We start from the raw sequence: 56,562 nt of genomic DNA on the forward strand, positions 1-56,562 counted from the left end.
CCGTGACTTTTTGGAAAGAAGGGCTGCAGCCGGGCCATCTGCTCGGTCGTCAGCCAGAAAAGGTTGCTCATTGATCATGCTCCTCGGGGAGCCTGGATCACGCAGCCTCATCAAGATCAATGGGTCCTGAGCCTAATTTGGGGTAAGGGGCCCGTTACAGTCCCGCCGCCTTGGTCAAATTGAACCGAAATCTATCCCGACTGCGCTGATATCGACGGGTCATATCGGCCGAGGCGTGGCCGAGCTGCTTCTGGACATGGCGCTCGTCAATCTCGGCCGATGTCGCGAGGCCTGCGCGCAGCGAATGCCCGGCGAAGAGGGCCCGGCGTTCGGCATCGGGCAGGTCGGGCCGCAGCCCCGCCGCGAGTGCCGCGCGCTGCACCAGCCGTGCCACGTGACGGTCGTTCAGGCGACGCTCGAGCGCGCGGGTCCCGTCGCGGCTGACGGCGGTGAAGAGGGGACCGAACTCGATCTTCGCGAAGGCCAGCCAGCGCTCCAAGGCCTGCACGGGGCAGGTGGCCTTGCTGGAGCCGCGGGCGATCTCGATCTCGCGCCAGCCGGTCTTGCCGCGCAGGGTGACCAGCACGCCGGCCTCGAGGATCTCGACCCAGCCGGTGCCGTCGATGGTGTCGTCCTTGGTCCGGTCGAGCCCGACGAGTTCCGAGCGGCGCAGTGCGCCCGCGAAGCCCACCAGCAGCATCGCCCGGTCGCGCAGCCCGCGCAGGTCGTGGCCGAGGGTGGCCAGCATTGCGCGCAGATCGTCGGGGCCGATCGCCTCCTTCTGCACCGGCGGCCGGGCGTGGCGGCGGCGGATGCCGGCGAGGACGGAGGCGATATGCCGGTCACGCCGGTCGAGGCGCATCCCGCGCTGCGCGTAGCCCCAGCTGAGACCGGCGAGCCGACGCTCGATCGAGGCCACCGACAGCGCGCGCGCCTTGCCCGCGGGCGCCGCGAGATCGGTGATGTAGAGACCGATGAGTTCGGGGGAGGGCAGCAGGGGGTCGGCGCCCTTCATCCGGCACCAGCGGGCGAAGGCGGTCCAGTCGCGCGCGTAGGCCCGGCGGGTGTTATCGGCGATGGCGTGGTCGGCATAGCCGCGGGCGGTGTCGACGAGGCGGTCGAGCCGGCCGGAGCCCGCGACGTGGTCGGGCAGGGCGATTTGGACGGGGATTTCAGGCGTGTGAGGCATGCCGACGGGCGTAGCACGATCATGTCCGATAATGGGGCTTATCGGATACGAATTTCCGAGCATGCGAAGAGGAGCTCTCTGGGCTGTTCCGGCCGCCTTCATGAGTGCGGTGCACCTCGGTTTCAGCCTCATCCTTCTTAGGGTGCCGCTACCCGGCGTCGAGCCGATGATCCTTACTTCTACCGTGATGCCTGGATTGGTCGTAGCCTTGGCACTGCACCTTGGTCTTTGGAACTTCGCCCTGCTGGTCGGCGTCTTCGCGCTATTCTACGGGCATGCCCATGTGGCCGAGCTCGGCGAAGCGGCGGCCCTAAGATTTGCCGGGGGCTTCACGCTCGCCACCTTGTCGCTGCATCTTTTCGGCGTCGCCGCGGGGCAGGCTCTCTTCCGGTCGTCGCTCCGGAGCGACCTGATCGCATGTGGTTGATCTTTCCGCGCTCATCGGAACGGTCCTTGCATTCGGCTGAACGCTTGGAATGAATGAGTGGCCGAAGGCCATCCTTCAAGATCCTCGCCCTGCTGCGGCACAGAGTATACAAACATATCAATTGAACTGGCAGATTTCGGAGGCTGTCCGCACCTCCAGCCGGGAACTTTGACCGAACCTCGCTTCCGTGCTTCCGCTTCCTGCTGGTTTCGATCTTGCCTCAACGATAAGTGGCAACCCGGATGTTGTTCGTCGAACCCGACTGACCGAAGGGCACGCCTGCCAGGATGACGAAGCTGTCCCCGGTCTCGGGTTCAACGAGGCGCGCGCTCTCCTCGCAGGCCATGGAGACCATGCTGTCGTAGTCCAGCTCGGCTGTCTCGAGGACCGAGCGCGCGCCCCAGACCAGGGCCATCCGGCGCGAGATGCGCGGGTCCCGGGTGACCACGATCAGCGGGAGCGCCGGACGGCAGGCCGCAACGCGCTGCGCCGTGGCGCCGCTTACCGAATAGGCGACGAGGCAGCGCGCACCGAGCGCGCAGGCCAGTGCGGCGCCCGATCCGGCGATGGAGTTGGCCGCCTCTGAGGTCGCCTCGCGCGGGGCCGCCATGCCGCGGGCATAGGCCTCATGGCCCTCGGTGCGGCGGATAATGCGGTCCATCACCTCGACAGCCTCGGCCGGAAACTGACCCGTGGCGCTTTCCGCCGAGAGCATCACCGCGTCGGCCCCGTCATAGATGGCTGTCGCAACATCCGAGGCCTCGGCGCGGGTCGGCGCGGGCGAGGCCGTCATCGACTCGAGCATTTGGGTGGCCACGATGACGGGTCGGCATTCGCGACGACACAGAGCGATGATCTCCTTCTGGCGTCCCGGGACGTCCTCGGCCGGGATCTCGACGCCCAGGTCGCCGCGCGCGATCATGATCGCCTCCGAGCGCTCGACGATGGCTTCGATTTCCTCCAGAGCCGAGGGCTTCTCGATCTTTGAGACGAGCCCTGCGCGCCCCGCGATCAGGGGCCGGATCTCGTCGAGATCGGAGGCGCGCTGCACGAAGGAGAGCGCAACCCAGTCGACGCCCTGTTCGAGTCCGAAGGCGAGATCGGCGCGATCCTTGTCGGTCAGAACCGGAAGATGGAGCACCGTGTCGGGCAGGTTCACGCCCTTGCGGTCGCTGACCTTGCCGCCCTCCAGAACTTCGGCCTCGAAACGCGCGGACCCGCAGGCAACGACGCGTAGGCGCACCCGGCCGTCATCAATGAAAATCCTGTGCCCCGGCGCGATTGCAGCGAAGACCTCCCCGTGCGGCATGGCCAGCGCAGTGATCTCCTCGGTCGCCTCGCCCAGCACAAAGGTCACGCGCTCGTGCCTGTCGAGCACACGAGCACCGCCGGCGACCCTGCCGAGGCGGATTTTCGGACCCTGAAGATCCTGGAGAATGCCAATCGGCACACCAACCTCGTCCTCAAGAGCACGGATCGCGCGGATCACCACGGCATGGCCGGCGTGGTCCCCGTGGCTGAAGTTGAGCCGGAACGTATCCACACCCTTGTTGAACAAGTTGCGCAGCATGAAGGGCGCGGCTGAGGCCGGGCCGACGGTGGCGATAATCTTGGCGCGTCGGTTGCGAAGCATGGAAGGGTCCTCGGGAGGCTCAAGTGACGTTGTCAGAGCACCAGCACGGCGCGGAAGTCATTGACGTTGGTCAGTGTCGGACCGGTTCGGATGAGCGCACCGATCCGGTCGAAGAGGCTGTAGCTGTCATGCGCCGCCAGCATTCGGCGCGGGTCGCAGCCGGCCTCGCGGGCACAGCGGAGCGTGTCAGGACCGACGAGCGCGCCGGCGGCGTCTTCGGTGCCGTCGATGCCATCGGTGTCGCCCGCGAGCGCGTGGATGCGCGGATGGCCCTGCAAGGCACAGGCCAGGCCCAGGAGGAACTCGGTGTTCCGACCACCGCGTCCCGGCTCGGTGTCGCCGATGGTCACGGTGGTCTCGCCACCCGAGAGCAGCACGGCCGGCGCCGGCTGCGGAGTCCCGTGCGCGGCCACGGCACGCGCGATGCCGGCCATGACGATGCCCAACTCGCGCGCCTCGCCTTCCAGGGCGTCGCCAAGGATCAGTGGCACCACGCCGGCGGCACGGGCCGCCGCTGCCGCCGTTTCCAGCGAGATCTGCGGTGCAGCGATCAAGCGGAAATCCGGGGTCGCGTTAGGCTGCGCATCGCCTGGTGCCAGCATGAGCGCACGGGCCGCCTCGGGTAGGTTTGGACCGAGGCGCTCAGCCAGATGCGACAGGTCGTCCGTGGCGCTCGGGTCAGGCACGGTCGGCCCCGAAGCGATCGCCGCCGGGTCGTCTCCCGGCACGTCCGAGATCGCCAGCGTGACCAGTTGCGCGCCATTCGCGGCGCGCAGCAGTCCGCCGCCCTTGAGCCGGTCGAGCCGCCGTCGCACCCGGTTCATATCCTCGATGGTCAGCCCCGAGCGCAACAGCAGCCGGTTCACGATGATCAGATCGTCAAGCGTCAGGGGCTCGCGCGGCAGCGTCATCAGCGCCGAGCCGCCCCCGGAGATCAACGTGAGCACCAGATCATTGGGCCCGGCCGAGGCGACGGCGGCGAGGATCTCGCGCGCCGCGACCTCACCGGCGGCGTCCGGCACCGGGTGCGCGGCCTCGCGCACCGCGATGCGCGTTGTCGGCACCGCATGACCGTAGCGCGTGACCACGACGCCCGAGAGATCGACGTCAGGCCAGGCCGCCTCGACGGCGCGCGCCATCGAGGCGGCGCTCTTGCCTGCGCCGACGACGATGCAGCGCCCGGACGGCTTCTTCGGCAAGTGCCGCGCCAGCACATCGGCCGGGTCGGCGGCCGCCACGGCGACGTCGAACAGCCGACGCAGCAGCGCGGGGGCGTCGTTGTCGCTTACGCTCATCTCAGAGGTTCTCGCCGCGGATCGCGTCACAGACCGCGTCGGTGACCTGCTGCGTCGTCGCTTCGCCGCCAACATCCGGCGTCAGGATGCCATCCGCGCAGACCTTCTCCACCGCCCGCATCAACCGGTCGGCGGCGTCCTTCTCGCCCAGATGCTCCAGCATCTGGCTCGCGGTCCAGAAGGTCGCGACCGGGTTGGCGATACCCTTGCCGGTGATGTCGAAGGCAGAGCCGTGGATCGGCTCGAACATCGAGGGGTAGCGCTTCTCGGGATCGATGTTGCCGGTCGGCGCGACACCGAGGCTGCCTGCCAGTGCGCCGGCGAGGTCCGACAGGATGTCGGCATGCAGGTTGGTGGCAACGATTGTGTCGAGGCTCTTGGGGTTCTTCACCATGCGCACCGTCATGGCGTCGACCAGCATCTTGTCCCAGGTCACGTCCGGGAACTCCTTCGAGACCTCGGCGGCGATCTCGTCCCACATCACCATGCCGAAGCGCTGCGCGTTCGACTTGGTCACCACGGTCAGCAGCTTGCGGGGCCGCGACTGCGCCAGCGCGAAGGCATAACGCATGATGCGGGTCACGCCGACGCGGGTGAAGATCGCCACTTCGGTGCCGACCTCTTCGGGCAGGCCCTTGTGGGCACGGCCGCCATGACCGGAATACTCGCCCTCGGAGTTCTCGCGCACGATGACCCAGTCGAGGTCGCCTGCACCCACTCCCGCGAGTGGCGAAGAGATGCCCGGCAGGATCTTGGTTGGCCGAACGTTGGCATACTGGTCGAAGCCTTGGCAGATCGGCAGACGCAGACCCCACAGCGTGACATGGTCAGGCACGTCGGGCGCGCCGACGGCGCCGAAAAAAATCGCGTCGAAGGCCTTGAGCTGGTCCCGTCCGTCCTCAGGCATGAGCGCGCCGGTTCTCTTGTAGCGCTCCGAGCTCCAGTCGAACTCGGTGACTTCGAGCGCGAAGCCGCCGTCGCGCCGAGACAGCGCCTCGAGTGCCTGAAGCCCGGCAGAGATGACTTCGGGGCCGATGCCGTCGGCAGGAATGGATGCGATCTTGTAGGTCTTCATGGGGTCTCCTCCGGGGGGCGCTACCGCACCGGCCCGTGTCGCAAGCGATTGTTGCCACGACGCCATGGCGGTGCTGTCGAAGCCGACGTTACGTGCGGCAGGCTCGACCTCTCAACGCGCGGATGATTATATACTGAAATGCAGCAGTCTTGAGGGAGTGGGCATCGTCATGGATATCTCTCACCTCAGATGCTTCGTTGCAGTGGCGAACGAGCTGCATTTTGGCCGCGCCGCGCAATCGCTGGGAATGCTTCCCGCCTCGCTGGGCCGGCAGATCCGCATTCTCGAAGAGCAGCTCGACGCCAAACTGTTCCTGCGCACCACTCGCAGCGTGACCCTGACCGAGGCGGGGGCTGCGATCCTCGAGGACGTGCGCCAGATGATCGAGCAGGCTGAACGGCTTGAGGAGAAGATCCGCCACATCCGCAAGACGGAAGCGCCGGTGCTGCGGGTCGGGGCGATCGACAGCGCTGCGGCCGGGCTGATGCCACAGCTGCTGCAATATTTGCGCGAGGATCACCCGGACATCGAAGTGCAGCTGATCGAGCAGAAGACGATCCACTTGCTGCCAAAGCTCCTGAGCGGCAGCCTTGACATCGCCTTTTGCCGCCCGCCCGATACGCGCGATGCGCGGATCAACTTCCGCACCCTGTTCTTCGAGACGGCGGTCGTGGCCCTGCCGGAGGGTCACCCGCTCGCCGAGCGCGACGAGATCGCGGTAACCGACCTCGCTGATGCGCCGCTGATCGTGCCGGATCGCCGCTCGCGACCGCATTCGCACGACCTGACGATCAAGCTTTTCCTCGACGCCGGGCTGACTGCACGCGTCGCCCAGGTGGCCGAGGAGAAGCATACCATCGTAAACCTCGTCGCGACCGGGACCGGCCTCGCGATCGTGCCGCGCTGGACCGCGCGGATTGCCGTGCCGGGCGTTCGCTTCGTGCGCCTGACGATACCGGAAGGCGCCACGCGGTCGAAGCTCGTCCTTGCCGCCGCTTGGACACGCGGAACACGGGATGCACAGCGCGACGCGCTGCTCGAGGTGCTCGACCAGCATGTAAGCGCCATTGAAGCGAACGCCTGACCATATCTAAACTGAATATAATATTCGGCGCCTATCTCGCGGCGGATCGGACCTGCCATGTTGCGGACCATCGCATCGTGCCCCTCGGCGCGGTGCAGGAGGAGCACATGGGAGGAGTGAACACCATGAAGATGACGACCTATGCCATTCTCGCCGCAAGCACGATCGTGGCTTTCCCTGCAAACGCGCAGGACCGTGCCGACTGGCCCTCGTCCTTGAGCATTGCGACCGGATCGCAGGGCGGCACCTATTTCGTCTGGGGTTCGGGCCTCGGTTCGATGATCGGCGAGCAACTCGGGATGCCCACCAGTGTGGAAATCACCGGCGGCCCGGTGCAGAATGTGGTGTTGGTCGAAACCGGCGAAACGCTGCTCGGTTTTACGACCACCGGTCCGGCGCAGGAAGCCATGGCAGGCGAGAACGAGCTGATGCCCGGCATGGAAGCCACCAATCTCCGGGCGCTCTTCCCGATGTATCAGACGCCGCTTCAGGCGGTTGCGCTGTCCTCTTCGGGGATCGAAAGCATCGAGGATCTTGACGGCAAACGGGTTAACCTCGGGCCGGCCTCTGGCACCTCGGCGACCTACTGGCAGCGCTATTTCGACACTGCCGGGATCAATGTTAAGGCCAGCTTCGCCGGCGGCTCAGATGGAGCGGGGCAGCTCGCCGACGGGCTTATCGATGCCTTCGTCTATGCCGCCGGCTTGCCGACCAGCGCTTTCAGTGAACTGGCGATCCAGAACGACGTAACCTTCCTGCCGCTCTCGGAGGAGAATATTGCGACCTTCAAGGAGGTGGCACCGTCGATGCAGGACTTCACCATCCCCGCGGGCACTTATGAGGGCCAGGAAACGGACGTGCCCTCGGTATCGATGTGGAACTTTGCCATCGCGCATCAGGACCTGCCCGAAAGCCTTGCCTACGAGATCACCAAGCTTGCGCTCGAAGATAACGCGCGCATGCAGCAGCTGCATGCCTCGGCCGTCGAGACGTTGGCGGAGAACTGGGACACTAACAACTTCATGCCGTTCCATCCGGGCGCTGTGCGCTACTACGAGGAAATCGGCATCGCCATCCCCGAAGAGCTGCGCTGAGCCTCTCCCCGGCGCAGTGCGCCGCGGACGAGGCTTGTTTCGTCCGCGGCAATGATCCCCTCAGCACTCCGGTGATGTGATGACCCATTCAAACAGCAAGACGATTCCCTCATCGGAGACCCTCGATGAGTTGACCAGCCCGGTGGTCGCTACGGCCGCCGTCGACGACGATCCGCCTGCGGGCAACCAGCGCGTCTTTGTCGGCGCAAGGCACTACGTCTTCGCGACCGCCTGTGCGGCCTACGCGTTGTTCCACCTACTGGTGATGAACGTCTACCCGCTGGAGACCTGGACCTACCGCCTGCTGCATCTGGGCGGAGGACTGGGCCTGGGCTTCCTGCTCTACAGCGCTTACGGCGTCGAGCCTGACCGCCAGGCAGAAAAGCAGACCCCTTGGTCCGTGACGCTGCTCGCTCTTGCCGGGGCAGGCACGCTCTATGGCGCTGCCGCCATTGCGGTCATCTGGGGCAACTGGTGGCTACGAGGCGACGCCATTCCGCCGAGTTGGACCATCAACAGCTTCGGCATTCCTCTGACGCTCGGGACCGTGCTGGCCGTGCTGCATGGCTGGATCTTCGGGGACCGGCGCATCGGCCACTGGACGGTGGCCGACATCCTGCTTGCCGTCGCCACGGTGGCATCGATCGGTTACGTCATCTACTTTGCACGCGCCCTCCAGATGCGCGCTGGCATGCCAATGGCCCAGCCCGGCGACATGTGGGCGGCAATCACGGGCGTGATCTTGATCCTCGAGGGCGTGCGGCGCATGGCCGGGCTGGCACTGGTCATCATCTCCGCCGTATTCGTGGCCTACGCCTTCGCAGGGCCCTGGTTGCCAGGCATTCTCAATCACAGCGGATACGAGCCCAAGCGGTTCTTCTCCTACATCTTCACAGACAATGGCATTCTTAGCGCGCCGATCGCGATCTCTTCGACCTACATCGTGCTCTTCGTGATCTTCGCAGCCTTTCTCCAGGCCACCCATGTCGGCGCCTATTTCGTCAATGTCGCTTTCGCCGCCGCGGGCCACAAGCGCGGTGGGCCGGCCAAGGTCGCGGTCTTCGCCTCCGGCCTGATGGGGATGATCAACGGCACCAGCGCTGGCAACGTCGTCTCGACGGGCTCGCTCACGATCCCGCTGATGAAGAAGGTGGGCTACCGCAGTCAGACTTCGGCGGCGGTCGAGGCCGCGGCCTCCTCGGGCGGGCAGATCATGCCGCCGATCATGGGCGCGGGCGCCTTCATCATGGCCGAGATCACCGGCATTCCCTACACCGAGATCATCTGGGCCGCGCTGATCCCGGCCATTCTCTACTTCGCCTCCGTGCTCTTCATGGTCGACCTGATGGCGCAGCGGTTTCAGATGGTGGGCCTGCCGCGCTCGGCCCTGCCCAAACTCGGTGATCTGCTCAAACAGGTCTACCTCTTCGCGCCGATCCTGGTGCTGGTCTGGGCGCTGTTCCTGGGCTACTCGGTGATCCGCTGCGGCACGCTCGCGATGATCACCGCTGCCGTTGTCTCCTGGCTCACGCCGAACCGCATGGGGCCGCGACAGTTCTTTCATGCCCTCGATGTCGGCGCGCGCATGGTGCTCCAGCTCGTTGCGGTCTGCGCGGCGGCAGGGATCATCGTGGGCGTCATCGCGCTCACCGGCATCGGCACGCGCTTTTCGGCGCTGCTCTTGGGCATCGCCGACCAGTCGCAACTTCTCGCGATGATGTTCTCGATGCTGGTGGCGGTAATCCTCGGCATGGGTATGCCCACTACGGCCGCCTACGCCGTGGCCGCGTCGGTGATCGCGCCGGGCCTCATCAACCTGGGGGTCGAACCCCTGACCGCGCATTTCTTCATCTTCTATTTCGCAGTCATGTCGGCGATCACGCCACCGGTGGCGCTCGCCGCCTATGCCGGCGCGGCGCTGGCGCAGTCCGACCCGATGAAGACCAGCGTCGAGAGCTTCCGCATCGGACTCGCTGCCTTCGTGGTGCCTTACATGTTTTTCTTCTCGGACGCGCTCCTCATGCAGGGCGGCTGGCTCGACACCATCCACGTGACGGTTTCGGCACTGTTCGGCATCTACCTGCTGTCGTCGGGCATCATCGGCTGGTTCTTCGGCCGGATTGGCTGGATGCTGCGTGCCCTCCTGATCGGCGGCGCGCTCGGAATGCTCGATGCAGGTCTGGTCACCGACTTGATTGGGCTAAGCATCGGCGGCGGATTGTTCCTGTTCCAGCGCAACGTGCTGAAGACCGCCGACCTTGCCCACGGGAAGGACTGACAATCCCGAGCGCCGGCTGGTCCCATCCTGCTGGCGCCGGGCCTTGCTTCAGGGGGGCACTTAAAGGGAAACAACGTCCGCTTTAGCCCTGGGAAGCATGAAGGCTCACTTGGGTCGAGAGTGCCGAAAGGCGAATATAATGGACGGTTCGAAAGTGATGTCAGACCAAGCCGTCATCTTTTTCTATGGGGTGTGCACTCCATAAAACGAAATATCAAAAACGACCGTTTGGGGTAGCGTCGCCCAACTTTGGAGGCGGACACGAAGCGATCGCGTTTCGCGGAAGAGCAGATCATCGGAATGCTGAAGGAGCAGTAGGCCGGGCTATCGGCGGCCGAGGTATGCCGTCAATTCGACACCCAGCATCCGCTCCATCAGCTTGATCTTCAGCCCAGCGTCGCCGAGCAGGTCCTCAGGGCGCTCTGCGCCCTTCAGTAGTTCTTTGCAGATCGTTATGCACGCTTCCGAAGCATGGACCGGATCACTTATACACAGAAGATCTGACACTCTTCTCCATAGGAGGGGCATTGCCAGACCCCAAGTAGTCGGAAGCGAGGTCAGCTCGGTTCGCAAGATCTACGAACCGAGCTTGTGTGTAGGTTCGGCTTGAATCAATCGCCGATCATCTCTTCCTGTTCGCTCTTCATCTTCCGGCGGACAGCGTGACCGAGAAAAATCGGCAGCACAAAACCGACGATAGCGATTGCCCAGAGCGTGAGAGACAGCCAGGAGTCGACCAGGGCGAACCAGTCACCGTTGGAGATGCTCAACGCGCGCCGCAGGTTCGACTCCATCTCGTTACCCAAGAGCACACCGAGGATGATCGGCACCAAGGGCACATCGAGCTTGCGCAGGACCCATCCGAGAACACCGAAGCCCACCATCACCATCAGATCGAAGCTGGACCCCGATATGCCGTAGATGCCGACAAACGAAATCATGGCGACCACGGGCATGAGGATGCGGGGCGGCACCAAGAGGACACGGGTGAACAGGCCGACCATGGGGATGTTCAATGCAAGCAGCATGACGTTCCCGATGAAGAGCGCCGCAATGAGGCCCCAGACCACGTCCGGGTTGTTCTGGAACAGAAGCGGCCCCGGGGTGATATTGAGGGCCAATAGCACTGCGAGCAGCACCGCCGTGGTGCCCGAACCAGGAACCCCGAGCGCCAGCATTGGCACCAAAGCCCCGCCGGCCGCAGCGTTGTTGCCCGTCTCCGGTGCGGCCACGCCCCGCGGGTCGCCCTTTCCGAAAGTCCCCTCCTTGTCGACGAGACGTTTCTCGACCGAGTAGGAGATGAATGAACCGAGGGAAGCTCCAGCACCTGGGAGGACCCCGGCGATGAAACCAAGCACGGTGGTCCGGCCCATGGTCGGAATGCAGGATTTCAGCATCGACCACGTGGGGTAGATCCGCCCGATCGTCATCTTGCCCTCGGTGGCCTTGCTCGGGTCGGTTTCGCGGTGTTCGAGGAAGACGAAGACCTCGGACAAGGCGAACAGACCGACGATGGCGACAAGGAAGTCGATGCCGTCGTAGAGGTGCACCTCACCAAAGGTAAAACGCGGCACACCGGTCTGTTGATCGACCCCGATCATCGCCAGCCCGAGACCGAGGGCCGCGGCGAAGGCCGATTTTGCCTGGTTCGACGAGGCAACCCCGCCCAACGTGGCAAAAGCGAGCGTGAAAAGCGCGAAGTATTCCGCTGGACCGAACAGAAGTGCCACCTTCACAAGCTGCGGCGCCAGCAGGACGAGGCCCCAAGTCGCGAAGAAGGCGCCGACGAAGGAGGCCACGCCCGACAGGGCAAGCGCCTCTCCGGCACGGCCCTGCTGAGCCATCGGATAGCCGTCGAGGCAGGTCATCATCGCTGGCTCGTCGCCGGGGATGTTGAGCAGGATCGAAGAGATCCGCCCGCCATACATGGCGCCGTAGTAGACCGAGGTGAGCAGGATGAGCGATGGCGTCGCTCCAAGGCCCAGGGTGAAAGCCAGCGGGATAAGGATGGCGACACCGTTCGAGGGCCCGAGACCCGGCAGCGCGCCCATGATGGTGCCGAGCAGACAGCCGAGCAGCGCAAGGGCAAGGTTCTGCCAAGTCAACGCGACGGCGAAGCCGTCACCAAGTGAAGACAGGATTTCCATAGTTTAATTTCTCCGGGCTCAGAAGCCGAACGGGCCTTCGGCCAGCGACAGACCGAGGATCAAACGGAAGACGACGTAGATGCCGACAGAGGTGCCCACGCCCACCGCAACAGCGGGCAAAGGTGCTGTGCCCAGCCTCCAGCTCAGATATCCGGCGGCGAGTGACGTGGAGATGAGAAAGCCCAGCTCCGGAAGGACCCACGCGTAGAGAAAGGACACAGCAACGGCGAAGCCGATCTCAGCCAGCCTGTTGAAGGCCGGCCAGGCGGGTTCCGGATCGGGGCTGAACAGAAACACCAGCGAAGCAAGAGCCACGACTGCCGAGATGATATAGGGGAAAGCCTTCGGGCCGATGGCGTCCGTCATGAAGCTTTCCTGAATCAGGGCCGCGCTGACCGCAAAGAAGAGCGCCAGCGACAGCCCGATCACGCCGAGAATTCGGTCGCTCATTACATACCTGTCAATTTGAGGGGATTGGCGGCAACCGCCGGCGCGCCGCACCGACGGTTGCTTCTCTGCTCGGATTTACTGGATGATCCCGATCTCTCGGGACAGTTCCTCGATCTCGGCCACCGACTCCTGAACGAAGCTTTGGAACTCTTCGCCTTGCAGGTCGAGCGGCGCGAGGCCGTTGTTTTCCATCACCGTCTTCCATTCGTCGCTCTGGTAAAGCGTGTCGAGCGCACCCACCCAGTAGTCATAGGCCTCGTCGCTCATGCCGCCGGGCACGTAGAACCCGCGCCAGTTGGCGCCAACCGCGTCGATGCCCTGCTCCTTGGCCGTGGGCAGGTCAGCGAACTCGCCTTCGAGCCGTTCCGGCGCAAGAAGGGCAAGGACTCGGATGTCACCGGATTCCATGAAGCCGGTCGCTTCGGAGAGATCACCGGTGAAGGCCTGGAGCGAGCCGGCCAAGAGCTGCGTCACGGCTTCGCCGCCACCTTCGAAGGCGATGTATTTCACCCGCCGCACTTCCTCGACCCCGGCCTCCTTTGCGGCGATCAGGACCTTCAGGTGGTCCCAGCCACCGACTGCCGAGCCCCCGCCGATCGCGATCGAGGTCGGATCGTTCTTGATCATGTCCATCAGTTCAGGAAGCGTCTCGATCTCGCTGTCGGCTGCGACCGCGATCACGCCGTAATCGGCACCGACGGAAGCAAGCCAGCGCACATCCGCCATGGTGTTGCCGGGAAAGGCACCTTGGGCGAGACGCGTGGAGGTCGCCGACGATGCAGCAACGATCAGGTCGTTTTCGTCATGGCGTTTGTTCACTACTTCGGCAAAGGCAACGCCGCCGGAACCGCCGGCCATGTTGACGACCTGCATGGTGCCCGGGATCAGGTCGAGGTCCTGTAAGGTCTTTCCGACCTGGCGGCAGGTGAAATCCCAGCCCCCACCCGGGTTAGCCGGCGCGATGCATTCCGGCTGCTCGGGCGTGAAGCCCTGAGCAATCAGCGGCCCTGTTGCCAACACCAGTGTGGTCGCGAGGATAGTGGTTCGGATCATCGTGGTCTCCTCCTCTGGATGATCGGTGAAAAGAATTCGTCAGCCGGATGCGCCGCCGCGGGGCGGCCCGTCATAGGTCCAGCGATAGGCCGGCGGGGTCGGCCCCTTGTTCCGGCCGCCCTGCTGGCTCTGCTCCCAAGCATGGGCGAGAATGCCTACGGATCTGGACAGGCAGAAAATTCCGCGGGCGAGAGGCGCCGGGAAGCCGAGTTCGGCGAAAATCACAGCTGTCGCACCATCGATGTTCATCGGCACGGCAGCGCTCCGACCGCGGCCGAGCTCTGCCTCGACGGCTCGTCCAATCGCGGCAAAACGGCCCTCGACCTCACCCGCCTTGGCTGCCTCGTCGACCAGACCGAGCAGGCGCGGCGCGCGGGGATCGACCGGCTTGTGGAACCGGTGCCCGAAGCCGGGAACGTATTTGCCGTGGGCCTCGCGCCAGCGCTGGATTACATCGGCAGCGGCTTCCGGTCCGCCCTCCGCATCGATTTGCTGGTAGAGTTCGACTGCCTGCTCGCCGGCTCCGCCATGCACGTCGCCAAGGAAGTTCACGGCTGACGCCATCGCATTGTTGAGTGGCAGCCCGCAGGTTACCGCCATACGGGCACAGGCGATGGACGGCGCTTGGGGCCCATGATCCACGGCCGCGACAATAGCGGCTTCGAGGAGCGCGGCTTGGCCAGCGGTCGGAAGCTCACCCCGGGTCATGAGCCAGATCATCTGAGGGAAGGAAACGTTGCCGATCAGCTGCTCGATCGGATGCCCTCGAAAGAAGATCTTTCCCGGTTCCATGTCGATGATCGAGGTCGTCCACCAATCGGAGACGTCGTTGTGCGCTTCGGTCATATGGCCCCGCTGTTTTTGAGATTTTCCATGTCGCATCCGGAAAGACCCAGCTCCCGCCAGACTTGATCGTTGTGCTGGCCCAGCTGCGGTGGCGGGTCTGCGACCGTCGGTGCCTTCCCGTTCACCTTGATGCCGGTGGTGACGACCTGGATGTCGCGCCCCACGCCGGGGACTTCCGGAAAGGTGCAAAGGAAGCCGCGATCCGTGATCTGCGGCATCGACAGTATTTCGGGGACCGACAGCACCGCCCCGGCGGGAACACCGATCCTGTTTAACTCCTTCGCCCAATCGCGCGCGGGGCGGGTTTTCAGAACCTCCTCGAGCTCGGCCTTCAACCCTTTGCGATTCTTCTTCCGGTCCTCACGTGTCGCGTATTCCGGTCTGTCGCGGAGATGGGCGAGGCCAAGGTGATCGGTCAGGTGGACCCACTGTTCGTCCTTGTTGGCGGCGATGTTGATCAGCCCGCCCTGAGCTTCGAAGGCACCGGACGGCGCGGAGGTGGGGTTTTCGTTTCCGTTGGCCCGGGGCTCCTGACCCGCGATCAGGTGGTTCGATACGGCCCAGCCCATGGTCGCCAGCACCGACTCCAGCATTGAGATGTCAAGGAAGCCACCGCGCGGGGTGCCATTGAGGAACGCGGCGATGGCAAAGGCCGCCGTCATGCCGCCGACCGTGTCGGCGATCGGATAGCCTACGCGGAGCGGCGCGCTGTCCTCATCCCCGGTGATGGACATGACCCCCGAGGCACCTTGGATGATCTGGTCATAAGCAGGACGGTGAACCCACGGCCCCTCCTGTCCGAAGCCCGAGATCGCGCAGTAGACGAGGTCCGGCCTGATCTTCTTCAGCTCCTCGTAGCCAACACCGAGTCGGGTCATGACGCCCGGGCGGAAGTTCTCCACGACTACGTCGGCGGTCTCCACGAGGCGCAGAAAGATCGCCTTGCCGTCGGGATGCTTGAGGTTGACGGTGACCGACTTTTTCCCCGCGTTTTGGGCGAGAAAGGAGACACCCATGTTCTTGGCATTAAGGTCCGCATCGGCACCGAGCTGGCGGGCAAGGTCGCCGCGACCGACAGCTTCGACCTTGATGACCTCGGCCCCCATATGCGCCAGCTGGTGACAGCAGAACGGACCGGCCAGAACGTTGGTGAGATCCAGGACGCGGATGTTTTCAAGCGGCTTGGACATGCCGGGCCCTCCAGTAGGTGGTAGCGGAGATTGAGATGATCAGGAGCGCACCTGCGATGTTCCAGACGAGCGTCGGACCGAGGATCGCGCAGGCTCCCAGAGCGAGCAGAAGTCGTTCGACAAGGGCGAGGCGTCGAAAGAGATGGCCGACATGGCTTGCGGAGAGGCCAACGATGCCCACCAGCAGGAACGGCACATAACCCATTGCGGCAAGGAAGCCGGTGCCTTGCGTTCCGATGACGATCTCGGGGTGGAACACCCAAGCGATCGGCAAAACGAAGCCGACGGACGCCAACCGCAACGCATTCAGGGCGAGAGCGACCGGGTTCTCCCTGGCGATCGCGGCCGCCGCGAACACGGCGAGCGCCACCGGAGGCGTGATCGCCGAGAGAACCGCATAGTAGAACACGAAGAGATGCGTGCCGAGTTCGGAAACGCCGAGGTCCATGATCGCGGGACCGGCCACGAAGATTACCATGAGGTAGGAGGCGGCTGTGGGTAGGCCCATGCCGAGCACGATCGAGCAAAGCGCCGCGAGGATTAACGCGGCCAGGAGGTTCTGATCCCCCAGCGCGGTGATCTCTTGGTTCAGCTTGATCCCCAGCCCTGTCGAGGAAATCGCGGCGATCACAATACCGATCGCGGCGCAGGACAGCAGCACCGAAAGCCCGTCTCGGCCACTGTCCACGATGAAGACCGCCCAGTTCCGCGGCGACAGGCGCGTATCCGGAAGGAGCATGCCCAGAAACAGGATCACCCCTGTAGCAATCATCCCGGAATAGACAGCCGGATAGCCGGAGAAGAGCATGTAAAGGAGCGTTCCGAAGCCCAGAACCAGCAGGGTCGCACGGCTCCACATCCTGCGATCCCAAGCCGGGGCATCGTCCGTAAGCGGGTCGAGTTGAAGGCGTCCCGCCTCGAGCGCGACGGTGACGGACAGCGAAAACAGGTAAAGTAGCGCCGGGATCAGAGCGGCGAACATGATGGTGACGTAGGGGATGCCAGTAACGTCGGACATGATGAACGCGCCGACACCCATCACGGGCGGCATGATTTGTCCGACGCAAGAGGCCGTGGACTCGACACCGCCGGCAAAGCGACCGGAAAAACCGGCGCGCCTCATCATCGGGATGGTCAGGACGCCCGTGGACGCGACGTTGGCCGGCGCGGACCCGTTGATCGAGCCGAACAGGGCCGATGCGATGATTGCGCATTGCGCCGGCCCCGACCGCTGGCCGCGGGTCAGCATCAGCGCAAGATCATTGAAGAACTCGCCCGCTCCGGTCAGCCGCAGCGCCACTCCGAGAATGACGAAGATCAGCACGATATCGACGACGGCCCCGAGCGCGACACCGAAGATCCCGCGATAGCCGTAAGAGATCTCCAGAACCCGATCGAGTGAAACTGGGCGGTGTTCGAGGATGCCCGGCATGAGATGCCCGAACAGAAGGTAGACGACCGCCAGCAGGACCACGGCAGTCAGGAGCCATCCTTCGGCGCGATGCGCGCCCGCGATCACCACGACTGTGCCGATGCCATAGCACCAAAGGTCCCAAGTATTGGGCAGCCCTTCACGATTGGCCGCGATCGCGTCGTATTGATCGGTGAAGTAGACGTAGGCAAAGGTCGCGCCGGCCATGAGCAGAAGCGAGAAGCCGAGATCGAGCCAAGTCCTGTGACCGTCAGCGTCGCGCAATGCGGGCTTCAGGCAGAAGATCGCAATGAGCCCGAGGAGCAGCACGGTGCCGTATTGCACCTCCGAGGGGAAACGGCCGAAAAACTGCGTATAGACGATGAAGGCGGGTATGAGAGCGCAGGCAATCAGACCAGCGATTTGCGCCGCCAGAAACACGGGGCGGTCTTCGGTGCTCCCGGGCAGCAGCGTGCGCATTCCCTCTGTGACGGTCGAAACCATCTTCGGACTCCTGAGCGAAACGGGGTGAACCGCGGCGTCATTTGACGCCGCGGAGGTATCGACGGCCGCGTGCGACCGGCGGCAGCGGCCTCACATCAGGCCGGCTTCCTTATAGAAACGGGCTGCTCCAGGATGCAGGTCGGCCGAGAGTGCCTCAAGCGCACTGTCCTTGGTGACCAGCGATAGTCCGGCGGAGGCGTCGTTGACCTCGTCGATATTCTCCCAAAGCGCCTTGGTGAGTTCGTATACGATGTCTTCATCGATATCGCCGCGCACCATCACCTGATAGGGAAACGTCCAGGCATAGGCATCTTCATCCGCCGCGACACGGCCTTCGTAGGCCTTCTCGATCGAGGCGGCGGGGATCTTCTGGTAGATATAATATTCCCCGTTCGAGATCGCCCCCCTGAAGGCGTCGAGCGTTTCAGGATCGGGTGAGATGAAGCGCAGGTCCATCTGCCGCGAGGCATTGTCGATGACCGCGGTCGGGATAGACCCCCAGACGAGCGTCGCATCCATGGTCCCGGCGGCTAACTGCTCGAGCGCGGGCCCGTATTCGATGGACTGGGCATCGACCTCTCCGGCAATGCCGTGAATCTCAAACAGCGTCTGGGTCACCTTGCCGGCGTTTCCGCCTGGTCTGCCAATTCCAACGCTCTTGTCAGCGAAGTCCGAAAAGGTCTCGATCCCGCTGTCGGCCCGGGCAACATACTGTGCCATGCCGACCGGCATCGCCAGAATCGCCTTCATGTCGGCATAGCCCTCGCGAAGGCGCTCGGGATCTTCAGAATAATTGCCGGTTCCGTTGAGCGCATCGAGGTAATGCGGGGCCCCGACGCCCACCATGTCAACTTCGCCTTGGGCTGCCTTGCGCATGCCCGAGACGGTGCCGTTCTCGACGACCGTCATCGAGATACCTGCGTCACGGGCAATGCCGGACCAGACCACGCCAAGCTGGTAGTCGTCCGACGTCGGAGAGACGCCGCTGAAGATAATGTCCTGCGCGCTGGCCACGCTCGCTGTAAGCGCGACGGCAGAGGTCAGTGCGGTCAATCGAAAAACTTGGGTCATTTGCTCCTCCCAGATGCCCCCCGAGCGTTCTGTCTGATAGAACGCTATTGCGTCTAACAGAACGCTACGCTAAAATGTTCCTGTCTGTCAATTTTGGCGCGGGGAGGACGCACCGTGACGGAAGCCAAAGGCGTTGAAGCCGTTGATCGTGCACTGCAAATTTTGGATTGCTTTACGCCCGGGGAAACGGAGCTGAGCCTTGCTGACCTGGCAAAGAAGTCAGGGTTCTACAAAAGCACGATCATCAGGCTGGCCGTTTCCCTTGAGAAGTTCGGATACCTGATTCGCAGTGATACCGGTCGCTACCGATTGGGTCCGACGACGTGGCGCCTCGGGGCGCACTATCGTCGCAGCTTCGACCTGGCTGGTATCTTGCGGCCCGAACTGAAGCTTCTTTCCGACGCAACCCAAGAGACCGCGTCTTACTACGTCCGTGAGGGCGAGAGCCGTATTTGCCTGTTCCGCAGCGAGCCTGCACGCTCGATCCGGCACTCGATCACCGAGGGTGCAAGCATGCCGCTCACGCAGGGGGCAAGCGGAAAGATACTTCTGGCCTTTTCAGATGATCGATCCGAGGGCGATCCTGCGGTCCGTGAAGTCGGATATGCAATCTCGCTCGGCGAACGGGACGCCGAAGTTGCGGCGATCGCGATGCCTGTGCTGTCACGCGGCGGCCGACTGATGGGCGCCTTGGCCGTTTCAGGTCTGATCACGCGTTTTGCCGTAGATCGGCATTCGGAACTGACTGCTGCTCTTACCGAAACCCAGAAACGCCTTATCGACCAGATTACCGTTTGAACGGAGACCTCTTTCATGTCCCTTTATCCACCGCCGCAGATCATTGAAGCCGAAATCTGGTCGACGATGCCCGAGGAGTTCCGCATCAGGGATACATCGCCCCCTTGGGCCGCCGCAAACAAGCCGGGCCGCCAAGTGGACGGCTTCCTCGAAGGCCCGAGCTTCGACAAGTCGGGGAACTTATGGATTACGGATATCCCCTACGGAAGAATCTTCAGGATTTCGCCGGAAGGGCAGTGGTCGCTCGTTGCTCAATATGATGGCTGGCCGAACGGCCTGAAGATCCATCGGGACGGGTCTGTGTGGCTCGCGGATTACAAGCACGGCATTCTCAGGCTCGAACCCGACACCGGAGATGTCATACCCGTCGTAACACATCGTCATTCGGAGCATTTTCGGGGGTGCAATGATCTGGTTTTCGACAGCCAAGGGGTTCTCTACTTCACCGACCAAGGGCAAAGCGGGATGCACATGCCGAATGGTCGTGTTTATCGATATGACCCGCGGTCCGAACGGCTCGACCTGTTGATCGACACCGGGCAAAGCCCGAACGGCTTGGTCCTGAACGCTACCGAGGATGTTCTCTACGTTGCGATGACTCGAGGAAACAGCGTCTGGAGGCTTCCGCTCATGGCCGATGGCTCAATCTCCAAGGTCGGGGTTTTCCTACAGCTTTCCGGTGGGCTGTCAGGGCCGGACGGAATGGCGCGCGATGACCAAGGCGGGCTCTGGGTTGCCCATGCCGGCAATGGCTGCATCTGGGGATTTTCGCAAATGGGTGTGCCTGCCTATCGGGTCATCAGTAACAGCGGCCTGACAACAACCAACGTCGCCTTTGCTCCCTCCCAGCCAGATATGCTGTATGTGACGGAATCCGACACTGGCAATATCCTTCGGGCCTCATTGCCAGTTCAAGGTGCTGCTATGTTCTCTCACGAGGAGACCCTTGGTAAGCAGGGCTTACAATAGAGGGTCCTTCAAACCAACTTCGCATGACCAGTCAGGGTAGAGGCAATCCTTCCCAAAAACGGCCGTTTGTGGAGGAGTGGCAATGCTTGAAGGTCGGTAGGAGCAGCGCACTCCAATAACCCCCTCCAGAACCACGAGAGTTGTTGGAGGTTTTTGGAGGGAGGGAGGGCGCTCGGTGACGTCTGTATCTTACAGCCCCGCCGCCTTGCTCAGGTTCACCCGGAACCGATCCCGGCTGCGCTGGTAGCGCCGGGTCATCTCGGCCGAGGCGTGGCCGAGCTGCTTCTGAACATGGCGCTCATCGATCTCGGCCGATGTCGCGAGGCCAGCGCGCAGCGAGTGTCCGGCGAAGAGGGCCCGGCGTTCGGCGTCGGGCAGGTCGGGCCGCAGCCCCGCCGCGAGTGCCGCGCGCTGCACCAGCCGCGCCACGTGGCGGTCGTTCAGGCGGCGTGGCAGCGCGCGGCGGCCGTCGCGGCTGACGGCGGTGAACAGCGGCCCGACCTCGATCTTCGCGAAGCCCAGCCACGTCTCCAGTGTCTGCACCGGACAGGTCGCGGCGCTGGAGCCGCGGGCGATCTCGACCGCGCGCCAGCCGGTCTTGCCACGCAGCGTGACGAGCACCCCGGCTTCCAAGATCTCGACCCAGCCGCTGCCGTCGAGGGTGTCGTCCTTGGCCCGGTCGAGCCCGACGAGCTCGGAGCGGCGCAGTGCGCCCGCGAAACCTATCAGCAGCATCGCCCGGTCGCGCAGCCCGCGCAGGTCGTGGCCGTGGGTGGCGAGCATCGCGCGCAGATCGTCGGGTCCGATCGCCTCCTTCTGCACCGGCGGCCGAGCGTGGCGGCGGCGGATGCCGGCGAGGACACTCGAGATATGCCGGTCGCGCCGGTCGAGCCGCATCCCGCGCTGCGCGTAGCCCCAGGAGAGACCGGCGAGCCGCCGCTTGATCGAGGCGACCGACAGCGCGCGGGTCCTGCCCGACGGTGCGACGAGGTCGGTGATGTAGAGCCCGACCAGTTCGGGCGAGGGCGGCAGCGGGTCGGCGCCCTTCATCCGGCACCAGCGGGCGAAGGCCGTCCAGTCGCGCGCGTAGGCCTTGCGGGTGTTCTCGGCCACGGCGTGGTCGGCATAGCCGCGAGCGGTGTCGACCAGCCGGTCGAGCCGGCCGGAGCCCGCGACATGGTCGGGCAGGGCGATCGGGGCGGGGATTTCGGGCGTGTCGGGCATGCCAATGGGCGTAGCACGGTCATGTCCGATAAACCAAGATTATCGGACATGAGCGCGATAGCGCTCCATGCTCGCTACCTTGGGTCGAAGCGCCGCATATTAAGTGGTGAGCAAAGGCTTTTAATTTTGGCTACAAGATCTCCAATTCCGGTTACTTGAGACACGTTTACCTCTGTTCGCAGACCAGTCCGCGCCATCCTCACACTGCTCCATAGCGGAACTCCCGCCCCTCCTGTGGTCTTGCCCATAGTGCCTCGCCGGGTGCAATGCGGGCGTCGCCGGTGGTGCGCGCCACCAGCGGGCCGAGATCGGGCACGTCGAGATGCACGATGCTGTCGGCGCCGAGCCGCTCGACGTGGCGCACCCGGCCCTGCCAGCGGCCCTCGTCGGACGACAGCGTCAGGTGCTCGGGCCGGATGCCGTAGGTATCGCAGCCCATCTGCCGCGCCACCTTCCCCTCGTATAGATTCATGGTCGGACTACCGATGAAGCCCGCGACGAAGGGGGTCGCGGGGTGCTCGTAGAGCTCCATCGGCGTGCCGACCTGCTCGATCCGGCCACCGTTCAGCACGACGATCTTGTCGGCCATGGTCATCGCTTCGACCTGATCGTGAGTGACGTAGATCATGGTCGCGCCGAGCTTGGCGTGCAACTCGGTCAGCTCGATCCGCATCTGGGCGCGCAGCGCCGCGTCGAGGTTCGACAGTGGCTCGTCGAACAGGAACACGCCCGGGTCACGCACGATGGCCCGGCCGATGGCTACTCGCTGACGCTGGCCGCCCGAGAGCGCCTTGGGCTTGCGGTCGAGCAGCGGCGTGAGTTGCAGCGTCTCGGCCACTTTTTTCACCGCAGCGGCGATCTCCGCCTTGGGCCGGCGCGCGAGGCTGAGGCCGAAGCCGATGTTTTCGCGCACTGTGAGATGCGGGTAGAGCGCGTAGGACTGGAACACCATGGCGATGCCGCGCTCGGCGGGCTCGGCCAGCGACACGTCGCGCCCGCCGATCTCGATACCGCCGGAGGTCTGTTCCTCGAGCCCGGAGATGATGCGCAGCAGGGTGGATTTGCCGCAGCCGGAGGGGCCGACGAAGACGCAGAACTCGCCATCCTCGATGGTCAAGTCGATGCCCTTAATTACCTCGACGGCGCCGAAGCTCTTGCGGATGTCATTCAGGACGACGCGGGCCATGGCTTATCCTTTCACAGCGCCGGAGGTCATCCCGGCGACGATCTGGCGGTTGAAGAAGACGAAGACGATCAGCGGTGGGACGGTGACGAGCAGGATGTTCATGAACAGCAGGTTCATTTGGCTCACGAACTGGCTTTGGAAATTGTAGAGTGTGAGTTGCACTGTCACGTTCTCGGCTCCCGGCAAGTAGTAGAGCGGGTGGGTGAAGTCGTTGAAGATCGTGATCGATTGCACCACGATCACCGTCACGGTGACCGGCTTCAAGAGCGGCAGGATCACCTTGAAGAACACCTGCCAGGGTTTTGCCCCGTCGATGATCGCCGCCTCGTCGAGGTCGCGCGGAATGGTGGCGATGAAGGCCCGGTAGAGCAGCACGGTGAAGCCGAGACCGTAGGCGCACTGGATGAAGATCATGCCGGTGATCGACTTGAACAGACCGATCTGCTGGAGAAGCCAGATCGTCGGCACCACCGCCGGCGGGATGATCAGCCCGGCGAGCACGAAGCCGTAGATGATCCTGTTCCACGGCGTACGCCGCCGCTGCAGCAGGTAGCCAACCATGGCGCCCGAGACGACCATCAGGGCGATCGCGCCGACGGTGATCACGGTCGAGTTGAAATAGGCCAGCAGCAGCATGTAGTCGCGGGCCTGAACCACCTCGACCAGGTTCTGCCAGAACCGCCATTCCCGGGGCCAGGAAAAATCGAGCGTGGCGCTCTCGGCAGCGGTCTTGGCGGCGTTGAGGAACACGAAGATGAAGGGAATTACGAAGACCACGAAGGCTACGGCGAGCGAGAGCGCCCCTATGAGGTATTGGCGGCGTTTCACTGCTCCACCTCCTTGCGGTTGAACCACCAGGCTAGCGGCAGGATGATCAGGCCGATCAGCAGGAACAGGATCACGTTGCCGGCGGTCGAAAGCCCGTAGAACCCGGCCTGGTACTGCTTGTAGATCACGCTCGCCAGCACGTCCGAGGAGAAGCCCGGCCCGCCGCGGGTCATCGCCCAGATCAGGTCGAACAGCCGCAGCCCGCCGATCAGCGACAGGATCACCACGGTGGTGGTGGCGGGGCGGACCAGCGGCACGGTGACCCGCCAGAACTGCTGCCAACGGGTGGCGCCGTCGATGCGGGCCGCCTCGTAGTAATCCTGCGCGATGGTCGACAGCCCGGCGATGTAGATCAGCGTGGCGAGACCGACGCCGCGCCAGATGTCGACCATGGCGACCGAGAACAGCGCCAGAGACGGGTTGGTAAGCCAGCCGGGGCCGTCGATGCCGATCGCGGCGAGCGCGAGGTTGATCGCGCCCTCGGTCGGGTGCATCAGCTCGGCGAACATCAGGCCGATGCCGATGGTCGAGACCAGCACCGGGAAGAACACGATGGAACGCAGGAGGCCTTGCGCGAAGATGCCCGAGGTCAGCAGCACGGCGATCAGCAGGCCGAGCACGGTCTTGGCGGCCGAGGTGATCGAAGCGAAGAGCAGCGTGTTGACCAGGCCCTGCATCAGGAAGGGCTCGCGGAAGAACTGCACGAAGTTGTCGAAGCCGATGAAGCGGATCGAGAACAGGTCCCAGGCGGTCAGCGCGAAGTAGAAGGAGGCCAGGGTGGGCGCGAGGAAGAAGATCCCGAAGATCGCCCCGGCCGGCAGTACGAACCAGTAGGGATAGGGCGATCCGCGGCGCTTGGCGGGGGCTTGCGTCGCGGCGGTGGATCCGCGCCCGTGGGAGGGCGCGGACCCGGCCTGACGGCCGGTGGGGAGGTTCACCAGCCTGGCAGGCCCAGCTGGCGGGCCAGCTTCTCGACGTCCTGATCGTAGAGCGCGGCAGCCGAGGCCGCGTCGCGGATGCCCGAGCCCACCTCGACGGTGATCTGCTCGAGCGAGGGGCCTTTGACCGGCGACAGGAATTCGAGCGCAGGGGCGGTGCGGCCCTCCTCGTCGAAATAGGGCATCATGTCGGCGACCATGCCCGGCACCTCGGCGGGCAGCTCGCAGCCCTCGATCAGGTAGGGTCCGGTGACGCCGATCGCCTCGGTGATCGCGTCGCAACCCGCGGGCGAGGCGACGAAGTTCATGAAGTCGCGCACGATCTCGGGATGCTCGGTGTCGCGCGGGGAGTAGAGCGAGGCGGGCATCCAGACTGTGAGCCCGTTTGCCTCCAGGTCGTCGCCGGGCTGGGCGAAGAAGCCGACATCCTCCATCAGATCGGGATGGTTCTGCTGGAACGCGCCCACCGCGAAGGTCAGCATCGGGTAATGCACCGCCTCGCCGGTGGCGACCATGCGCAGCCCGTCATCATATGTGGCCGCGCCGAAATCGGCGTTGAAATAGCCCGCTTCGAAGGCCTCCTGCAGCCGCTCGAAGCCCTTGGCCGCCGCCGGGGTGTTGGCGAACTTGGCCTCATTGGCGGTGAACTTCTCAGGGAAATCGGGCACCGCCTGCAGCACGTTGTAGAAATCGGCGAGCACGAAGAGCTGCGAGGTCCAGGTGTCGCGGTAGCTCTGGGCGATCGGCGCCTTGTCGGTTTGGTCGGAGATCGCGGCGTTGTTGGCCATGAATTGGTCCCAAGTCATCGGGATCTCGAGGCCAAGTTCCTCGTAGCTGGGCTTGTGGTAGTAGATCCCGCCGCCCTGCGCGGTCTCGAGCGGCACACCGTAGGTGGCACCGTCGGCGCCCTGTACGGTCGAGAGATAGGCTTCGTTGATCTGCCCGTAATTCTCGATGTCGTCGATCGGCAGCAGCGTGCGGTCGGGCCGCAGCGCCTGCAACAGCGAGCCGGAATTGTAGATGAACAGATCGGCCATCTCGCCGGTGGCGAGGCGGGTCTTGACGAGGTTGTCGCCCTCGCTGCCTCCGGGTCGGGTCTCGATCGAGAAGCTGACATCAGGATTCTGGGCTGTGTAGGCCGCGGTCAGCGCCTCGAAGGTGGCGACGGTGTCGGGGCTGGAATCCGACAGGATGGTAAGTTCTTGCGCGAAGGCCGCGGGCGCGAGGCCCGAGACGAGCGCGGTGCTCAGGATCAGTCTGGTCTTCATGGTCGTCCTCCCAATTGCGCCCGGCTCCTCTACCGGGTGTGGATTCTACGGACTCAGCCCGGCAGGGCGAAGCCAATCTCGTGTCGGCCGGCGGGCAGGCGCAGTCCCGCCTCCGGGATCTCGGCGGCCCGGCCGTCCAGCGTCACGTCGGCGAGGCGGCCGGCGGGAATTACTCCCTCGCAGCCGTCGGGCAGGTCCACCGTGTAAGCCACGCGGTCGCCCTCGATGCGCCAGCCAGCCTCGATCCGGCCGTGGCGACAGTCGTGCCACATCTCCACGTGGCCGAGGGCGGGCAGTACGGTGGGCTCGAGCCGCACCCGGTCGAAGCCGGGCGCCTCCTCAGTCGGCTGCACGCCCGCGACATCCTCGAACAGCCACTGGCAGACCGCGCCGTAGGCGTAGTGATTGTAGCTGTTCATTGAGGGTTCGTAGATCGTGCCGTCCGGGCCGATCGCGTCCCAGCGCTCCCAGATCGTCGTGGCGCCCTGCTCGACCTGGTAGAGCCAGCCGGGCACCTCGCGGTTCAGGAACACCTTCTCGGCGAGATCGGCCATGCCCAGCCGGGTCAGCGCCGGCAACAGCGCCGGCGTGCCGATGAAACCGGTCCCGATCAGGTGGTCGGCCTCCTCGACCACGCGGCGGAAATAGCCCTTCGCCGCCTCGCGATGCTCGGCCGGGATCATGTCGTGCAGGAAGGCCAGCGCGTAGGAGGTCTGGTCGTTATGCGCGAGCCGGCCGGTGGCCGAGACGTATTCGCGGGCGAAGGCCAGGCGGATCTCCTCGGCGCGCGCGGTGTAGCGGGCCTGCGCCTCCGTCTCGCCCAAGAGCCCCGCGATCTTCGCCACCAGGTCGGTCGAGATCGCGTGGTAGAGCGTCGCCGCGCAGTCGTCGGCGATGGTCGGGCGCGGCTTGCGGTTGTCGCCGACGGGCTGCAGCCAGTCGCCGAAGCTGAAGCCGTGACCGCCCCAGACCGAGGACGGGCGGATGATCGGGCCGTCGGAGAGCGACCAGAGGTAATCCACCCATTTCAGCATCGCCGGGAAGCACTCGCGCAGCACGTCCTCGCGGCCGTAATGCAGGTAGAGCTGCCAGGGGATGACGGTGATCGCGTCGCCCCAGCCGGTCGAGCCGGCCCAGTCACCGTGGAACCCTTCGGGGTGCAGCCGGGTCGGGTCGGGCGAGAAATGCGGCACCGCGCCGTTCTCGCGCTGGTCGTGCATCACGTCGCGCAGGTACTTGCGCAGGAAGCTCTCGCAGTCGGCCAGCCAGCAGGCGGTGCCCGCGAAGACCTGGGCGTCGCCGGTCCAGCCGAGGCGCTCGTCGCGCTGCGGGCAGTCGGTCGGGATCTCGATGAAGTTGGCGCGCTGCGACCAGACGGTGTTGAGCACCAGCCGGTCGACCGCCGGCACGCCGGTCCCGACCCCGCCCGCGGCCTCGGGCACCGAAGAGATCGGGATCGAGCGGATCGATTTGATCTCTGCCCGGCCGGTCACGGTGACGCGGGCATAGCGATAGCCCATGAAGGTGAAATGCGGGCGGTAGCTCTCGGCCTCGCCGCCGCGCAGCGTGTAGCGGAAGGCGCCGCGGGCGCAGCGATAGTTGCGGTTGTCGAAGGCGCGGTCGGGCCCGAGCACCTCGCTGTGCTCGACCAGCACCTCGGCACCGGCCTCGCCGCTGACCTCGATCGCGACGTAGCCGCCGCAGTTCTGGCCGAAATCGTGGATCGCGCGGCCCTCGGCATCGTGCCAGCTCTCGACAGGGTCGAGCGGGAAGAGTTCGTGCACCGGCGCGGTCTCGTGCGCGACCAGCAGCCCGGTGTCGAAGCCGAGCGCCTCGACGCCGTGGCTGTCCTCGCGCGCCTCGAGCCGGGCGTCGTAATCCTCGCCGTGATAGATGCCGGAGGCGGTGATCGGCAGCAGCCCGGCGCGCCAGTCGGCGTCGGAGCGCAGGACGATCTCGCCCGCGCTCTCGATCTCGGCGATGGCGGCGATGCGGTCACCCCAGCAGTTCGGGATCGCCTTGTCGCGCCACATGATCGGCGAGCGGTACCAGCCGTCGGCCAGCCAGATCTCGATCCGGTTGGCGCCGTCGCGCAGCAGCGCGGCGATGTCGTAGCTCTGGTAGGCGATGCGGTCGTCGTAGCAGGTCCAGCCGGGGGTGAGCAGGTCCGCGCCGACCCGGGCGCCGTTGACGAAGGCGCGGTAGAGGCCCTGCGCCGAGACGTGCAGCACCGCCTCGGCGCCCGCGCGCCAGTCAAACTCCCGAGCGACATAGCTGGCGCGCGACCCTTCGCCTGCATCGCAGAGCGGCGCGATCATCCGTGCCGACCAGTCTCGGCCCGGTCGCGCGGTCGCCGCCGCGATCGTCGTCTCATGTATACCCATTCCGACCCTCCCAGTGTCGGCCCCCCGCCGACGATATGTATAACGTTCTACGTATAACGATACACGGATTCGATTGTGGATCAAGAAGTTTCCGGGTAAGTTGTAGGAAATGGAGCCGGCTTCGGAAAATACCGATGAAGAACAAGATAATGGGCTCGAACGGGCGAGTGACCATCAAGACGGTGGCCGCCGATGCCGGTGTCTCGGTCGCCGCCGTCTCCAAGGTGCTGCGCGATGCCTACGGGGTCAGCGAGGCGCTGCGGACCAAGGTGCTCGAGTCGATTGACCGGTTGGGCTACCGGCCCAGCACCGCGGCGCGCGGCATGCGCGGCCAAACCTATTCGGTCGGAATCGTCATGGTCGAGATGGCCAACCCGTTCCTGCCCGAGATCGTCGCGGGGGCGAACGATGTTCTGGCCACTGAGAAATACCACTCGATGATCGGCGTCGGCGAGGCGCAACTCAAGCTCGAGACGGCGCTGATCGAGCGGATGATCGACACGCGCATGGATGGCGTGCTGCTGATCGCGCCGCGGCTCTCGGGCGAGCAGCTGGCGCGCTATGCCCGGCAGTTGCCGATGGTGGTGATCGGCCATCACGAGCCGCAGGCGCAGGCTTTCGACACGGTGAACTCGGATGACCAGATGGGCGGACGGATCACCGTCGAGGCGCTGGTGGCCGAGGGGCACCGGCGGATCGCCATGATGAGCCTGCCCGAGAAGGGGTCGACCGAGGTCGACGTCTATCGGCAACGCGAGATTGGCTATGTCGAGGCAATGCGGGCGGCAGGTCTCGGCGACGAGATCCGCATCCTGCGCTCGCGCGAGCGCCGGCGCCTGGTCGAGGCGGATCTTGCCACAGCGCTCGATGGGCCGGAGCTGCCTTCGGCGATGTTCTGCTGGAGCGACCTGCACGCGATCAGCCTGCTGAGCGGCGCGAAATCGCGGGGAATCGCGGTGCCGGAACGCCTTGCCGTGGTGGGCTACGACAACTCGCCGGTGGCGGCGCTGTCGATGATCGGCCTTTCCAGCGTCGACCAGGGCGGGCGGCGGCTGGGCGAGGTGGCCGCGCGCACGCTGCTGTCGCGGATCGGCGGGCGCAGCGCGCCGGAGCATCTGCTGCTCGACCCGGTGCTGGTCAGGCGCGAGAGCTTCTGACACCGCCTTCGGCACCCTTGACGGCGCAGCGCCAGCGCGCCGCGTAGTCGCGCAGATCATTGGTTTCCGACGGACCCGGCCCGGTGGTCCCTGCGACCGCGCCGGGGCAGGCGAGCAGGGCCGCGCCGACCGCGGTGCCCGTCGCGCCGGACGCGATTTCGACCGGCCGCCCGGTCGCGGCGGCGAGCATCTCGAGATAGGCCGTGTTTCCGGCAAACGGCCCCTCGACGATCACCGGGCCCGCGCCGCCGGTCAAATCAAGGCAGGTCGCGGTCATCATCGCGAGATACCAAGACAGCGCCAGCATCCGCTCGCCATCGCTGGCCGGCTCGGTGGTCCAGCGCGCCGCGCGGCCTTGGAACGGACCGGAACCCGGCTCGACGGCGGGCAACAGCATCGGCCCGCCGGAATGCATCCGGTTCAGGTCGGCCTCGCTCCATTCGACTGGGCGTCCCTCACGCACCCGCTCAAACTCGCGCCCGCCCATGAAGCGGGCCGATGGCACCGGGCGGCCATGTGCGTCGGTGTTGGCCAGCGTGTCGCGCGAAGGGTCGAGGGCGCGGGCCGCGCCCCCCACCGACATACAGACCACCCAGGTGCCGGTCGAGACCACCGAGAACGCATCTTCGCGCCCCGTCAAGTGCGGGTAGAGCGAAGCGTTGCTGTCATGGATGCCGCAATGGACCGGGAGCCCCTCGGGCAGGCCCGTTTCGCGCGCCGCCCGTGGCGTGAGCCCACCCAGCACCTCGTCCGCGCGGCGGAGCGGCGGGAACAGCCCGCGCCAGCCCATGCGGTCAACCAGCGAGGACAGCTCGCCCGTCCACGGGTTCCACAGGTCGGTGTGGCAGCCCAGCGAGGTCGGCTCTACCGCCGCGACGCCGGTCAGGCGATGGGCCCAGTACTGCGGCCATGTCAGGAACAGCGCCGCGTCGCGCGCCTGCGCGAAACCCGTCATCTGCCAATGCAGCTGCGCGCCGAGATTGAGCCCGCAGGGCAGCCGCGGCGAGCCGGTCTCGGCGAAGTCCGGGCGCAGCGCGTCATAGGCGGCGACGGCTTCGGCCGGGATCTCGTGCTCGTAGTCGAGCACCGGTAGGGCGAGGCTGCCATCTGCACGCAGCAGCGCTCCGGTCGCACCATGTGCGGTAATCGAGATGGCGTCGATCTCGTGTTCGGCGCCCAGTTCGCGCAGTGCGGATGCGAAGAAGTCCCACTGCGCGTCGGTGTCGAAATGCGGGTAGGGCGGGCCGGGGCGCACGTCGTTCGGCGCCTTGCGCACCGCAACCTCGCGCAGCCCGGCGCGATCGACCAGCGCCAGTTTGATGTTGGTCTTGCCGAGATCGAGAACTGCGACGTGGCTCATGGCAGGTGGAACATCGGTTCGAGCGGCATCGCGACCGGGCTGCCATCGGGGTTGGTGGCCATGATGTCGGCCATGTGCGCCCACCAGCGTTGCATTACCGGGTGGTCCGGCAGCGCATCCATGCCGTGATCGCGCGGCCGGCGCAGCTGCGCGAAGAGTGCGCCGGTCTTTGCATCGAGGTGGATCGTGTAGTCCGAGACGCCCGCCTCGCGCAAAAGCTTCACCAGCTCGGGCCAGATCTCTTCGTGGCGGCGGCGGTATTCCTCCGCCATGCCGGCGTGAAGCTGCATGCGGAAGGCGTAGGTCTCGAGGCTCATGCCGCGCGCCTCCGGGCCAGCGCGATCAGCCGCGGGATCGCGATGACCCCGATCAGCAGCGCACCGATGAAGATCGACATGACGATGCCCGGCACGTTCAGTAGGCCGAGCCCGAAAGTCACCATGCCCATCACCAGCGCGGCCAGCACCACGCCGAGGATCGAGCCCGCGCCGCCGAGGATCGACACGCCGCCCAGCACCACCATGGTGACGATCTCCAGCTCCCAGCCCTGGGCGATCGAGGGGCGGGTCGAGCCGAGCCGCGAGGTCAGGCAGATCGCGGCCAGGCCGGCCATCAGGCCGGTGAGCAGGAAGAGGATCATCTTCACCCGCGCCACCCGCACGCCCGAAAAGGCGGCGGCGGTCGGGTTGTTGCCGATCACGAAGACCTGCCGTCCGAATTTGGTGGCGTGCAGCAGCACGCCGAAGATCAGCGCGAGGGCCGCGAAGATCGCCAGTTCGACGGTGATCACCCAGGCGACATAGCCCTGCCCGAACACCGCGAAGCCGACCGGGTAGCCGCTGAAGGCCTGGTCGCCCAGCACGATGTAGGAGATGCCGCGAAACAGGCTCATCGTGCCGATGGTCACCACGATCGAGGGCAGCCCCATCCGCGTCACCAGCGTGCCGTTGAGCGCGCCGCAGAGCAGCCCCGTGCCCAGCCCGATCAGCACCAGCATTGGCGTCCCCGCGCCGTATTGCAGCGCGAAGCCCATCGTGGTCGAGGCCAGCGCGATGATGCCGGCGACGCTCAGGTCGATCTCGCCCGAGATGATCAGCAGCGCCATCGCGAAGGCGATCATGGCCTTTTCGGTGAAGTTGAAGGTGGCGTCCGACAGGTTCCAGGCCGAGAGGAAATAGGGCGAGGCCATGCTGTTGGCCGCGAAGATCGCGATGCCGACGAGCAGCAGCAGCAGCTCCCAGCTCCTGAGCGCGCGGGCGACGCGCCCCGTCAGCCGGTCGGGGAGGTGGCGCGGGCGGGTGCCGATATCGAGTCCGGGTCGGGTGCTCATGCGGTGGCCTCCTTGCGCTTGAGGATGACGCGGCCCGGGCGGCGTTCGGCACGGGCGTTGAAAGCGACGGCGATGATGATCGCGGCGCCGGAGATGGCGAGCTGCCAGAAGGGCGAGATGCCCGCGACCGGCAGCGCGTTCTTGATCACGCCGAGGAACAGCGCGCCGAGCACCGCGCCGCCGACCGAGCCGACGCCCCCCGCGATCGAGATGCCGCCGATCACGCAGGCCGCGACCACGTCGAGTTCGAAGCCGAGCGCGACGTCGGTATAGGCGACGGCGTAGCGCGACACCCAGAGATAGCCGCAGAGCCCGGCGAGACCGCCAGACAGGACAAAGGCCATGAAGCGGGTGCGGCCGACATCGATGCCGGTATAGACCGCGGCATGCGGGTTGCCGCCCGTGGCGTAGAAGGCGCGGCCCAGCGGCGTCAGCCGGATCAGCAGCCAGGCCAGCGCGATCACCGCGATCGCGACCCAGCTGAGCACCGGCAGGCCCAGCAGCGTGGCGCGGGGCAGGGCGGTGAAACTCGCCGACATCTCGAAGCTGTTGATCCATTCGCCGCCCGAGACCACGAAGACCAGGCCGCGATAGATGGTCAGCGTGCCCAGCGTCACCACGATCGGCGGGATGTCGAGGAGCCAGACCAGCAGCCCGTTGAAGGCGCCGAGCACCAGGCCGAGACCAATGGCCAGGAGGATCAGAAGCCCGACCGGCAGGCCGGGCATCGCGGCGTTGAGCGTTGCGACCACCATGCCGGTCAGCGCGAGATTGGCGGCGACCGACAGGTCGATGCACTTGGTGAGGATCACCGCCATCTGGCCGAGGGCGAGGATGATCAGCACGCTGGTGTCGTTGAACACCGCGGCCAGGTTGCCGGGTGCCGCGAAGCCGCGGAAGCGGCTTTCGACCAGCAGGATCAGCGCGAGTATCGCGCCCGACAGCACCAATTCGCGCGATTTCAGAAGGCGGGTCATGCGGTTTCTCCGTATCCGGCGGCGGCGCGCACGAGGTCCTCGGGCGTCAGCCCCTCGCGCTCGAACTCGGCGGCGATGCGGCCCTCGCGCATCACGATGACCCGGTCGGACATGCCGAGGATCTCGGGGATCTCCGAGCTGACCATGATCACCGACAGGCCCTGCGAGGCCAGTTCGGACATGAATTCATGCACGGCGGCCTTGGAGCCCACGTCGATGCCCTTGGTCGGCTCGTCGAGGATGATCACCTTAGGCGCGGTGGCGAGCCACTTGGCGATCACCACCTTCTGCTGGTTGCCGCCCGAGAGATTGCCGACCGGCTGATCAAGGCTGGCGGCGCGCAGGTCGAGCCGCTCGGTGTATTGCCGGGCCAGCGCGAACTCCTCGGCGAGCCGCAGGAAGCCGCGACGCGAGGTGCGCGAGAGCGAGGGCAGGGTGACGTTCTGGAAGATCGGCAGCGCCGTGATCGCGCCCTGCTTGCCGCGATCCTCGGGCACGTAGACGATGCCCTTGGCGACCGCCTCGGCGGGCGAACGGATCACCGCAACCTCGTCGTCAATGCGGATCGCGCCCTTCGACGGCTTGGTGACGCCGAACAGCGCCTGCATGAACTCCGAGCGCCCGGCGCCGACGAGACCGTAGAAGCCGAGGATCTCGCCGCGCCTCAGCGTGAAGCGGATGTCCTCGAACTCGGTTGGGTGGCAGTAGCCCGACACGGTCAGCACCGGGTCGCCGATCCGGGCCTCGCGCTTGGGGAAGATCGTGTTAACCGCGCGGCCGACCATCTTTTCGACGAGCTGCGCCTCGGTGACATCGGCGATCAGCCCCGCATCGACCATCTCGCCGTCGCGGAACACGGTGTAGCGGTCCGCGATGCGGAAGATCTCGTCGAACTTGTGCGAGATGAACAAGATCGCCTTGCCTTCGGCCTTGAGCCGGTCGACCAGCTCGTAGAGCTCCTCGATCTCGGCCCGGCTCAGCGCGGCCGTGGGCTCGTCCATCACCACGACGCGGGCCTCGACCGACAGCGCGCGGGCGATGGCGACGAGATGCTTGGAGGCGATGCCGAGGTCGCGCAGCGGCGTGTCGGGGTCCAGCCGGGCGCCGATCCGCTCGAGGATCGCCGCCGCGTCGCGCCGCGTCCGCGGCCAGTCGATCAGCCCGAACCTGCCGCGCGGCGCGTGGCCGAGAAACACGTTCTCGGCCACCGTCAGCTCGTCGAACAGCACGGTTTCCTGGTGGATCGCGGTGACGCCGGCGCGAGTGGCGGAAAGCGCTGTGGGAAAGCGGGTGGGCGCGCCGTCGAGCCGGATCTCGCCGGCGTCGGGCTGGTAGATGCCGGTCAGGACCTTGACCAGCGTCGACTTGCCGGCGCCGTTCTCGCCGATCAGCGCGGTGACCTGTCCGGGATGGAGCGCCAGCGCGACATCGCCGAGCGCCCGCACGCCTGGGAAGGTCTTGGTGATGCCGCGCAGCTCCAGCACTGGGGCCGCGCCTGTGGCCGGTTCGGGCGGCGGGACGGTGTCGGGGGCTTGGTGCAACATGGCCTCGGTCCTCGGGATAAGGAGGGGGCGCGGGCCCGGTGCGGGGCCCGCGCGCTCGGGCGCGCGCGTGGTGGTGGAGGGAGGCGCGCGCTCCGGGGAGGATCAGAAGACGCTCTTGAACTCGTCGATGTTGCTGGCGTCGTAGGTGAAGGGCTCGGACATCGCCGCCTCGTTGTTGTCGTCGAGCGTGGCGGTGCCCATGCGGCCCATGGAAATCTCGGCGCCCGGCTCGGCGGTGGCGGCTTCCGAGGCCAGCGCATGCGCGATCATCGTCGTGGCATAACCCAGATCGACCGGGTTCCAGATCGCGAAGCTCTTCGACGCACCGCTTTCGATCGCGCCGGCCATCTCCGAGGGCAGGCCCAGACCGGTGACGTTGATCTCGCCCGCCTTGCCCGCATCCTGCACCGCTTGTGCTGCGGCGACGATGCCGACGCTCGTCGGTGCGATGATCGCGTCGAGATCGGGGTAGGACTGCATGAGGCCCTGGGCCTCGCGATAGGACTTGTCGGCGAGGTCGTCCCCATAGACCGTCGCCACCACCTCGATGTCGGGATACTGGTCCATCACCTTGCTCATCTCCTCGATCCAGATGTTCTGGTTCGTGGAGGTCGAGGTGGCGGAGAGCAGCGCCACCTGCCCGCCCTCGGGCAGCTGGTCTGCGGCGAGCTTGATGATGGTCTGGCCGATCAGCTCGTTCGAGGAGGGCGAGAGATGCATCTCGCGGCCCTCGGGCGCGACGCCGCTGTCCCAGGAGATCACGGTGATGCCGCGCTGCATGGCGCGCTTGAGCGCGGGCACCACGGCGTCGGGGTCGTTGGCCGAGATGGCGATGGCGTCGACCTGCTGCGCGATAAGACTGTTGATCACCTCGATCTGGCCCTCGGCGGTGGTCGAGGTCGGGCCGGTGTAGATGATCTCGGTGTCACCCAGTTCCTCGGCGGCCTCCTCGGCGCCGCGGGCGGCGGCCTCGAAGAAGCCGTTGCCCAGCGACTTGACCACCAGCGCAATGCGCAGCGGCTCCTGCGCCATGGCGGTGCTGCCCATCAGCGTCGCGGCAAGCGTCAGCCCGGCGGCGAGTGTCGTCTTGATACCCATGTCTCTTCCTCCCTTGAAAAACACTTCGGCGCCGGGGCGTTCAGCCTGCGGCGCCCCTCTCCCTCCGCGCGGCCGAGTCTTCGGCCACGATCAGCCGCACCCCTGCCTCCTCCAGCATCCGGGCGTGGCGATCCTCGATCCGGTCGTCGGTGACGACGGTGGAAATCTTCGACAGCGGCCGCACGATCAGGCTGGTGCGGCGGCCGAACTTGGAGGCGTCTACCAGCACCACGAGCTCCTCGGCCTGACCGATCAGCTTTTCCTCGGCCTGGATGATCAGCGGGTCCGCCTCGGTGACGCCCAAGGGGCCGATGCCCTGCGCGCCCATGAACATGCGCCGCGCCTGGAAGTTGCGGGTGACGTCGTTGTCGAAGGGGGACAGGATGATGTTCTGCTCGCGATAGATCGTGCCGCCCGAGAGCATCACCGTGTTCTTGGACTGGTGCAGCAGGTGCTCGGCGATCGGGAAGCTGTTGGTGAACACCTGAAGGCGCCGGGCGGCGAGCGGATGCACCATCTGAAAGGTGGTGGTGCCGCCGTTAATGATGATTGCCTCGCCATCCTCGCACAAACCCACCGCCGCCTGCGCGATCGCGCGCTTCTGGGCGATGTTCTGGGTGGCGTTGAGCGCGAAGGGGCGGCCAGTGAGGCCGGAAATGGTCGGCGGGGTCAGCGCCTCGGCGCCGCCGCGTACCCGGCGCAGCTTCTTGGCCATGTGCAGCTGGGCGATGTCGCGCCGGATCGTCGCCTCCGAGGCCTCGGTCAGCTCGACCATCTCGGCCACGGTCACCACCGGCCGGGACTGGACGGCGGAAAGAATGACGCGATGGCGTTCGGTTTCGTGCATGAAGGGCCTCCCTTGCCGCTCAGACTGCGTCAGCGCGCCGCGTCTGTCAATCATCATCGATCAAAAATGATCGGCTATGATCATAATATGACCGATAATGATTGACTCATGCGCGGAGCTGAGCGACACCGGCATCTGACTGAGGGGCCGCGTTGGCCCGCAAGGGAGGATCACCATGCTGCAGAAGAGCTCCGCAACACGGATCGAGAACCGCTGGGACGACAAGGCTGCCGCCGCCATGAGCGAAAGCGACAAGCTGCTCTACCGCTCCAATCTGCTCGGCTCCGACAAGCGCGTCACCAATTACGGTGGCGGTAACACCTCGGCCAAGGTGATGGATACTGACCCGCTCACCGGCGAGGCAGTCGAGGTGCTGTGGGTCAAGGGTTCTGGCGGCGACATCGGGTCAATGAAGAAGGACGGTTTCGCGACGCTCTACATGGACCGGCTGCGCGCGCTGAAGGGCAAGTATCGCGGGGTCGAGCACGAGGACGAGATGGTCGGCTACCTGCCGCACTGCACCTTCGCGCTGAACCCGCGCGCCGCCTCGATCGACACGCCGCTGCATGCCTATGTGCCCAAAGCCCATGTCGATCACGTCCATCCCGACGCGATCATCGCCATCGCCGCCTCGGCCGACAGCAAGGCGCTGACGCAGGAGATCTTTGGTGGTGAGATCGGCTGGCTGCCATGGAAGAAGCCGGGCTACGAGCTCGGGCTGTGGCTCGAGAAGTTCTGCCTCGACAACCCGGAGGCCAAGGGCGTCGTACTGGAAAGCCACGGGCTGTTCACCTGGGACGACGACGCCAAGGCTTGCTACGAGACGACCTTGCGGATCATCAACACCGCGATCGGCTGGTTCGAGGAAAAGACCGCCAACGTGCCGGCCTTCGGCGGCGCGATCCACCAATCGCTGCCTGCCGAGAAACGGCGGGCGGTGGCGGCGCGGCTGATGCCGGCGATCCGCGGCATGATCTCGAAGGAGCGGCACAAGCTCGGCCATTTCGACGACAGCGAGGCGGTGCTCGACTTCGTCAACGCCCGCGACATGCCGGGCCTTGCCGCGCTCGGCACCTCCTGTCCAGACCATTTCCTGCGCACCAAGATCCGGCCCCTCGTGGTCGATTTCGACCCAGCCGAACCGGATGTGGAGGCGACGCTGGCGGGGCTGGAGAAGGCGATCGAGGACTACCGCGCCGATTACGCCGCCTATTACGAACGCTGCCGCCACGCGGACAGTCCCGCGCTGCGCGACCCGAACGCGGTGGTCTATCTCGTGCCCGGCGTCGGCATGATCACCTTTGCGCTCGACCGCGCCACGGCGCGGATCTCGGGCGAGTTCTACGTGAACGCCATCAACGTGATGCGCGGCGCCAGCGCGGTCAGCGAGTATCGCGGCCTGCCCGAGCAGGAAGCCTTCGACATCGAGTACTGGCTTCTGGAGGAGGCCAAGCTGCAGCGCATGCCCAAGCCCAAGAGCCTCGCCGGTCGTGTCGCCGTCGTCACCGGCGGCGCCGGCGGCATCGGTGCGGCGACGGCGGCGCGCTATCTCTCCGAGGGCGCCTGCGTGATGCTCGCCGATATCGACCCGGATGCGCTGGAGAAGGCGCGCGCCGGGCTGGCGGAGACGTTCGGTCCGGACGTCGTGCGCGGCGTCGAGATGAACGTCACCGACGAGGCCGCCGTGGCCCGCGCCTACGCCGAGGTTGCCGTGGAATTCGGCGGCGTCGACATCGTGGTCTCGAACGCCGGAATCGCGTCGTCGGCCAAGGTCGAGGACACCACGCTCGCGCTGTGGAACCGCAACATGGACATCCTGTCCACCGGCTACTTCCTCGTCAGCCGCGAGGCGTTCAAGCTCCTGAAGACCCAGGGCATCGGCGGCGCCCTGGTCTTCGTGGCCTCGAAGAACGGTCTGGCCGCCTCGCCCGGCGCCTCGGCCTACTGCACCGCCAAGGCGGCCGAGATCCATCTCGCCCGCTGCCTCGCGCTCGAGGGCGCGCCGGACGGCATCCGGGTCAACGTGGTCAACCCCGACGCGGTGCTGCGCGGCTCCCGGATCTGGCAGGGCGAATGGCTCGACCAGCGCGCCGGCACCTACGGCACCGACAAGGAGGGGCTGGAGGAGATGTATCGCCAGCGCTCGCTCCTGAAACGCTCGGTGCTGCCCGAGGACATCGCCGAGGCCTGCTATTTCCTGGCCTCGGAGGCCAGCGCCAAGTCGACCGGCAACATCCTCAACGTCGATGCCGGCAACGTCCAAGCGTTCACGCGCTGATCCGGGCAGGGGAGGAAAGACCATGATCGACAAGACCATCATCGAAGCCTCGAACGACGATCGCGACGCCGGGCTGCGCGCCGATTACGATGCGCTGGGGGAGCAACTCGACCGGCGCGGCATCGACATCGCCGCCATCAAGGCCAAAGTCGCCGGTTTCGGCATCGCGGTGCCGAGCTGGGGCGTCGGCACCGGGGGCACCCGCTTCGCCCGGTTTCCCGGGCCGGGCGAGCCGCGCCACGTGTTCGACAAGCTCGACGATTGCGGCGTGATCCACCGGCTGACCGCCGCCACGCCGCGCGTGTCGCTGCACATCCCGTGGGACGACGCGGCCCCCGCCGATCTTCTCGCCAAGGCCGAGGAGACGGGGCTCGGCTTCGACGCGATGAACTCGAACACCTTCTCGGACCAGCCGGGACAGGCGCTGAGCTACAAGTTCGGCTCGCTGTCGCATACCGACCCGGCGGTGCGGGCGCAGGCGGTGGAGCACAACCTCGCCTGCATCGAGCTGGGCCAGGCGATCGGCTCGAAGGCGCTGACGGTCTGGGTCGGCGATGGTTCGAACTTTCCCGGCCAGGCGCATTTCGCGCGGCAGTTCGACCGCTATCTCGATGCCGCCCGCCGGATCTATGCCGGGCTGCCGGAAGACTGGCGGCTGCTGACCGAGCACAAGATGTACGAGCCGGCCTTCTATTCGACGGTGGTTCAGGACTGGGGTACCAACTACCTGATCGCGACCGAGCTGGGGGAGCGGGCGCAATGCCTCGTCGATCTCGGCCACCACGCGCCCAACGTCAATATCGAGATGATCGTCGCGCGGCTGGCGCGGTTCGGCAAGCTGGGCGGCTTCCACTTCAACGATAGCAAGTATGGCGACGACGATCTCGACACCGGCTCGATCGACCCCTACCGGCTGTTCCTGGTCTTCAACGAGCTGGTCGAGGCCGACGGGCCCGGCTTCGAACCGATGCACATGCTCGACCAGAGCCACAACGTCACCGACCCGATCGAGAGCTTGATGGTTTCGGCCACCGAGGTGCAGCGCGCCTATGCGCAGGCGTTGCTGGTAGACCGCGCGGCGCTGGCCGGGTTTCAGGAAGGCAACGACGCGCTGATGGCGACGGCGACGTTGAAGCGGGCCTTCCGCACCGATGTAGAGCCGATCCTGGCGATGGCGCGGCTCGAGGCGGGGGCGGCGATCGACCCGGTGGCGGCGTTCCGCGCCTCGGGCTACCGGGCGCGGGTAGCCGAGGCGCGCCCGGCGGTGGCGGGCGGCTCGGGCGGCATCGTCTGAAATGCCGACCGTCACCTGCATCGAGGATCTGAAACGCCTGCACAAACGCCGGGCGCCGAAGATGTTCTTCGACTACGCCGAATCCGGCAGCTGGACCGAGCAGACCTTCCGCGAGAACACCACGGATTTCGAGAAGATCCGGCTGCGCCAGAAGGTGGCGGTGGACATGTCCGACCGCTCCACCGTGGGCCGGATGCTGGACCAGAAGGTGGCCATGCCGGTGGCGCTCGCCCCCGTGGGCATGACCGGCATGCAGAACGCCGACGGCGAGATCAAGGCGGCCCGCGCGGCCGAGAAATTCGGCGTGCCCTTCACCCTCTCCACCATGTCGATCTGTTCGATCGAGGACGTGGCCGAGCACACCTCGGCTCCGTTCTGGTTCCAACTCTACGTCATGCGCGACGAGGAATTCGTCGACCGGATCATCGAGCGGGCCAAGCGCGCCGGCTGCTCGGCGCTGGTTCTCACGCTCGACCTGCAACTCTTGGGTCAGCGGCACAAGGACCTGAAGAACGGCCTTTCCGCCCCGCCCAAGCTGACCCCGGCCACGATGCTCGACCTGTCGACCAAGTGGACATGGGGGCTGGAGATGCTGCGCACCAAGCGGCGCTTCTTCGGCAACATCGTCGGTCATGCCTCGGACGTGGAGGACACGCGCTCCTTGATGAAGTGGACTGCCGAGCAGTTCGATCTCAAGCTCGACTGGGAGAAGGTCCGCAAGATCGCCCAGAAGTGGGATGGCAAGCTGATCCTCAAGGGCATCCTCGACGCCGGTGACGCGCGCAAGGCCGTGGAATGCGGCGCCGACGCCATCGTCGTGTCGAACCATGGTGGCCGGCAGCTCGACGGCGCGCTCTCCTCGATCCGCATCCTCCCTTCCATCGTGCGCGAGGTGAAGGGCGAGACGGAGATCTGGCTCGACAGCGGCATCCGCTCGGGACAGGACGTCCTCAAGGCGCTGGCGCTTGGTGCCGACGCCACGATGATCGGCCGGGCCTGGCTCTATGGTCTCGGCGCGATGGGCGAAAAGGGCGTGACGACCGCGCTCGAGGTGATCCGCAAGGAGCTCGACCTCACCATGGCGCTGTGCGGCGAGCGCGACGTGGCCGATCTCGGCCCGCATAACCTGCTGGTGCCGCGCGACTTCGAAGGCGAGTGGCAGGAGAGCGGTGGATCAGCCGGCGTAGCCCAAGGCTTGCGAGGCGTCCTGACTGGCCGCGCGCAATAGTCGAACGTAGTCCGGCTTGCGCGCTTCCTCGAAACGAAACAACGGAAAGGACAGGCTGATCGCGGCGACCGACTGGCCGACATGGTTGAACACCGGCGCTGCCATGCAGCGCACCCCGGCTTCGCTCTCCTCGATCTCCTCGGCGTAGCCGCGTGCGCGCGTTTCGCGCAGAGTCTCGATCAACACGCCCGGGTCGGTGATGGTGCGCGGACCGACGGGTTCGAGCGACATGCGGGCGATACGCTGCTCGATTTCTTCCTCGTCGCGCCAGGCCAGCAGTGCCTTGCCGAGCGAAGTGGAATGGAGCGGATTGCGCATCCCGAGGGTCGACTTCATCGAAAGGGAATAGCTGGAGTCGTATTGATGAATGTAGACCACGCGCTGCTCGCGCGTGTCCATGACGCCGAGATTGACCGACTCCCCGGTCTCCCGTGCCAGCCGGCCCATCGCCCGGTCGGCGACCCGAAGCAGATCCTCATGGCCGTTGATGGTGCGCGCGGCGAGGCTGAACAGCCCCAAGGTCAGCGCGTATTTCTCGGTCTCGGGATCCTGCTCGACATAACCCAGATCGATCATCGTCTGTAGTAGTCGATGCGCGGTGCTCTTGGACGTCATCGCCCCCTGCGCCAGATCGGCGAGACTGGCGCGCCGCGCCTTGGCCAGCGTCTCGAGCACCGAGAACACCTTCATCACGGAAGCGACGTTATCGGTCTTGGCCTGCGGCATGATTCTCGTCCCGAAAATTATGGAACTCCATACTGAAAATTTCGGAGATGACTGTCAACCTGATCGATGATGCAACCTAAGGCATTGATATAGATACACTATATTCATTTCTCGTCCGGACTCACAAGAGCCTTGTCAGGTGATAAGGATTGTGGTTCCTTGATTTTCGAAACGTCGTCCCGAAAATAACGGGGCCGCCGAGGGAGGAACGAGATGAGCATGCATCCGCTACTGCGCCAACCGGAACGCCTGATGAGCCGTGACGAAGTCTGCGCGCTGATCGAGCGGCTGGCCGACAACCTCGTCAGCATCACCGACGACAGCGGAAAGTTTCTGCTGCGGCTCGAGGACGGGCGGGTGATCGACACCAAGGGCTGGGCCGGATGGGAATGGACCCACGGCATCGGCCTCTACGGGTTGTTCAAGTACTGGGAACTGACCGGCAGCGACAAGGCAATGTCGATCATCACCGACTGGTTCGAGGCCCGGCTGGCCGAGGGCACGCCCACCAAGAATATCAACACCGTTGCCCCGTTCCTGACGCTGGCCTGCCTGCACGAGGTGCGGCCCGATCCGCGCTGGGTACCCTATCTGGATGCTTGGGCCGAATGGGTGATGCACGAAATGCCGCGCACCGCCGAGGGCGGGCTTCAGCATATCGTCTACAACTCGGTCAACGACCAGCAGCTGTGGGATGACACGCTGATGATGAGCGTGCTGCCGCTGGCCAAGATCGGCCTGCTGCTGGGCCGCCCCGAATATATCGAGGAAGCGAAGTTCCAGTTCCTGCTGCATACCCAGTATCTCGCCGATAGCGAGACCGGGCTGTGGTTCCACGGCTGGACCTTCGACGGCGACCACAATTTCGCCCGCGCGCTCTGGGCCCGCGGCAACAGCTGGGCCACCATCGCGATCCCGGAGTTCGTCGAGATGCTCGACTTGAAGCCGGGCGACCCGCTGCGCCGGCACCTGCTCTCGGCCCTGTCGCGCCAGGCGGCGACGCTCCGGCGCACCCAGGACGAGAGCGGGCTGTGGCACACGTTGATCGACGATCCTGACAGCTATCTCGAAGCCTCGGCCGCCGCCGGCTTCGGCTACGGGCTGATGAAGGCCGCGCGCAAGCGCTATCTCGGCCGCGAGAACCGCGAGACCGCCGAGCGCGCCGTGCGCGGCGTGATCGCCAACATCGACGAGACGGGCGAGCTGCAGCGCGTCTCCTTCGGCACCGCGATGGGGTCCGATCTCGACTATTACCGGCAGATCCCGCTCACCTCGATGCCCTACGGGCAGGCGATGGCGATGTTCTGTCTCACGGAGTACCTGCGGTCCTTCATCTGAGGAGGAGAAGGCCGCGCAACGCATCACAGGGAGGAACCACCATGAACATCAAGAGCATCCTGCTGGCCACGGCAGCGCTTGCAGTCACCACCGGCGCCGCTAGCGCCGAGAGCCTGCGCTTCGCCTATGCCAGCAATGCCACCCCCACCAAGGAGGCGATGGCGCATTTCGGCGAACTGGTCGAGGAGAAGACAGGCGGTGAAGTGACCGTGCAGTTCTTTCCCGACAGCCAGCTCGGCGGCGAGCGCGAGCTCGTGGAGATGGTGCAGGGCGGCCTGCTGGACATGACCAAGGTCTCGGGCGGGCTGATGGAGAGTTTCTCGCCGGTCTACGGCGTGTTCTCGATGCCTTACCTGTTCGACAGCCAGGAGCATTTCTACGCGGCCATGGACAACCCGGAGGTCACCGGCCCGGTCTACGAATCGACCCGCGACGACGGCATGGTGGCGCTGACCTATTACGATAGCGGTGCGCGCAGCTTCTACACCAAGGACAAGCCGATCATGAAGGTCGAGGACCTCAAGGGCTTGAAGATCCGCGTCATGCAAAGCCCGACCTCGATCCGCATGGTCGAGATGCTCGGCGGTTCGCCGATCGCGATGGGACAGGACGAGGTCTACACCTCGATCCAGCAAGGCGTGCTCGACGGCGCCGAGAACAACGAGTTCGCGATCACCATCGCGGGTCACGGCGAGGTGGCCAAGCACTACTCCTACGATGTGCACACCCGCATCCCCGATATCATGCTGATTTCGACCGCCACCCTCGATCGCCTCTCCGAAGAGCATCGTGCGGCGGTGATCGAAGCGGCGAAGGAGTCGACCGAATTTCAGAAGCAGGCCTGGAACGAAGCGGTCGAGGCGGCCAAGAAGCAGAGCGAGGAGGAGTTCGGGGTGCAGTTCTACTACCCCGAGGTCGCCCAGTTCCAGCAGGCGGTGCAGCCGATGTATGACGAGCTGGCTGCGGACCCCGAGAAGCAGCTGCTCTTCGACGCGATCCGCGCCGCCGCGGGCAACAGCTGATGCGCGCGCTGCGCCGGGCACTCGATATCGGTGTGGGGGCGGTCTGCTGCGGGCTTCTGGCCGCGATGATCGCGGTGCTGGCTTGGCAGGTGTTCAGCCGCTACGCGCTGAACGCGCCCTCCACCTTCTCTGAAGAGGCGTTGCGCTTCGGGGTGATCTGGGTGTCGCTGCTCGGCGCGGCCTATTCGACCGGACGCGGCACGCATATGGCCGTGGACCTGCTGCGCGAGATGACGCGCGGCGGCGTGCGCCGGGCGCTTGAATTCCTGGTGCCCTTGGCCTTTCTCATCTTCTCGCTCGCCGTGCTGGTGCGCGGCGGGCTGCACGGGGTCGAGATCGCCGCGCGCCAGACCAGTCCGGTGCTGCAGATCCCGATGGGCTACATCTATGCCAGCCTGCCGGTGAGCGGCGCTCTGATGGCGCTCTACAGCGTCTTGAACCTCGTTGATCTCGTCCGCGACAGGCGCCGTCTGCCGGACGATCTCGAACGCATGATCATCGCCGGAGACTGACATGGCCGGACCCGCAAGCCTGATCCTGATCTCGGTTTTCGGCACGCTCGCGCTGCTGGGAATTCCGCTTGCCATCTCGATCACCGCCGCGGCCCTTGCCGCCGTGGCGCTGGTCGCGCCGCTGGACATGGCCCTGTTCACCTCGGCCCAGAAGATGCTGGCCAGTCTCGACAGCTTTTCGCTGCTGGCGGTGCCGTTCTTCATCCTGTCCGGCGTGATGATGAATTCGGGCGGCATTGCGGTCCGGCTGGTGAACTTCGCGCGGCTGATCGCCGGGCGCATTCCAGGCTCGCTGGCGCAGACCAACATCGCGGGCAATATGCTGTTCGGCTCGATCTCGGGCTCGGCCATCGCCGCCTCGACCTCGATCGGCGGCGTTCTGGTGCCGATGCAGGCCGAGGAGGGTTACGACCGCGACTTCGCCGCCGCCGTCAACATCGCCTCGGCCCCCACCGGCATGCTGATCCCGCCGACCACCGCCTTTATCATCTACTCGCTGGTCTCGGGCGGCGCCTCGATCGCGGCGCTGTTCCTGGGCGGCGCGGTGGCCGGACTGATGTGGGGCCTGGGCATGATGGCGCTGACCTCGTTGATCGCATGGCGGCGCGGCTACCCCGTTGGCGGGCGCACCGGCTGGCGCGAGGCCCTGCGCATCACTCGCGAGGCGCTGCCCTCCCTGATGCTAATCGTAATCGTCATCGGCGGCATCATGTTCGGAGTGTTCACCGCGGTCGAGGCTTCCGGCATCGCGGTAATCTACACCATGCTGCTGGCCTTCGTGATCCACCGCACCACGCCCTTGCGCAACTTTCCGTCTTTCCTGCTTGAGACTGCGCAGGTCACCGGCACCATCATGCTGCTGCTCGCGGCCTCGGCTGCGCTGTCCTTCGCGATGGCCTTCACCGGCATTCCGGCGGCAGTTACCTCGCTGATCCTCGGGTTGTCGGACGACCCGGTCATGGTGATGCTGATCATCAACGCGGTGCTTCTGGTGATCGGCTGTTTCATGGATATCGGCCCGGCGATCCTGATCTTCACGCCGATCCTGCTGCCGATCGCTCAGAAGGTCGGCTACGACCCGGTGCATTTTGGAGTGATCTTGGTGTTCAACCTCGCGATCGGCACCATCACGCCCCCGGTGGGCACCGGTCTCTTCGTCGGCGCCAGCGTCGCGAAGGTGCGCGTGGAGCGCGCGATCCGGGCGCTGGGGCCGTTCTATATCCTGCTGTTCGCGATCCTGGCGCTGGTGACCTACGTGCCCGCCCTGACCCTTACGCTGCCGCGGCTGTTCGACCTCTGACGCCGCGCGCCTCCTGGCCACGCCGTGGCCCGACCTCCACGACCGAAAGGAATTTCCATGCTCACCGTCGAGACCCGCCACGCGATCCATCCCGAGCACGCGAAAGTGATGGACACCGCGGAGCTGCGGCGCCACTTCCTGACCCCCGGCCTGTTCGGCAATGGCGAGATCCGCCTCGTCTACAGTCATTACGACCGCTTCGTCATGGGCGGCGTCGTGCCCGGCGGGGCCGAGCTGACGCTCGACGCGGTCCAGGAGGCGGGCACGCCCTCCTTTCTCGACCGCCGCGAGATGGCGGTGGTCAACATCGGCGGCGAGGGCCGCGTGATCGTCGGCGGCGAAACCCATCCGATGGACCGCGGCGATGTGATCTATATTGGCATGGGCGCGGGGCCGGTCACCTTCTGCGGCGAAGGCCGGTTCTACGTCACCTCGACCCCGGCGCATCGCGCCTGCCCGACCCGGTTGATCCCGACATCCGAGGCCAAGGAGGTCCACCTCGGTGAGACCGCCACCTCCAACAAGCGCACGATCCGGCAGTTCGTGCATCCGGAGGTCTGCGACAGCTGCCAGCTGCTTTTGGGCTACACCACGCTGCATGAGGGCTCGGTCTGGAACACCATGCCCGCGCATCGCCACGATCGCCGCATGGAGGCCTACCTCTACTGGGGGATGGAGCCGCAGGCCCGCGTGCTGCACCTGATGGGGGAGCCGGAGGAAACCCGCCACCTCTTCATCGCCAACGAAGAAGGCGCGCTGTCGCCGCCCTGGTCGATCCATTCGGGCGCGGGAATCGGCGCCTATACCTTCATCTGGGCAATGGCGGGCGACAACCAGTCCTTCACCGACATGGACATGGTAGCGGTGGAGGATCTGCGATGACCGGCATCGCCGGGCTGTTCGACCTGCGCGGCAAGCGGGCGCTGGTCACCGGCGCTCGCAGCGGGATCGGCCGGATGGCGGCCGAGACCCTGGCCGCCGCCGGGGCCGACATCACCGGGCTGGGCTCGCGCCCGATGCCCGAAACCGAGGCGGCGGTGCGCGGGCTGGGGCGGGCATTCGAATTCGCGCGGGTCGACCTGACGGACCGGGCAGCGATCGCGGCTTGGCTAGCGGAGATCCCCGCCTTCGACATCCTGGTCAACAATGCCGGCCAGATCCGCCGCGCCGACCTGCTGGAGTTCCCGCAGGCCGATTGGGACGACGTGATCCAGATCAATCTGAGCGCGGCCTTCGCGCTGAGCCAGGCAGTGGCGCGGGGCATGGCGGCCGAAGGGCGGCCGGGGCGGATCATCAACATCGCCTCGCTGCTGTCGTTCCAGGGCGGCATCCGGGTCGCCTCCTACACCGCGGCCAAGCACGGCATTCTCGGCCTGACCCGCGCCATGGCCAACGAACTCGCGGGGCGCGACGTCACCGTCAACGCCATCGCGCCAGGCTACATCGCCACCGACAATACCCAAGCGCTGCGCGACGACCCCGAGCGCAGCGCCGCGATCCTCGGCCGGATCCCGGCCGGTCGCTGGGGCGCGCCAGAGGATCTCGCCCCGGCGCTGCTCTATCTCTGCGCGCCGGCCAGTGGCTATGTCACCGGGTCCTGCGTGACCGTGGATGGCGGCTGGATGGCGCGCTGAGGCCAACAGCGACCTCGCTCGACAGATTTGCGATCGAGCCGCGCGAGCTCCATGGCCCCGAGATTGGGCGGTGCGGTCCTCAAGGAGCCTCGCCTACCGTTCTCGCAAAATGATCTGCGCTTGGGTTAGGTCCGTAAGCGCTTTTCAGCGTCCTGCCGTGTCAGAAGCGACGAAGATGAAGGCGTCGTTGAGCTCATGCCGCGGAAGCCGTGCTTTCGAGGCTGCCCTTCAGGCGCAATCTACGAAAAGACCCTGCGCGCGGCGCAGGGTCTCTCTCAGGCTTCCTAGCTGACAAAACGTGCCGTCAGCGCGCCTTCGTCACATCCTCAAATCGTGAGATCCAGGGGTCGATGACGAGGCCTGCAACCTCGTCCTGAAAGGCCGCCGAGACCACGCGCTCCGAGAAGGGCTGGATCGATGTTACCTTGCTGTCGATCAGCTGCTGGATCTCTTGGTACATCTCGACCTGCCGGGCCTCAACTCGCTCGACCAGCGCCGCCTCAATCAGCGCGTTCAACTCCTCGTCCTGGTAGCTGGTGCGCCAGCCCTGATAGTTGGTCAGCCCGGCCTCCTGGCTGTTGTCCGGGTTGTAGACCAGCGCCCGCAGGTTCGAATCCGGATGAGGCTGCTGACCACCGCCGCCGCGACCGACCAGCAGTTCGAAGTCGCGCTCGCGCATTGCCCCGTAGATCTGACCGCCATCGCCGGTGATGATCTCGGCGTCGATCCCAGCCTGTGCCAGAGTGCCCTGAATTGCGGTCGCCGCGTCGAGGAATTCCTGGTCCGAGATCACCCGCAGCGTCGTGGCGAAGCCGTCCGGGTAGCCCGCCTCGGCCAGAAGTGAGCGCGCCTTGTCGACGTCGAGCGCGTAGCCCGGATCTTCAAGCGCGCCGAAGGCGGCGCTATTGATCGGCCGCTGCCGCTCGACCCCGAAATAGGGCATGATCGCCGCGTTGATCCCCGCGTAATCGATCAGGTAGCGTAGCGCTTCGCGCACTTTCGGGTCGGCGTAGCGCTCGTCTTCCATCGAAACGGCAAGATAGTAGAACCCGGCGGTCGGCTGGGTTTCGACCGTGATCTCCTCGTTCGCCTCCAGCGCCTTGAGGTCCGGCGCAGCTAGGCTGAAGCCGACGTCGAGATCGCCCTGTTCGAGGCCGAGCCGCTGGCTTTGTGATTCCGGAAGGTGCCGCATCAGCACCCGCGCCATATCCGGTGCCTCGCCCCAGAAATTGTCGTTGCGGGTCAGGATCACGTATTCATTGGCGCGCCAGCCGCCCAAAGTGAAGGCACCGGACCCAGCTGAATTGTTGACCAGCCAGGCCTGACCCATGTCGCCATCGGCCTCGTTTTCCATCACCAGCTTGCTGTCGAGTACCGAGCCGACGCCGGCCTGGGTCAGATACATCAGCAGCAGCTTCGGATCATCGGCCTGCGGCAGGTTGATGGTGAAGCTGCGGTCGTCCTCGACCACGAAATGCTCGTCGACGCCCTCGGCGGTGAAGCCGCGGCTGGTTAGGCCCGAGGCCTGCGCCTGCCCGAGCTGCAGCACTCTGGCGAGGGAGAACTTCACGTCCTCGGCGGTGACCGGGTTGCCGGAGGCGAAGACCGCGTCGGGGCGCAGCGTGAATGTCACCGACATGTTGTCGGGGGCGATGGTCCAGCTTTCGGCAAGGCGCGGTAGAAGCTTGCCGCCGCGCGGCTCGAGCTCGAGCAGCGCGTCGTAGACGTTGTTGAGGATCTGCACCGCCTCGCCGCCGGTGATCGCCGCCGGGTCCATGGTCAGCACGTTGGTCATCGCGAAGCCGGCGATGAGCTGGTCGTCGGGGGTCTCGGCCGATGCCGGGACGGCGCCGGTGAGTAGGGCCGCGATCGCGGCTCCGGCCAGTAGATGTCGCATGTCTCCTCCCAAAGTGATGCGGGTCGCAAGTGGTGCACGGCGGTCAGGCCACGCGGTGGTTCTCGATGTGCTCGAAGTTGATCTCCTCGCCGAGGCCGGGCCGGTCGGGCAGGTGTACCCACCCCTGTTCGTCCATCGGGTCGGAAAGCGCGTGCAGGTAGTCGTAGCCGTCGTCGTATTCGAGGAACGGGTGAAGCAGCCCGCGCTCGTACCAGCGGCAGTTCTTGGTGGCGGCGACCAGTTGTAAGTTCATCGCGGTGTTGCCATGCACCTCGCATTCCAAGCCGAAGCTCTCGGCCAGATGCATGGTCTTCAGCGCCGGGGTGATGCCGCCGACATCGTTGACCCCGGTGCGCAGGATGTCGCAGGCGCCGGCGGCGATCCATTCGGCCCGGCCCCAATGCTTGCCGGCCGCGCTTTCCGGGCCGATCACCGGGATGTCGAGCTGGTCGGCCAGCCACTTGTAGGATGACATTGACTGCTCGTCCATCGGCTCCTCGAACCAAGCGAAGCCGAGCCGTTCGAGGCCGCGGCCCAGTTCCAGCGCGTCGGAGCGGGAATACCAATGGTAGGCGTCGAGCATCAGCGCGATGTCGGGACCGACCGCTTCGCGGACCGCGGCGCAGGCTTTGATATCCATCCGCACGTCGGGCGCCCAGCTCACCGGCGGCATCCAGGTGTGCAACTTGATCCCCTTGTAGCCGCGCGCCACCAGCGTCTCAGCGAAGCGCCCGTAATCCTCGGGCGTAGCGAGCCCACCCTCCAGTTCGTCGCCGCACATGATCGAGCCATAGGCCAGAACCTTATCGCGGTAACCGCCGATCAGCTTATAGACAGGCTGGTCCAGCCGTCGCCCGGCAAGGTCCCACAGCGCGCAGTCGATGACGGCGAGGGTGCGGTCGGTCAGCTGTGCCGCCGAGCCGCGCTGCCAATGCGCCATCTCCTGCCAGAGCCGCTCACGATCGCGATGGTCCTGGCCGATCAGCACCTTGCGGACATAGCTGTCGATGACGTGCGGCCGGACCACCTCCGGCGGACAGAAGGAATGGCCCTCGTACCCGTCCTCGTCGCGGATCGTGACGATCGCCTGACGCACCATGTGCGCCGGGCCGGGATGGGCATGGCCGGCACTGTCAGCGTGGCGGCGGGTGCTGTGCTCGAATACGCGAACCGTGACGTCGGTGATGATCAAGTGGCTGCCCTCTCTGCACCAGGGCCGAACCGGCCTCAACATGTTATACAGGTCTGTAGTATAGGACCGCGAAGCTGGTCAATACATTTTCGTATGCCGACCGTATGTTTCGATGGTTTCGGCCCGAGGCGGCAGATCGCTTGCGCGAAACTAATACTACCTGTTACACAGGTTGAGGACATGGCGAACTTGGAGCGCGACATATGGGCGATACCCAGCAGACCACCGGCGACAGTCCGGCGCGCACCCGGGTCAGTATCATCTCGGACGGCCTGCGCCGAGACATCGAGCGTGGCCGGTTCCGGCCCGGTGACCGGCTGCCGAGCGAGGCCGAGCTGACGCGGCTTCATTCGGTCAGCCGTACCGTGGTGCGCGAAGCGATCGCGGTGCTGCGCTCAGACGGGCTGGTCGAGGCCCGCAAGGGGGCCGGGGTCTTCGCCATCGACCCGGTTCGGGCGCGCCAGCGGCCGTTCTCGGATCTCGACATGGACCGGCTCTCAGGGGTGATCGAGCTGTTCGAGCTGCGCAGCGCCTTCGAGATTCGCGGCGCAGGGCTGGCCGCGATCCGACGCTCGGGGGCGCAGATCGATGCGATCGTGCGAGCGCATGAGGCGGTATCGGCAAGCTTCGAGGCCGGACGGTCGACCCGTGAGGCGGATTTCGAGTTCCATTTCGCCATCGCGCAGGCCACGCAGAACAAGCGGTTCCCCGAGTTCCTGTCGTTGATCCGATCCGGGATCGTCCCGCGGGTCGAGCTCGAGGCGGGCGATGCACCGCCGCGCGAGTACCGGCCCAACCCGGAGCTCGTGCAGGAGCATGGCCGGATCGTCGACGCCATCATCGATGGTGACCGGGACGGCGCCGAAGCGGCGATGGAGGCGCATCTGGAGGGAAGCTTGCAGCGCTACCGCGATCTGCTGAAGGCGGCGCGGCCAGAGGGGGGCTGAGGCTGCGGCGGAGCGGGCGCCGCCGCAGCCATTCGGTTCAGTCGAGCAGATCCTCGGGCAGCAGGCCCTCGGGCATGTTCTGCAGGCAAACCGGGCGCAGGAAGCGTCGGATCGCCAAGGTGCCGACCGAGGTGGCGCCGAAGTTGGTCGAGGCGGGATAGGGACCGCCATGGACCATGGCATCGGCCACCTCGGCGCCGGTCGGGTAGCCATTGGCCAAGAGCCGCCCGGCCTTGCGCATCAGCACCGGCATCAGCGGCGCGGCAACCTCCTCATCCGCGGCTTCGAGTTGCAGCGTCACGGTGAGCTGCCCCGCGAGACCGCGCGCGATCTCCTGCCGCTCGGCCTCGTCACGGGCCACCACGATCAGCCCGAGCGGGCCGAACACTTCCTCGGCGAGATCCTCGTCGGCAAGCCAGGTCGCGCCATCGGTCTCGTAGAGATAGGGGGTGGCATTGCGCGCCTCGCAGCTGGATTTCACCAGCTCGCGCACGCCGTCCGTCCCGGCGATCCGGTCGCGGCCCGCGCGATAGGCCGCCGCGATGCCGTCCGTCAGCATCACCTGCGGTGCGGCCGTCTCCAGGGCCGCCTTGGCCGCGGCGCGGAAGTCCTCGGCGCCCGCCCCCTCGACCAGCACCGCGACGCCGGGGTTGGTGCAGAACTGCCCGGCGCCCATCATAAGCGAGCCGGCCCAGCCTTCGCCGATCGCCGCCCCGCGTGCTTCGAGGGCCGCGGGCATGACGAACATCGGGTTGACCGATCCCAGCTCGCCGAAGAAGGGGATCGGCTCGGGGCGCTGCGCGCAGAGATCGAACAGCGCCCGGCCGCCGGCGAGGCTGCCGGTGAAGCCCACGGCCTTGATCAGGGAATGCTGCACCAGCGCCTGGCCGACGTCGCGCTTGCCGCCCTGGATCAGCGAGAACACGCCCCCGGGCAGGCCGCAGCGGACCGCCGCCGCGACGATGGCATCGCCGACGATCTCGCCGGTGCCGGGATGGGCGGAGTGGCCCTTGACCACCACCGGGCAGCCGGCGGCGAACGCGCTTGCCGTGTCGCCGCCCGCGACCGAGAAGGCGAGCGGGAAGTTCGAGGCGCCGAATACCGCCACCGGGCCGATCGGCTGCTGGATCATCCGCAGTTCGGGGCGCGGCAGCGGCGCGCGGTCGGGCAGGGCGGCATCGTGCCGTCGGTCGAGATAATCGCCCTTGCGGATGTGCTCGGCGAAGAGCCGCAGCTGGCCGCAGGTGCGGCCGCGTTCCCCCTCGAGCCGCGCCTCGGGCAGGCCGGTCTCGGCATGGCCGATCGCGGTGATCTTAGCGCCCCGCGCCTCGATCTCCCCGGCGATCGCCTCGAGGAACGCCGCGCGGTCCTCGCGCGAGGTGGCGGCATAAACCGCGAAGGCCTCCTCGGCGGCACGCGCCGCGCGGTCCACCAGATCTGGCGTGCCGACCGCGAAATCGTGGCCCTCGCCGGTCCAGGGCTGGGAGCGGAAGGTCGTCGCGCCCGCCGCCTTTTCTCCCGCGATCAGGTGATGTCCATGGGGGGTGAAGCTCATGTCTTGTCCTTTCGGTTCTGCGCGCGAGAGCCGTGGATCGGCTCATCCGTGAAGGCGCCGCCCTGGAAGCGCACCACCGCGGCGCGGGGCCCGGGCCGCGGCACATCGCGATGGATCCGCGCCGCATGGGCGGCGGCATTGTCCCTCGGCTGCCACCCGAGATAGCCGGCGGCGGCGTTGTCCCACCATCCGGCATCGTTGGCGCTGGCCCCCCAGACCACCGGGCAGCCCAAATGCGGCGCCCGGAACACCGCCTCGATCAGCGAGACGAAATCGTCATGGCTGAACCAGGTCGACAGCATCCGCCAGTCGACCGGCTCGGGCGTACAGGAGCCGATCCGCACGATCGCCGTCTCCTGCCCGAACTTGTCGTGGTAGAGGCTGGCCATTGCCTCGCCATAGGCCTTGGAGACACCATAGAGCGAATCCGGGCGCAGGGAGCAACCGGCGTCGAGTCGGGCGGTCTGCGGGTGATAGCCGACGACGTGGTTGGAGCTGGCGAAGACGATGCGCGGGCGGCCATGCGCCCGCGCCGCCTCGTAGAGGTTGTAGACGCCGCGCAGGTTGGCGGCCTCGATCAGCTCGTATTCCCGTTCCACCGAGACGCCGCCGAGATGGACGACGCCGTCGCAGTCCGCGACCAACTCGTGCACGGCCTCGGCATCGGCGAGGTCGCAGGTCACCACCTCCTCGTCCGGCCCGGCCGGCTCCATGGCCGCGATGTCCGACAGGCGCAGGGTCTCGGCCATGTGGCCCAGCCGGGCGCGCAGCATCCGCCCCAGCCCGCCTCCGGCGCCGGTGATTAGCAGTCTCTTCATGGGGTCCTCATTCCAGCAGTCCGGGCAGCAGCATCGAGAAGGCAGGGACATAGGTCACCAGCATCAGCGCCACGAGGATCGCCGCGTAGAAGGGGAAGATGGTGCGCACCGCGTGCTCGATCCGCACTTGCCCCACGGCGCAGCCGACAAAGAGGCAGGCACCGACCGGCGGGGTGCAGAGGCCGAGACCGAGATTCATCATCATGATCACCCCGAACTGCACCGGGTCCATGCCGATGCCGACCGCGACCGGCAGGAAGATCGGGGTGCAGATCAGGATCAGCGCGGCCATGTCCATGATCATCCCCAGCCCCAAGAGCACCACGTTCAGCAGCAGCAGGATCACGATCGGGTTGTCGGAGATGCCGGTGACCGCAGCGGCGAGCAGATCGGGGACGCGGTGCAGCGTCAGGAGGTAGCTGAAGGAGGAGGCGGTGGCGACCAGCAGCATCACCAGCGCGGTGGTGCGCACCGAGGCGGCGACCGCGGCCTTGAAGTTCTCCCAACTCAGTTCGCGATAGACCAGCGTCGTGACCAGCACCGCCCAGATCGCGCCGAAGGCGCCGCTCTCGGTCACGGTCATCACCCCCGACAGCACGCCACCGACGATGATCACCGCCGTCAGCAGCCCGGGAATCGCCAGCACGAAGGCGAGGCCGAGGGCCCTGACCCCGGGGAACGCCTCGGATGGGTAGCCGCGCCGCACCGCGATCCACCAGGCAACGACGCCGAGACACAGGCACATCAGCAGGCCCGGCACGATACCGGCGATGAACAGCTTGGAGACCGAGACTCCGCCTGCCGCCACGGCATAAAGGATCATGTTGTGCGAGGGCGGGATCACCACGCCTGCGACAGAGGAGGTAACAGTGACGTTGACCGCGTAGTCGGGATCGTAGCCCTTTTCCTTCATCACCGGCATCAGGATTGAGCCCAGGGCCGAGGTGTCGGCCACCGCCGAGCCGGAGATGCCGCCGAACAGCATCGAGGAGGCCACGTTGACCACGCCGAGACCGCCGCGTAGCGAGCCGACCGCGTTTGAGGCCAGTCGCACCAGCCGCGCGGCGATGCCGCCCTGCATCATCAGGTCCCCGGCGAAGATGAAGAACGGGATGGCGAGGAGCGAGAATACCGAGATGCCCGAGAGCACCCGCTGGAAGCCGATGAACAGCGGCAGCCCCTCGTGCAGGAAGCCCGCCACCGTGGCGAGGCCGAGCGCGAAGGCCACCGGCATGCCGGTGAGTAGCCCGAAGAAGAAGGTGCCAAACAGGATCGCGAGGCCCATCAGATCTCCTCGCCGCGCAACTTGGCGGCCATCTGGTGCAGGGTGAAGAGCACGGTGAAGACGCCGCAGAGCGCCATCGGAACGGCGCGCAGCCCCTCGCTGACGCCGAGCATCGGGATGGTGCGCGGCCAAGTCGATTGCGCCAGCGTCGTGCCCTGCCAGGCGAGGCAGGCGCCGAAGACCAGCACGCCGAGGGTCGCCAGCCACCACAGCGGCTCACGGATCGGGCGGGGCATCGCGTCGCGGACGAAATCGATCGACAGGTGGCTGCGGCTGCGCACCCCGGCGGCGGCGCCGAGGAAGGTGATCCAAGACACTAGCAGGATCGCCAACTGCTCCACCCATGTAGGGGTGTCATTCATCACGTAGCGGCCCCAGACCAGCCAGCCGAAGATCGCGATCAGCGTGACGAGGCCGCAGCCGGCGACTAGCACGCAGCCGCGCGCCAACAGGTCGAGGCCGCGTGCGACGGGGCCCGCGGTGGCCGCGCGGTCAATTAAGGGGAGCGAGGACATCGGCGTCTCCGGAACGGGGTGCGGGGGCGGCGTCGGGATCGACCGGGGGCCGCCCCCGCGCGGGGGTCACTCGGTGGCCTGGATGTCGCGGATCAACGTCTCGAGATCCGGGTTTTCGGCGATGAAGGCGGCGTAGACCGGCTCCATCGCCGACTGGAACGCGGCACCATCGGCAACCTCGTTGATCGCCACTCCGGCAGCCTCGACCTTGGCGCGGCTGTCGGCCTCGCGCGCGGCCCAGAGCTCGCGCTGCATCTCGGCGGCCGATCGCGCCGCCGCTTCGATCGCAATGCGGTCCTCCTCGGGGGTGTCCTCCCAGACGCTCGCCGAGACGCAGATGCATTCGGGAATGATCAGGTGGTTGGT

The 56,562-nt window shown here is 66.0% G+C and carries 49 protein-coding genes and 1 pseudogene (1 of these 50 only partly in view); 17 read left to right on the forward strand and 33 right to left on the reverse strand.

Annotated features, from left to right (window positions below):
- Positions 1-154: 154 nt before the first annotated feature.
- Positions 155-1,189 carry a tyrosine-type recombinase/integrase gene (locus FHS00_RS15480; RefSeq protein WP_183474999.1) on the reverse strand — a complete coding sequence of 345 codons (1,035 nt, stop codon included), beginning with the start codon at positions 1,187-1,189 and terminating at the stop codon, positions 155-157.
- Positions 1,190-1,250: 61 nt separating this feature from the next.
- On the opposite strand from FHS00_RS15480, the gene FHS00_RS15485 reads away from it, so the two are divergent.
- Positions 1,251-1,616, forward strand: a complete 366-nt coding sequence (locus FHS00_RS15485) for a HupE/UreJ family protein (protein WP_281372327.1) — start codon at positions 1,251-1,253, stop codon at positions 1,614-1,616.
- A gap of 220 nt (positions 1,617-1,836) precedes the next feature.
- Here FHS00_RS15485 and pyk read toward each other — a convergent pair whose 3' ends face one another.
- From pyk to FHS00_RS15500, 3 genes are read right to left on the reverse strand one after another with little or no spacing between them, the layout of a single operon-like run.
- A complete protein-coding gene (gene pyk, locus FHS00_RS15490; RefSeq protein WP_183475001.1) occupies positions 1,837-3,249 on the reverse strand; it encodes a pyruvate kinase in 1,413 nt (470 codons plus the stop codon).
- Between the two features lie 32 nt (positions 3,250-3,281).
- A complete protein-coding gene (locus tag FHS00_RS15495) occupies positions 3,282-4,544 on the reverse strand; it encodes a glycerate kinase type-2 family protein (protein ID WP_183475002.1) in 1,263 nt (420 codons plus the stop codon).
- Position 4,545: 1 nt separating this feature from the next.
- A complete protein-coding gene (locus tag FHS00_RS15500) occupies positions 4,546-5,619 on the reverse strand; it encodes a tartrate dehydrogenase (RefSeq protein WP_183475003.1) in 1,074 nt (357 codons plus the stop codon).
- A gap of 64 nt (positions 5,620-5,683) precedes the next feature.
- Between FHS00_RS15500 and FHS00_RS15505 the strand changes: the two genes are divergently transcribed.
- The 3 genes from FHS00_RS15505 to FHS00_RS15515 all read left to right on the forward strand — a co-directional run bounded on the left by FHS00_RS15505 (position 5,684) and on the right by FHS00_RS15515 (position 10,075).
- Positions 5,684-6,703, forward strand: a complete 1,020-nt coding sequence (locus tag FHS00_RS15505) for a LysR family transcriptional regulator (RefSeq protein WP_246391395.1) — start codon at positions 5,684-5,686, stop codon at positions 6,701-6,703.
- Between the two features lie 125 nt (positions 6,704-6,828).
- Entirely contained in the window at positions 6,829-7,797 is a 969-nt protein-coding gene (locus FHS00_RS15510) for a TAXI family TRAP transporter solute-binding subunit (RefSeq protein ID WP_183475004.1), read from the forward strand.
- A 79-nt stretch (positions 7,798-7,876) separates the two neighbouring features.
- Positions 7,877-10,075 carry a TRAP transporter permease gene (locus tag FHS00_RS15515; protein WP_183475005.1) on the forward strand — a complete coding sequence of 733 codons (2,199 nt, stop codon included), beginning with the start codon at positions 7,877-7,879 and terminating at the stop codon, positions 10,073-10,075.
- Between the two features lie 333 nt (positions 10,076-10,408).
- Here the strand turns inward: FHS00_RS15515 and FHS00_RS17995 are convergent.
- The 8 genes and pseudogenes from FHS00_RS17995 to FHS00_RS15550 form a co-directional block, all read right to left on the reverse strand.
- Positions 10,409-10,531, reverse strand: a pseudogene (locus FHS00_RS17995) (IS256 family transposase); the annotation flags it as partial.
- Between the two features lie 155 nt (positions 10,532-10,686).
- Entirely contained in the window at positions 10,687-12,222 is a 1,536-nt protein-coding gene (locus tag FHS00_RS15520; RefSeq protein ID WP_183475006.1) for a tripartite tricarboxylate transporter permease, read from the reverse strand.
- 18 nt (positions 12,223-12,240) lie between these two features.
- Entirely contained in the window at positions 12,241-12,672 is a 432-nt protein-coding gene (locus FHS00_RS15525; RefSeq protein WP_183475007.1) for a tripartite tricarboxylate transporter TctB family protein, read from the reverse strand.
- A gap of 75 nt (positions 12,673-12,747) precedes the next feature.
- Complete coding sequence (locus FHS00_RS15530) at positions 12,748-13,725, reverse strand: Bug family tripartite tricarboxylate transporter substrate binding protein (protein WP_183475008.1); 978 nt, start codon at positions 13,723-13,725, stop codon at positions 12,748-12,750.
- Between the two features lie 39 nt (positions 13,726-13,764).
- Positions 13,765-14,571: a citryl-CoA lyase gene (locus FHS00_RS15535; protein WP_183475009.1), complete on the reverse strand. Its 807-nt coding sequence runs from the start codon at positions 14,569-14,571 to the stop codon at positions 13,765-13,767.
- Positions 14,568-15,761: a CaiB/BaiF CoA transferase family protein gene (locus FHS00_RS15540; protein WP_183475010.1), complete on the reverse strand. Its 1,194-nt coding sequence runs from the start codon at positions 15,759-15,761 to the stop codon at positions 14,568-14,570. The genes FHS00_RS15535 and FHS00_RS15540 overlap by 4 nt, the downstream gene beginning before the upstream one ends.
- Complete coding sequence (locus tag FHS00_RS15545; RefSeq protein ID WP_183475011.1) at positions 15,745-17,676, reverse strand: TRAP transporter permease; 1,932 nt, start codon at positions 17,674-17,676, stop codon at positions 15,745-15,747. The genes FHS00_RS15540 and FHS00_RS15545 overlap by 17 nt, the downstream gene beginning before the upstream one ends.
- 90 nt (positions 17,677-17,766) lie before the next feature.
- Positions 17,767-18,747, reverse strand: a complete 981-nt coding sequence (locus FHS00_RS15550; RefSeq protein WP_183475012.1) for a TAXI family TRAP transporter solute-binding subunit — start codon at positions 18,745-18,747, stop codon at positions 17,767-17,769.
- Between the two features lie 114 nt (positions 18,748-18,861).
- Here FHS00_RS15550 and FHS00_RS15555 point away from each other — a divergent pair, with 114 nt between their 5' ends.
- Positions 18,862-19,545: an IclR family transcriptional regulator domain-containing protein gene (locus FHS00_RS15555; protein WP_183475013.1), complete on the forward strand. Its 684-nt coding sequence runs from the start codon at positions 18,862-18,864 to the stop codon at positions 19,543-19,545.
- A gap of 15 nt (positions 19,546-19,560) precedes the next feature.
- Positions 19,561-20,514 (forward strand): SMP-30/gluconolactonase/LRE family protein, encoded by a 954-nt coding sequence (locus FHS00_RS15560; RefSeq protein ID WP_183475014.1) that lies wholly within the window; start codon positions 19,561-19,563, stop codon positions 20,512-20,514.
- A gap of 189 nt (positions 20,515-20,703) precedes the next feature.
- Here FHS00_RS15560 and FHS00_RS15565 read toward each other — a convergent pair whose 3' ends face one another.
- The 6 genes from FHS00_RS15565 to FHS00_RS15590 form a co-directional block, all read right to left on the reverse strand.
- Complete coding sequence (locus tag FHS00_RS15565; protein ID WP_183475015.1) at positions 20,704-21,738, reverse strand: tyrosine-type recombinase/integrase; 1,035 nt, start codon at positions 21,736-21,738, stop codon at positions 20,704-20,706.
- A gap of 199 nt (positions 21,739-21,937) precedes the next feature.
- Positions 21,938-22,924, reverse strand: a complete 987-nt coding sequence (locus tag FHS00_RS15570) for an ABC transporter ATP-binding protein (RefSeq protein ID WP_183475016.1) — start codon at positions 22,922-22,924, stop codon at positions 21,938-21,940.
- A gap of 3 nt (positions 22,925-22,927) precedes the next feature.
- Positions 22,928-23,752 carry an ABC transporter permease subunit gene (locus FHS00_RS15575; RefSeq protein ID WP_183475017.1) on the reverse strand — a complete coding sequence of 275 codons (825 nt, stop codon included), beginning with the start codon at positions 23,750-23,752 and terminating at the stop codon, positions 22,928-22,930.
- Positions 23,749-24,690 (reverse strand): ABC transporter permease subunit, encoded by a 942-nt coding sequence (locus FHS00_RS15580; protein WP_183475018.1) that lies wholly within the window; start codon positions 24,688-24,690, stop codon positions 23,749-23,751. The genes FHS00_RS15575 and FHS00_RS15580 overlap by 4 nt, the downstream gene beginning before the upstream one ends.
- A complete protein-coding gene (locus FHS00_RS15585; RefSeq protein ID WP_183475019.1) occupies positions 24,687-25,958 on the reverse strand; it encodes an ABC transporter substrate-binding protein in 1,272 nt (423 codons plus the stop codon). Before FHS00_RS15585 ends, FHS00_RS15580 begins: the two co-directional genes overlap by 4 nt.
- A gap of 53 nt (positions 25,959-26,011) precedes the next feature.
- A complete protein-coding gene (locus FHS00_RS15590; RefSeq protein WP_183475020.1) occupies positions 26,012-28,342 on the reverse strand; it encodes an alpha-L-rhamnosidase in 2,331 nt (776 codons plus the stop codon).
- Positions 28,343-28,476: 134 nt separating this feature from the next.
- Here FHS00_RS15590 and FHS00_RS15595 point away from each other — a divergent pair, with 134 nt between their 5' ends.
- Positions 28,477-29,499: a LacI family DNA-binding transcriptional regulator gene (locus FHS00_RS15595; RefSeq protein ID WP_183475021.1), complete on the forward strand. Its 1,023-nt coding sequence runs from the start codon at positions 28,477-28,479 to the stop codon at positions 29,497-29,499.
- On the opposite strand, the gene FHS00_RS15600 is transcribed toward FHS00_RS15595, so the two are convergent.
- The 7 genes from FHS00_RS15600 to FHS00_RS15630 form a co-directional block, all read right to left on the reverse strand.
- Positions 29,480-30,859: an FGGY-family carbohydrate kinase gene (locus FHS00_RS15600; protein WP_183475022.1), complete on the reverse strand. Its 1,380-nt coding sequence runs from the start codon at positions 30,857-30,859 to the stop codon at positions 29,480-29,482. The genes FHS00_RS15595 and FHS00_RS15600 overlap by 20 nt on opposite strands.
- Complete coding sequence (rhaM, locus tag FHS00_RS15605; RefSeq protein WP_183475023.1) at positions 30,856-31,176, reverse strand: L-rhamnose mutarotase; 321 nt, start codon at positions 31,174-31,176, stop codon at positions 30,856-30,858. The genes FHS00_RS15600 and rhaM overlap by 4 nt, the downstream gene beginning before the upstream one ends.
- The gene (locus FHS00_RS15610; RefSeq protein WP_183475024.1) at positions 31,173-32,189 is read right to left on the reverse strand and encodes an ABC transporter permease; all 1,017 of its coding nucleotides are present in this window, start codon (positions 32,187-32,189) and stop codon (positions 31,173-31,175) included. Before FHS00_RS15610 ends, rhaM begins: the two co-directional genes overlap by 4 nt.
- Positions 32,186-33,166, reverse strand: a complete 981-nt coding sequence (locus tag FHS00_RS15615; RefSeq protein WP_183475025.1) for an ABC transporter permease — start codon at positions 33,164-33,166, stop codon at positions 32,186-32,188. The genes FHS00_RS15610 and FHS00_RS15615 overlap by 4 nt, the downstream gene beginning before the upstream one ends.
- Positions 33,163-34,710: a sugar ABC transporter ATP-binding protein gene (locus FHS00_RS15620; RefSeq protein WP_183475026.1), complete on the reverse strand. Its 1,548-nt coding sequence runs from the start codon at positions 34,708-34,710 to the stop codon at positions 33,163-33,165. The genes FHS00_RS15615 and FHS00_RS15620 overlap by 4 nt, the downstream gene beginning before the upstream one ends.
- A 102-nt stretch (positions 34,711-34,812) precedes the next feature.
- The gene (gene rhaS, locus FHS00_RS15625; protein WP_183475027.1) at positions 34,813-35,808 is read right to left on the reverse strand and encodes a rhamnose ABC transporter substrate-binding protein; all 996 of its coding nucleotides are present in this window, start codon (positions 35,806-35,808) and stop codon (positions 34,813-34,815) included.
- 40 nt (positions 35,809-35,848) lie between these two features.
- Positions 35,849-36,655, reverse strand: a complete 807-nt coding sequence (locus FHS00_RS15630; RefSeq protein ID WP_183475028.1) for a DeoR/GlpR family DNA-binding transcription regulator — start codon at positions 36,653-36,655, stop codon at positions 35,849-35,851.
- Between the two features lie 175 nt (positions 36,656-36,830).
- Between FHS00_RS15630 and FHS00_RS15635 the strand changes: the two genes are divergently transcribed.
- Genes FHS00_RS15635 through FHS00_RS15645 form a run of 3 tightly spaced genes read left to right on the forward strand, consistent with a single transcriptional unit; the run spans position 36,831 to position 41,455 of the window.
- Positions 36,831-38,933: a bifunctional rhamnulose-1-phosphate aldolase/short-chain dehydrogenase gene (locus FHS00_RS15635; protein ID WP_183475029.1), complete on the forward strand. Its 2,103-nt coding sequence runs from the start codon at positions 36,831-36,833 to the stop codon at positions 38,931-38,933.
- A 22-nt stretch (positions 38,934-38,955) separates the two neighbouring features.
- On the forward strand, positions 38,956-40,227 hold the full coding sequence (rhaI, locus tag FHS00_RS15640) for an L-rhamnose catabolism isomerase (protein ID WP_183475030.1): 1,272 nt from the start codon (positions 38,956-38,958) through the stop codon (positions 40,225-40,227).
- Position 40,228: 1 nt separating this feature from the next.
- Positions 40,229-41,455, forward strand: coding sequence for an alpha-hydroxy acid oxidase (locus FHS00_RS15645; RefSeq protein WP_183475031.1), 1,227 nt, complete (start codon positions 40,229-40,231; stop codon positions 41,453-41,455).
- On the opposite strand, the gene FHS00_RS15650 is transcribed toward FHS00_RS15645, so the two are convergent.
- Positions 41,402-42,181, reverse strand: a complete 780-nt coding sequence (locus tag FHS00_RS15650) for an IclR family transcriptional regulator domain-containing protein (RefSeq protein WP_183475032.1) — start codon at positions 42,179-42,181, stop codon at positions 41,402-41,404. The two genes, FHS00_RS15645 and FHS00_RS15650, sit on opposite strands and share 54 nt — an antisense overlap.
- Positions 42,182-42,394: 213 nt before the next feature.
- Between FHS00_RS15650 and bglB the strand changes: the two genes are divergently transcribed.
- Genes bglB through FHS00_RS15680 form a run of 6 tightly spaced genes read left to right on the forward strand, consistent with a single transcriptional unit; the run spans position 42,395 to position 47,987 of the window.
- Positions 42,395-43,519, forward strand: a complete 1,125-nt coding sequence (gene bglB / locus FHS00_RS15655) for a beta-galactosidase BglB (protein WP_183475033.1) — start codon at positions 42,395-42,397, stop codon at positions 43,517-43,519.
- A gap of 41 nt (positions 43,520-43,560) precedes the next feature.
- Complete coding sequence (locus FHS00_RS15660) at positions 43,561-44,541, forward strand: TRAP transporter substrate-binding protein (protein WP_183475034.1); 981 nt, start codon at positions 43,561-43,563, stop codon at positions 44,539-44,541.
- Positions 44,541-45,053 (forward strand): TRAP transporter small permease, encoded by a 513-nt coding sequence (locus FHS00_RS15665; RefSeq protein WP_183475035.1) that lies wholly within the window; start codon positions 44,541-44,543, stop codon positions 45,051-45,053. Before FHS00_RS15660 ends, FHS00_RS15665 begins: the two co-directional genes overlap by 1 nt.
- A gap of 1 nt (position 45,054) precedes the next feature.
- Complete coding sequence (locus FHS00_RS15670) at positions 45,055-46,353, forward strand: TRAP transporter large permease (protein ID WP_183475036.1); 1,299 nt, start codon at positions 45,055-45,057, stop codon at positions 46,351-46,353.
- Between the two features lie 57 nt (positions 46,354-46,410).
- Positions 46,411-47,235, forward strand: coding sequence for a 5-dehydro-4-deoxy-D-glucuronate isomerase (kduI, locus tag FHS00_RS15675; RefSeq protein WP_183475037.1), 825 nt, complete (start codon positions 46,411-46,413; stop codon positions 47,233-47,235).
- A complete protein-coding gene (locus FHS00_RS15680) occupies positions 47,232-47,987 on the forward strand; it encodes an SDR family oxidoreductase (RefSeq protein ID WP_221188873.1) in 756 nt (251 codons plus the stop codon). Before kduI ends, FHS00_RS15680 begins: the two co-directional genes overlap by 4 nt.
- A 304-nt stretch (positions 47,988-48,291) precedes the next feature.
- Here the strand turns inward: FHS00_RS15680 and FHS00_RS15685 are convergent, their stop codons facing one another.
- Together FHS00_RS15685 and FHS00_RS15690 are read right to left on the reverse strand one after the other, a co-directional pair.
- On the reverse strand, positions 48,292-49,884 hold the full coding sequence (locus tag FHS00_RS15685; RefSeq protein ID WP_183475038.1) for an ABC transporter substrate-binding protein: 1,593 nt from the start codon (positions 49,882-49,884) through the stop codon (positions 48,292-48,294).
- 43 nt (positions 49,885-49,927) lie between these two features.
- Entirely contained in the window at positions 49,928-51,076 is a 1,149-nt protein-coding gene (locus FHS00_RS15690) for a mandelate racemase family protein (RefSeq protein WP_183475039.1), read from the reverse strand.
- Between the two features lie 203 nt (positions 51,077-51,279).
- On the opposite strand from FHS00_RS15690, the gene FHS00_RS15695 reads away from it, so the two are divergent.
- Positions 51,280-52,023 (forward strand): FadR/GntR family transcriptional regulator, encoded by a 744-nt coding sequence (locus FHS00_RS15695; protein WP_183475040.1) that lies wholly within the window; start codon positions 51,280-51,282, stop codon positions 52,021-52,023.
- Positions 52,024-52,060: 37 nt separating this feature from the next.
- Here the strand turns inward: FHS00_RS15695 and FHS00_RS15700 are convergent, their stop codons facing one another.
- The 5 genes from FHS00_RS15700 to FHS00_RS15720 form a co-directional block, all read right to left on the reverse strand.
- Positions 52,061-53,578 (reverse strand): aldehyde dehydrogenase (NADP(+)), encoded by a 1,518-nt coding sequence (locus FHS00_RS15700; RefSeq protein ID WP_183475041.1) that lies wholly within the window; start codon positions 53,576-53,578, stop codon positions 52,061-52,063.
- Positions 53,575-54,396, reverse strand: a complete 822-nt coding sequence (locus FHS00_RS15705; RefSeq protein WP_183475042.1) for an NAD-dependent epimerase/dehydratase family protein — start codon at positions 54,394-54,396, stop codon at positions 53,575-53,577. The genes FHS00_RS15700 and FHS00_RS15705 overlap by 4 nt, the downstream gene beginning before the upstream one ends.
- A gap of 7 nt (positions 54,397-54,403) precedes the next feature.
- The gene (locus FHS00_RS15710) at positions 54,404-55,681 is read right to left on the reverse strand and encodes a TRAP transporter large permease (protein WP_183475043.1); all 1,278 of its coding nucleotides are present in this window, start codon (positions 55,679-55,681) and stop codon (positions 54,404-54,406) included.
- On the reverse strand, positions 55,681-56,196 hold the full coding sequence (locus FHS00_RS15715; protein WP_183475044.1) for a TRAP transporter small permease: 516 nt from the start codon (positions 56,194-56,196) through the stop codon (positions 55,681-55,683). The genes FHS00_RS15710 and FHS00_RS15715 overlap by 1 nt, the downstream gene beginning before the upstream one ends.
- A 66-nt stretch (positions 56,197-56,262) precedes the next feature.
- Positions 56,263-56,562, reverse strand: partial view of a TRAP transporter substrate-binding protein gene (locus FHS00_RS15720; RefSeq protein ID WP_183475045.1) — the final stretch only. 681 nt of this gene lie beyond the right edge of the window; the window shows 300 of its 981 coding nt (coding positions 682-981); the start codon falls outside the window, past its right edge; the stop codon is at positions 56,263-56,265.

Origin of the sequence: Limimaricola variabilis, assembly GCF_014195545.1 — a bacterium.
GTDB lineage: Bacteria > Pseudomonadota > Alphaproteobacteria > Rhodobacterales > Rhodobacteraceae > Limimaricola > Limimaricola variabilis.

What these genes read in the sequence shown, in the direction of transcription:
- FHS00_RS15700 (WP_183475041.1), bottom strand. Translation starts at nt 53,578, where the DNA reads ATGAGCTTCACCCCCCATGGACATCACCTGATCGCGGGAGAAAAGGCG.
- FHS00_RS15620 (WP_183475026.1), bottom strand. Translation starts at nt 34,710, where the DNA reads ATGTTGCACCAAGCCCCCGACACCGTCCCGCCGCCCGAACCGGCCACA.
- rhaM (WP_183475023.1), bottom strand. Translation starts at nt 31,176, where the DNA reads ATGAGCCTCGAGACCTACGCCTTCCGCATGCAGCTTCACGCCGGCATG.
- FHS00_RS15585 (WP_183475019.1), bottom strand. Translation starts at nt 25,958, where the DNA reads ATGAAGACCAGACTGATCCTGAGCACCGCGCTCGTCTCGGGCCTCGCG.
- FHS00_RS15670 (WP_183475036.1), top strand. Translation starts at nt 45,055, where the DNA reads ATGGCCGGACCCGCAAGCCTGATCCTGATCTCGGTTTTCGGCACGCTC.
- FHS00_RS15480 (WP_183474999.1), bottom strand. Translation starts at nt 1,189, where the DNA reads ATGCCTCACACGCCTGAAATCCCCGTCCAAATCGCCCTGCCCGACCAC.
- FHS00_RS15695 (WP_183475040.1), top strand. Translation starts at nt 51,280, where the DNA reads ATGGGCGATACCCAGCAGACCACCGGCGACAGTCCGGCGCGCACCCGG.
- FHS00_RS15550 (WP_183475012.1), bottom strand. Translation starts at nt 18,747, where the DNA reads ATGACCCAAGTTTTTCGATTGACCGCACTGACCTCTGCCGTCGCGCTT.
- FHS00_RS15500 (WP_183475003.1), bottom strand. Translation starts at nt 5,619, where the DNA reads ATGAAGACCTACAAGATCGCATCCATTCCTGCCGACGGCATCGGCCCC.
- FHS00_RS15645 (WP_183475031.1), top strand. Translation starts at nt 40,229, where the DNA reads ATGCCGACCGTCACCTGCATCGAGGATCTGAAACGCCTGCACAAACGC.
- FHS00_RS15570 (WP_183475016.1), bottom strand. Translation starts at nt 22,924, where the DNA reads ATGGCCCGCGTCGTCCTGAATGACATCCGCAAGAGCTTCGGCGCCGTC.
- FHS00_RS15540 (WP_183475010.1), bottom strand. Translation starts at nt 15,761, where the DNA reads ATGTCCAAGCCGCTTGAAAACATCCGCGTCCTGGATCTCACCAACGTT.
- FHS00_RS15510 (WP_183475004.1), top strand. Translation starts at nt 6,829, where the DNA reads ATGAAGATGACGACCTATGCCATTCTCGCCGCAAGCACGATCGTGGCT.
- FHS00_RS15560 (WP_183475014.1), top strand. Translation starts at nt 19,561, where the DNA reads ATGTCCCTTTATCCACCGCCGCAGATCATTGAAGCCGAAATCTGGTCG.
- bglB (WP_183475033.1), top strand. Translation starts at nt 42,395, where the DNA reads ATGAGCATGCATCCGCTACTGCGCCAACCGGAACGCCTGATGAGCCGT.
- FHS00_RS15495 (WP_183475002.1), bottom strand. Translation starts at nt 4,544, where the DNA reads ATGAGCGTAAGCGACAACGACGCCCCCGCGCTGCTGCGTCGGCTGTTC.
- FHS00_RS15635 (WP_183475029.1), top strand. Translation starts at nt 36,831, where the DNA reads ATGCTGCAGAAGAGCTCCGCAACACGGATCGAGAACCGCTGGGACGAC.
- FHS00_RS15515 (WP_183475005.1), top strand. Translation starts at nt 7,877, where the DNA reads ATGACCCATTCAAACAGCAAGACGATTCCCTCATCGGAGACCCTCGAT.
- FHS00_RS15545 (WP_183475011.1), bottom strand. Translation starts at nt 17,676, where the DNA reads ATGGTTTCGACCGTCACAGAGGGAATGCGCACGCTGCTGCCCGGGAGC.
- pyk (WP_183475001.1), bottom strand. Translation starts at nt 3,249, where the DNA reads ATGCTTCGCAACCGACGCGCCAAGATTATCGCCACCGTCGGCCCGGCC.
- FHS00_RS15710 (WP_183475043.1), bottom strand. Translation starts at nt 55,681, where the DNA reads ATGGGCCTCGCGATCCTGTTTGGCACCTTCTTCTTCGGGCTACTCACC.
- FHS00_RS15685 (WP_183475038.1), bottom strand. Translation starts at nt 49,884, where the DNA reads ATGCGACATCTACTGGCCGGAGCCGCGATCGCGGCCCTACTCACCGGC.
- FHS00_RS15595 (WP_183475021.1), top strand. Translation starts at nt 28,477, where the DNA reads ATGAAGAACAAGATAATGGGCTCGAACGGGCGAGTGACCATCAAGACG.
- FHS00_RS15615 (WP_183475025.1), bottom strand. Translation starts at nt 33,166, where the DNA reads ATGACCCGCCTTCTGAAATCGCGCGAATTGGTGCTGTCGGGCGCGATA.
- FHS00_RS15705 (WP_183475042.1), bottom strand. Translation starts at nt 54,396, where the DNA reads ATGAAGAGACTGCTAATCACCGGCGCCGGAGGCGGGCTGGGGCGGATG.
- kduI (WP_183475037.1), top strand. Translation starts at nt 46,411, where the DNA reads ATGCTCACCGTCGAGACCCGCCACGCGATCCATCCCGAGCACGCGAAA.
- FHS00_RS15610 (WP_183475024.1), bottom strand. Translation starts at nt 32,189, where the DNA reads ATGAGCACCCGACCCGGACTCGATATCGGCACCCGCCCGCGCCACCTC.
- FHS00_RS15590 (WP_183475020.1), bottom strand. Translation starts at nt 28,342, where the DNA reads ATGGGTATACATGAGACGACGATCGCGGCGGCGACCGCGCGACCGGGC.
- rhaS (WP_183475027.1), bottom strand. Translation starts at nt 35,808, where the DNA reads ATGGGTATCAAGACGACACTCGCCGCCGGGCTGACGCTTGCCGCGACG.
- FHS00_RS15530 (WP_183475008.1), bottom strand. Translation starts at nt 13,725, where the DNA reads ATGATCCGAACCACTATCCTCGCGACCACACTGGTGTTGGCAACAGGG.
- FHS00_RS15565 (WP_183475015.1), bottom strand. Translation starts at nt 21,738, where the DNA reads ATGCCCGACACGCCCGAAATCCCCGCCCCGATCGCCCTGCCCGACCAT.
- FHS00_RS15520 (WP_183475006.1), bottom strand. Translation starts at nt 12,222, where the DNA reads ATGGAAATCCTGTCTTCACTTGGTGACGGCTTCGCCGTCGCGTTGACT.
- FHS00_RS15715 (WP_183475044.1), bottom strand. Translation starts at nt 56,196, where the DNA reads ATGTCCTCGCTCCCCTTAATTGACCGCGCGGCCACCGCGGGCCCCGTC.
- FHS00_RS15485 (WP_281372327.1), top strand. Translation starts at nt 1,251, where the DNA reads ATGCGAAGAGGAGCTCTCTGGGCTGTTCCGGCCGCCTTCATGAGTGCG.
- FHS00_RS15505 (WP_246391395.1), top strand. Translation starts at nt 5,684, where the DNA reads ATGGCGGTGCTGTCGAAGCCGACGTTACGTGCGGCAGGCTCGACCTCT.
- FHS00_RS15630 (WP_183475028.1), bottom strand. Translation starts at nt 36,655, where the DNA reads ATGCACGAAACCGAACGCCATCGCGTCATTCTTTCCGCCGTCCAGTCC.
- FHS00_RS15600 (WP_183475022.1), bottom strand. Translation starts at nt 30,859, where the DNA reads ATGAGCCACGTCGCAGTTCTCGATCTCGGCAAGACCAACATCAAACTG.
- FHS00_RS15660 (WP_183475034.1), top strand. Translation starts at nt 43,561, where the DNA reads ATGAACATCAAGAGCATCCTGCTGGCCACGGCAGCGCTTGCAGTCACC.
- FHS00_RS15525 (WP_183475007.1), bottom strand. Translation starts at nt 12,672, where the DNA reads ATGAGCGACCGAATTCTCGGCGTGATCGGGCTGTCGCTGGCGCTCTTC.
- FHS00_RS15680 (WP_221188873.1), top strand. Translation starts at nt 47,232, where the DNA reads ATGACCGGCATCGCCGGGCTGTTCGACCTGCGCGGCAAGCGGGCGCTG.
- rhaI (WP_183475030.1), top strand. Translation starts at nt 38,956, where the DNA reads ATGATCGACAAGACCATCATCGAAGCCTCGAACGACGATCGCGACGCC.
- FHS00_RS15665 (WP_183475035.1), top strand. Translation starts at nt 44,541, where the DNA reads ATGCGCGCGCTGCGCCGGGCACTCGATATCGGTGTGGGGGCGGTCTGC.
- FHS00_RS15650 (WP_183475032.1), bottom strand. Translation starts at nt 42,181, where the DNA reads ATGCCGCAGGCCAAGACCGATAACGTCGCTTCCGTGATGAAGGTGTTC.
- FHS00_RS15535 (WP_183475009.1), bottom strand. Translation starts at nt 14,571, where the DNA reads ATGACCGAAGCGCACAACGACGTCTCCGATTGGTGGACGACCTCGATC.